General features: G+C 74.5%; 57 protein-coding genes (2 of these 57 cut by a window edge). 11 read left to right on the forward strand and 46 right to left on the reverse strand.

The features are described 5' to 3' along the window. The 20 genes from EDJALFJO_RS24400 to hisD form a co-directional block, all read right to left on the reverse strand. Nucleotides 1-582, reverse strand: the 5' portion of a protein-coding gene (locus EDJALFJO_RS24400) for a CapA family protein (protein ID WP_088288915.1). Its footprint begins 510 nt before the window's first position; the window shows 582 of its 1,092 coding nt (coding positions 1-582); the start codon lies at nt 580-582; its stop codon lies off the left edge, out of view. A gap of 63 nt (nt 583-645) precedes the next feature. Continuing rightward, a complete protein-coding gene (gene pheT / locus EDJALFJO_RS24405) occupies nt 646-3,180 on the reverse strand; it encodes a phenylalanine--tRNA ligase subunit beta (RefSeq protein ID WP_198950602.1) in 2,535 nt (844 codons plus the stop codon). Beyond that, a complete protein-coding gene (pheS, locus tag EDJALFJO_RS24410) occupies nt 3,180-4,274 on the reverse strand; it encodes a phenylalanine--tRNA ligase subunit alpha (RefSeq protein ID WP_088288917.1) in 1,095 nt (364 codons plus the stop codon). The genes pheT and pheS overlap by 1 nt, the downstream gene beginning before the upstream one ends. Nucleotides 4,275-4,854: 580 nt before the next feature. After that, on the reverse strand, nt 4,855-5,724 hold the full coding sequence (locus EDJALFJO_RS24415; protein ID WP_088288974.1) for an RNA methyltransferase: 870 nt from the start codon (nt 5,722-5,724) through the stop codon (nt 4,855-4,857). A gap of 109 nt (nt 5,725-5,833) precedes the next feature. Continuing rightward, the gene (rplT, locus tag EDJALFJO_RS24420; protein ID WP_088288918.1) at nt 5,834-6,217 is read right to left on the reverse strand and encodes a 50S ribosomal protein L20; all 384 of its coding nucleotides are present in this window, start codon (nt 6,215-6,217) and stop codon (nt 5,834-5,836) included. Nucleotides 6,218-6,328: 111 nt separating this feature from the next. Continuing rightward, a complete protein-coding gene (gene rpmI, locus EDJALFJO_RS24425; protein ID WP_088288919.1) occupies nt 6,329-6,523 on the reverse strand; it encodes a 50S ribosomal protein L35 in 195 nt (64 codons plus the stop codon). 142 nt (nt 6,524-6,665) lie between these two features. Further along, nucleotides 6,666-7,325 carry a translation initiation factor IF-3 gene (infC, locus tag EDJALFJO_RS24430; protein ID WP_088288920.1) on the reverse strand — a complete coding sequence of 220 codons (660 nt, stop codon included), beginning with the start codon at nt 7,323-7,325 and terminating at the stop codon, nt 6,666-6,668. 248 nt (nt 7,326-7,573) lie between these two features. Beyond that, on the reverse strand, nt 7,574-8,809 hold the full coding sequence (locus tag EDJALFJO_RS24435; RefSeq protein WP_088288921.1) for an MFS transporter: 1,236 nt from the start codon (nt 8,807-8,809) through the stop codon (nt 7,574-7,576). 202 nt (nt 8,810-9,011) lie between these two features. Further along, complete coding sequence (locus tag EDJALFJO_RS24440; RefSeq protein ID WP_088288922.1) at nt 9,012-10,739, reverse strand: bifunctional UDP-sugar hydrolase/5'-nucleotidase; 1,728 nt, start codon at nt 10,737-10,739, stop codon at nt 9,012-9,014. A 149-nt stretch (nt 10,740-10,888) separates the two neighbouring features. After that, the gene (locus EDJALFJO_RS24445) at nt 10,889-11,647 is read right to left on the reverse strand and encodes an SseB family protein (protein WP_088288923.1); all 759 of its coding nucleotides are present in this window, start codon (nt 11,645-11,647) and stop codon (nt 10,889-10,891) included. After that, nucleotides 11,644-12,381: a bifunctional 1-(5-phosphoribosyl)-5-((5-phosphoribosylamino)methylideneamino)imidazole-4-carboxamide isomerase/phosphoribosylanthranilate isomerase PriA gene (priA, locus tag EDJALFJO_RS24450; protein ID WP_088288924.1), complete on the reverse strand. Its 738-nt coding sequence runs from the start codon at nt 12,379-12,381 to the stop codon at nt 11,644-11,646. Before priA ends, EDJALFJO_RS24445 begins: the two co-directional genes overlap by 4 nt. After that, nucleotides 12,378-12,776, reverse strand: a complete 399-nt coding sequence (locus EDJALFJO_RS24455; protein ID WP_088288925.1) for a hypothetical protein — start codon at nt 12,774-12,776, stop codon at nt 12,378-12,380. Before EDJALFJO_RS24455 ends, priA begins: the two co-directional genes overlap by 4 nt. Before the next feature lie 53 nt (nt 12,777-12,829). Further along, nucleotides 12,830-13,165 carry a hypothetical protein gene (locus EDJALFJO_RS24460; protein WP_088288926.1) on the reverse strand — a complete coding sequence of 112 codons (336 nt, stop codon included), beginning with the start codon at nt 13,163-13,165 and terminating at the stop codon, nt 12,830-12,832. Between the two features lie 25 nt (nt 13,166-13,190). Then, nucleotides 13,191-13,838 (reverse strand): imidazole glycerol phosphate synthase subunit HisH, encoded by a 648-nt coding sequence (hisH, locus tag EDJALFJO_RS24465; protein ID WP_088288927.1) that lies wholly within the window; start codon nt 13,836-13,838, stop codon nt 13,191-13,193. Between the two features lie 28 nt (nt 13,839-13,866). Beyond that, the gene (gene hisB / locus EDJALFJO_RS24470) at nt 13,867-14,493 is read right to left on the reverse strand and encodes an imidazoleglycerol-phosphate dehydratase HisB (RefSeq protein WP_088288928.1); all 627 of its coding nucleotides are present in this window, start codon (nt 14,491-14,493) and stop codon (nt 13,867-13,869) included. Further along, entirely contained in the window at nt 14,490-15,614 is a 1,125-nt protein-coding gene (locus EDJALFJO_RS24475; RefSeq protein WP_088288929.1) for a histidinol-phosphate transaminase, read from the reverse strand. The genes hisB and EDJALFJO_RS24475 overlap by 4 nt, the downstream gene beginning before the upstream one ends. Nucleotides 15,615-15,680: 66 nt before the next feature. Continuing rightward, on the reverse strand, nt 15,681-16,544 hold the full coding sequence (locus tag EDJALFJO_RS24480) for a hypothetical protein (protein WP_088288930.1): 864 nt from the start codon (nt 16,542-16,544) through the stop codon (nt 15,681-15,683). Continuing rightward, nucleotides 16,541-17,323 carry a heavy metal-binding domain-containing protein gene (locus tag EDJALFJO_RS24485; protein WP_088288931.1) on the reverse strand — a complete coding sequence of 261 codons (783 nt, stop codon included), beginning with the start codon at nt 17,321-17,323 and terminating at the stop codon, nt 16,541-16,543. The genes EDJALFJO_RS24480 and EDJALFJO_RS24485 overlap by 4 nt, the downstream gene beginning before the upstream one ends. Beyond that, nucleotides 17,320-18,075: a hypothetical protein gene (locus tag EDJALFJO_RS24490; protein WP_088288932.1), complete on the reverse strand. Its 756-nt coding sequence runs from the start codon at nt 18,073-18,075 to the stop codon at nt 17,320-17,322. Before EDJALFJO_RS24490 ends, EDJALFJO_RS24485 begins: the two co-directional genes overlap by 4 nt. A gap of 23 nt (nt 18,076-18,098) precedes the next feature. Beyond that, nucleotides 18,099-19,472 carry a histidinol dehydrogenase gene (gene hisD / locus EDJALFJO_RS24495; RefSeq protein WP_088288933.1) on the reverse strand — a complete coding sequence of 458 codons (1,374 nt, stop codon included), beginning with the start codon at nt 19,470-19,472 and terminating at the stop codon, nt 18,099-18,101. A gap of 70 nt (nt 19,473-19,542) precedes the next feature. Between hisD and EDJALFJO_RS24500 the strand changes: the two genes are divergently transcribed. The 4 genes from EDJALFJO_RS24500 to EDJALFJO_RS36025 all read left to right on the forward strand — a co-directional run bounded on the left by EDJALFJO_RS24500 (nt 19,543) and on the right by EDJALFJO_RS36025 (nt 22,688). After that, a complete protein-coding gene (locus EDJALFJO_RS24500; RefSeq protein ID WP_143448760.1) occupies nt 19,543-20,421 on the forward strand; it encodes a hypothetical protein in 879 nt (292 codons plus the stop codon). 70 nt (nt 20,422-20,491) lie between these two features. Continuing rightward, entirely contained in the window at nt 20,492-21,481 is a 990-nt protein-coding gene (locus EDJALFJO_RS24505; RefSeq protein WP_088288935.1) for a hypothetical protein, read from the forward strand. Further along, nucleotides 21,478-22,320, forward strand: a complete 843-nt coding sequence (locus EDJALFJO_RS24510) for a hypothetical protein (RefSeq protein ID WP_088288936.1) — start codon at nt 21,478-21,480, stop codon at nt 22,318-22,320. The genes EDJALFJO_RS24505 and EDJALFJO_RS24510 overlap by 4 nt, the downstream gene beginning before the upstream one ends. Then, a complete protein-coding gene (locus tag EDJALFJO_RS36025; protein WP_088288937.1) occupies nt 22,317-22,688 on the forward strand; it encodes a GntR family transcriptional regulator in 372 nt (123 codons plus the stop codon). The genes EDJALFJO_RS24510 and EDJALFJO_RS36025 overlap by 4 nt, the downstream gene beginning before the upstream one ends. Nucleotides 22,689-22,707: 19 nt before the next feature. On the opposite strand, the gene EDJALFJO_RS24520 is transcribed toward EDJALFJO_RS36025, so the two are convergent. Beyond that, nucleotides 22,708-22,986, reverse strand: a complete 279-nt coding sequence (locus tag EDJALFJO_RS24520) for a hypothetical protein (protein WP_143448763.1) — start codon at nt 22,984-22,986, stop codon at nt 22,708-22,710. A gap of 68 nt (nt 22,987-23,054) precedes the next feature. Here EDJALFJO_RS24520 and EDJALFJO_RS24525 point away from each other — a divergent pair, with 68 nt between their 5' ends. The 3 genes from EDJALFJO_RS24525 to EDJALFJO_RS24535 are packed head-to-tail and all read left to right on the forward strand — an operon-like array spanning nt 23,055 to nt 24,693. Then, nucleotides 23,055-23,714: an LON peptidase substrate-binding domain-containing protein gene (locus EDJALFJO_RS24525; protein ID WP_088288939.1), complete on the forward strand. Its 660-nt coding sequence runs from the start codon at nt 23,055-23,057 to the stop codon at nt 23,712-23,714. Then, nucleotides 23,711-24,217: a Cys-tRNA(Pro) deacylase gene (gene ybaK, locus EDJALFJO_RS24530; protein ID WP_088288975.1), complete on the forward strand. Its 507-nt coding sequence runs from the start codon at nt 23,711-23,713 to the stop codon at nt 24,215-24,217. The genes EDJALFJO_RS24525 and ybaK overlap by 4 nt, the downstream gene beginning before the upstream one ends. Next, complete coding sequence (locus tag EDJALFJO_RS24535) at nt 24,217-24,693, forward strand: NUDIX domain-containing protein (protein ID WP_088288940.1); 477 nt, start codon at nt 24,217-24,219, stop codon at nt 24,691-24,693. Before ybaK ends, EDJALFJO_RS24535 begins: the two co-directional genes overlap by 1 nt. 15 nt (nt 24,694-24,708) lie before the next feature. Here EDJALFJO_RS24535 and EDJALFJO_RS24540 read toward each other — a convergent pair whose 3' ends face one another. The 7 genes from EDJALFJO_RS24540 to dnaE form a co-directional block, all read right to left on the reverse strand. Beyond that, the gene (locus EDJALFJO_RS24540) at nt 24,709-25,008 is read right to left on the reverse strand and encodes a hypothetical protein (protein WP_143448764.1); all 300 of its coding nucleotides are present in this window, start codon (nt 25,006-25,008) and stop codon (nt 24,709-24,711) included. A gap of 18 nt (nt 25,009-25,026) precedes the next feature. After that, nucleotides 25,027-25,470 (reverse strand): Lrp/AsnC family transcriptional regulator, encoded by a 444-nt coding sequence (locus EDJALFJO_RS24545; protein ID WP_088288976.1) that lies wholly within the window; start codon nt 25,468-25,470, stop codon nt 25,027-25,029. 17 nt (nt 25,471-25,487) lie between these two features. Then, a complete protein-coding gene (locus EDJALFJO_RS24550) occupies nt 25,488-26,870 on the reverse strand; it encodes a transaminase (RefSeq protein WP_088288942.1) in 1,383 nt (460 codons plus the stop codon). A gap of 74 nt (nt 26,871-26,944) precedes the next feature. Beyond that, nucleotides 26,945-27,376, reverse strand: coding sequence for a hypothetical protein (locus tag EDJALFJO_RS24555; protein WP_143448765.1), 432 nt, complete (start codon nt 27,374-27,376; stop codon nt 26,945-26,947). A gap of 47 nt (nt 27,377-27,423) precedes the next feature. Beyond that, a complete protein-coding gene (locus EDJALFJO_RS24560) occupies nt 27,424-29,094 on the reverse strand; it encodes a hypothetical protein (protein ID WP_143448766.1) in 1,671 nt (556 codons plus the stop codon). Between the two features lie 152 nt (nt 29,095-29,246). Further along, nucleotides 29,247-29,930 (reverse strand): hypothetical protein, encoded by a 684-nt coding sequence (locus tag EDJALFJO_RS24565; protein WP_088288945.1) that lies wholly within the window; start codon nt 29,928-29,930, stop codon nt 29,247-29,249. Between the two features lie 32 nt (nt 29,931-29,962). After that, a complete protein-coding gene (gene dnaE, locus EDJALFJO_RS24570; protein ID WP_369812578.1) occupies nt 29,963-33,439 on the reverse strand; it encodes a DNA polymerase III subunit alpha in 3,477 nt (1,158 codons plus the stop codon). Between the two features lie 520 nt (nt 33,440-33,959). Here dnaE and EDJALFJO_RS24575 point away from each other — a divergent pair. From EDJALFJO_RS24575 to EDJALFJO_RS24590, 4 genes are all read left to right on the forward strand, one after another. Continuing rightward, nucleotides 33,960-35,909 carry a methyl-accepting chemotaxis protein gene (locus tag EDJALFJO_RS24575; protein ID WP_088288947.1) on the forward strand — a complete coding sequence of 650 codons (1,950 nt, stop codon included), beginning with the start codon at nt 33,960-33,962 and terminating at the stop codon, nt 35,907-35,909. Nucleotides 35,910-36,050: 141 nt separating this feature from the next. Continuing rightward, the gene (locus EDJALFJO_RS24580; protein WP_088288948.1) at nt 36,051-37,166 is read left to right on the forward strand and encodes an SPFH domain-containing protein; all 1,116 of its coding nucleotides are present in this window, start codon (nt 36,051-36,053) and stop codon (nt 37,164-37,166) included. Nucleotides 37,167-37,216: 50 nt separating this feature from the next. After that, entirely contained in the window at nt 37,217-38,263 is a 1,047-nt protein-coding gene (locus EDJALFJO_RS24585) for a PD40 domain-containing protein (protein ID WP_088288949.1), read from the forward strand. Nucleotides 38,264-38,300: 37 nt separating this feature from the next. Beyond that, a complete protein-coding gene (locus tag EDJALFJO_RS24590) occupies nt 38,301-39,506 on the forward strand; it encodes a hypothetical protein (RefSeq protein WP_369812577.1) in 1,206 nt (401 codons plus the stop codon). A 37-nt stretch (nt 39,507-39,543) separates the two neighbouring features. On the opposite strand, the gene EDJALFJO_RS24595 is transcribed toward EDJALFJO_RS24590, so the two are convergent. The 18 genes from EDJALFJO_RS24595 to murF form a co-directional block, all read right to left on the reverse strand. Beyond that, a complete protein-coding gene (locus tag EDJALFJO_RS24595; protein WP_088288977.1) occupies nt 39,544-40,470 on the reverse strand; it encodes an RluA family pseudouridine synthase in 927 nt (308 codons plus the stop codon). After that, on the reverse strand, nt 40,463-41,056 hold the full coding sequence (gene lspA, locus EDJALFJO_RS24600) for a signal peptidase II (protein ID WP_088288950.1): 594 nt from the start codon (nt 41,054-41,056) through the stop codon (nt 40,463-40,465). The genes EDJALFJO_RS24595 and lspA overlap by 8 nt, the downstream gene beginning before the upstream one ends. Nucleotides 41,057-41,136: 80 nt before the next feature. Next, a partial coding sequence (locus tag EDJALFJO_RS24605; protein ID WP_233150019.1) for a TraR/DksA C4-type zinc finger protein occupies nt 41,137-41,826 on the reverse strand: 690 nt, incomplete at its 5' end. Between the two features lie 415 nt (nt 41,827-42,241). Beyond that, entirely contained in the window at nt 42,242-42,535 is a 294-nt protein-coding gene (locus tag EDJALFJO_RS24610) for a DUF167 domain-containing protein (protein ID WP_198950605.1), read from the reverse strand. Between the two features lie 129 nt (nt 42,536-42,664). After that, nucleotides 42,665-43,432 carry a DivIVA domain-containing protein gene (locus EDJALFJO_RS24615; protein ID WP_088288953.1) on the reverse strand — a complete coding sequence of 256 codons (768 nt, stop codon included), beginning with the start codon at nt 43,430-43,432 and terminating at the stop codon, nt 42,665-42,667. 180 nt (nt 43,433-43,612) lie between these two features. Next, nucleotides 43,613-43,888: a YggT family protein gene (locus tag EDJALFJO_RS24620; RefSeq protein ID WP_088288954.1), complete on the reverse strand. Its 276-nt coding sequence runs from the start codon at nt 43,886-43,888 to the stop codon at nt 43,613-43,615. Between the two features lie 151 nt (nt 43,889-44,039). Beyond that, the gene (locus EDJALFJO_RS36140; RefSeq protein ID WP_088288955.1) at nt 44,040-44,585 is read right to left on the reverse strand and encodes a cell division protein SepF; all 546 of its coding nucleotides are present in this window, start codon (nt 44,583-44,585) and stop codon (nt 44,040-44,042) included. A 39-nt stretch (nt 44,586-44,624) separates the two neighbouring features. Then, nucleotides 44,625-45,338 (reverse strand): YggS family pyridoxal phosphate-dependent enzyme, encoded by a 714-nt coding sequence (locus EDJALFJO_RS24630; protein ID WP_088288956.1) that lies wholly within the window; start codon nt 45,336-45,338, stop codon nt 44,625-44,627. Continuing rightward, nucleotides 45,335-46,129, reverse strand: a complete 795-nt coding sequence (locus EDJALFJO_RS24635; protein WP_088288957.1) for a polyphenol oxidase family protein — start codon at nt 46,127-46,129, stop codon at nt 45,335-45,337. Before EDJALFJO_RS24635 ends, EDJALFJO_RS24630 begins: the two co-directional genes overlap by 4 nt. 97 nt (nt 46,130-46,226) lie before the next feature. Further along, entirely contained in the window at nt 46,227-47,579 is a 1,353-nt protein-coding gene (gene ftsZ / locus EDJALFJO_RS24640; protein WP_088288958.1) for a cell division protein FtsZ, read from the reverse strand. A gap of 248 nt (nt 47,580-47,827) precedes the next feature. After that, on the reverse strand, nt 47,828-48,226 hold the full coding sequence (locus EDJALFJO_RS24645; protein ID WP_198950606.1) for a Rid family detoxifying hydrolase: 399 nt from the start codon (nt 48,224-48,226) through the stop codon (nt 47,828-47,830). 37 nt (nt 48,227-48,263) lie between these two features. Further along, complete coding sequence (locus EDJALFJO_RS24650; RefSeq protein WP_088288959.1) at nt 48,264-49,079, reverse strand: cell division protein FtsQ/DivIB; 816 nt, start codon at nt 49,077-49,079, stop codon at nt 48,264-48,266. Then, the gene (murC, locus tag EDJALFJO_RS24655; RefSeq protein ID WP_088288960.1) at nt 49,076-50,530 is read right to left on the reverse strand and encodes a UDP-N-acetylmuramate--L-alanine ligase; all 1,455 of its coding nucleotides are present in this window, start codon (nt 50,528-50,530) and stop codon (nt 49,076-49,078) included. Before murC ends, EDJALFJO_RS24650 begins: the two co-directional genes overlap by 4 nt. Then, nucleotides 50,527-51,657 carry an undecaprenyldiphospho-muramoylpentapeptide beta-N-acetylglucosaminyltransferase gene (gene murG / locus EDJALFJO_RS24660; RefSeq protein ID WP_088288979.1) on the reverse strand — a complete coding sequence of 377 codons (1,131 nt, stop codon included), beginning with the start codon at nt 51,655-51,657 and terminating at the stop codon, nt 50,527-50,529. The genes murC and murG overlap by 4 nt, the downstream gene beginning before the upstream one ends. Before the next feature lie 2 nt (nt 51,658-51,659). Further along, nucleotides 51,660-52,922, reverse strand: a complete 1,263-nt coding sequence (gene ftsW / locus EDJALFJO_RS24665; protein ID WP_198950607.1) for a putative lipid II flippase FtsW — start codon at nt 52,920-52,922, stop codon at nt 51,660-51,662. Further along, a complete protein-coding gene (gene murD, locus EDJALFJO_RS24670; protein WP_088288961.1) occupies nt 52,923-54,476 on the reverse strand; it encodes a UDP-N-acetylmuramoyl-L-alanine--D-glutamate ligase in 1,554 nt (517 codons plus the stop codon). After that, nucleotides 54,473-55,564 carry a phospho-N-acetylmuramoyl-pentapeptide-transferase gene (gene mraY / locus EDJALFJO_RS24675; RefSeq protein ID WP_088288962.1) on the reverse strand — a complete coding sequence of 364 codons (1,092 nt, stop codon included), beginning with the start codon at nt 55,562-55,564 and terminating at the stop codon, nt 54,473-54,475. Before mraY ends, murD begins: the two co-directional genes overlap by 4 nt. Then, nucleotides 55,561-56,768, reverse strand: the 3' portion of a protein-coding gene (gene murF / locus EDJALFJO_RS24680) for a UDP-N-acetylmuramoyl-tripeptide--D-alanyl-D-alanine ligase (RefSeq protein ID WP_088288963.1). 316 nt of this gene lie beyond the right edge of the window; only the last 1,208 of its 1,524 coding nucleotides appear in the window; the start codon falls outside the window, past its right edge — the gene reads right to left on this strand; the stop codon is at nt 55,561-55,563. The genes mraY and murF overlap by 4 nt, the downstream gene beginning before the upstream one ends.

Here is a 56,768-nt window from a genome sequence, read left to right on the forward strand (position 1 = left end):
GTCGGTGGCGGCGAAGACCGACACCTTGACGCCCCGGACGGTGCGGCGCAGCGGGGCGAACGCGGCGGCGTCGTCCGCGCCGGCACCGACGACGGCGACCTTCGCGGCGCGGGCCGCGGCGAGGGAGTCGATGAGGCCGGCCCGGCCGTAGTCCATGCCGTGGTTGTTCGCCATGCTCACGGCGTCGACCCCGGCGTCCGCGAGCGCCGTGAACGCCCGGGCCGGCGCGCGGAAGGCGTACTGCTTGGGCTGCCGGTTGCCGCCGGTCGTCACCGCCGCCTCGAGGTTGACGACCGCGAGGTCGGCCGCCGCCAGGACCTGCGCGGCCTGGCCCAGCCCGTCGTCGAGCGCTGCGGCCGACGAGCCCTCGAAGTGGACGTCGCCCGCGAACGCGAGCGTCACCGCGCTCGTCGACGGTGCGGCCGCAGCGTCCGGTCGCCCGGCGTCGGCCCGCACGACGCCGACCACCGCGACGACGACGACCGCGGACGCGGCGAGCAGCGCCAGGACGTACGGCACCGGCACGCCGCGCCTGCGCGCAGGCCGCACCGGGCCGCGGGCCGGTCCCCCGTACGTCGCCATACGCCGGACGATACGTACCCGCTGTCCGGTTCGCGCGTCGCGCGGCGTGACACGCCGGACGGGTCAGGCCCCCCGGAGCACCGCCCCGGTGCGCGCACCGGCCTCGGCGACGGCGGCGTCCCGGGCGGCCGCCGCCTCGGCGGCCGTCAGGGTCCGGTCCGGGGCCCGCAGCCGCAGCGCGAAGGCGAGCGACTTCTTGCCCGCGCCGACCTGGGGGCCGGTGTAGACGTCGAAGAGGCGGACGCTCTCGAGCAGGCTGCCGGCGCCGGCGCGCAGCGCCGCCTCGACGGCTTCGGCGGGGACGGCCTCGTCGACGACGAGCGCGACGTCCTCCTTCGCGAGCGGGAACGTCGGTACCGGGACGGCGCGCCGCAGCTCGCCGGACGCCGCGACGAGCACGTCGAGGTCGACCTCCGCGGCGACGGTCCGGGCGGGCAGCGACAGGGCCGAGACGACCTTGGGGTGCAGCTCGCCCGCGTGGCCGACGAGGGTGCCGTCGACCTCGAGGCGCGCGCACCGGCCGGGGTGCCACGGCGCGTGGCCGGCGTCCTGGGTGACCGTCGCGTCGACGCCGAGGGTGCGGGCGACGAGCAGGGCGGCGTCGAGGGCGTCGGTCCAGTCCGCGGGGCGGGCCGGGCCGTACCAGCCGGGCAGCACCCGGTTGCCGGCCATGACGACCGCCACCCGGCGTGGCTGCGGCGGCACCGCGGCCTGCAGCGCCGCGAGGTCGCCGTCCGCCGGCAGGACGCCGACCGGCAGCTGCGGGGCGACGGCGTCGAGCCGCTCGGGCCGGGTCACGAGACCGGTCTCGAAGAGCGCGACGTCCGTGGCGCCGCGGCCGACGTTGCGGCGCAGCGCGTCGAGCAGCGTCGCGAGCAGCGACGTGCGCATCTCGGGCTGCTCGTCGGAGAGCGGGTTCGCGAGCCGGACGGCCCGGCGGCGGGCGTCGTCCGCGTCGAGCCCGAAGGCGTCGTGCACCTCCGGCGCGACGAACGGGTACGTGAGCACCTCGACGAGCCCGTGCTCGGCGAGCGCCCGGGACACCGAGCGGCGTGCCGTCTGGCTGTGGCTGAGGCCGCGGCCGGCCGGGGCGACCGGGAGCACCGACGGGATGACGTCGTAGCCGACGAGCCGCGCGACCTCCTCGACGAGGTCGACGGGGATGCGCAGGTCGGGCCGCCAGGACGGCGGCGTCACCGAGAGCGCCGCGTCGCCGGCCGGGGCGACCCGGCAGTCGATGCGCTCGAGGTGCGCGACGACGTCCTCGCGGGTCAGCGGCACCCCGATGACGCGCTCGGCAAGCCCCACGGGCAGCTCGATCGCGGGCACCGCGGCGCGCTCGTCGACGTCCGTCACAGCGGCGGCCTCGCCGCCGCCGTGCTCGACGAGGAGCCGGACCGCGAGCTCCGCGGCCCGGTCGGCGAGGTCGGTGTCGACGCCGCGCTCGAAGCGCCGGCTCGCCTCGGTGGAGAGCTTGTGCCGGCGTGCAGTGCGGGCGACGGTGATCGGGTCGAAGTGCGCGGCCTCGACGAGCAGGCTCGTCGTGCTGTCCGTGACCTCGCTGCTCGCGCCGCCCATGACGCCGGCGAGCGCCAGGACGCGGGCGCCGCCGTCGTCGGTGATGAGCAGGTCCTCGGGGTCGAGGGTGCGCTCGACGTCGTCCAGCGTCGTGAGCTTCTCCCCCGCCGTGGCCCGCCGGACGACGACGGGGGCGATGAGCCGGTCGAGGTCGAAGGCGTGCAGCGGCTGGCCGACCGCGAGCATGACGTAGTTCGTCACGTCGACGGCGAGCGAGATCGGGCGCATGCCGGCCTGCTCGAGGCGGCGCTGCATCCACGCCGGCGACGGCCGGGTCGGGTCGACGCCGCGGACGACCCGGGCGACGTAGCGGTCGCAGCCGGGGACACCGTGGATCGGGGCGTCGTCCGCGAGCCGGACCTCGAACCCGTCGTCCGTCGGCTTCGGGACGTCGACCGCGGCCGGGTCGGTGAACGCGGCGCCGGTGCTCAGCGCGTAGTCGCGGGCGACGCCGCGGACGCTCAGCGCGTAGCCGCGGTCGGGTGTGACGTTGACCTCGACGGTCTCCTCGCCCAGGCCCAGCAGCGCGATCGCGTCGGTGCCGACGGGGGCGTCGTCCAGGCCCATCTCGACGAGCCGGATGATCCCGTCGTGGTCGTCGCCGAGCCCGAGCTCGCGGGCCGAGCAGATCATGCCGTCGGAGACGTGGCCGTACGTCTTGCGCGCGGCGATCGGGAACGGGCCGGGCAGCACGGCGCCGGGCAGGACGACGACGACCTTGTCCCCGACGAGGAAGTTGTGCGCGCCGCAGACGATCCCGCGCGGGCTCCGGGTGCCGTCAGCGTTCTCGATATTGAGGTCACCGACGTCGAGGGAGCACCAGCGGATGACCTTGCCGTTCTTCTGCGGCTCGTCGACGAACTCGAGGACCCGGCCGACGACGAGCGGCCCGGTGACGCCGCCGCCGTGGATGCCCTCCTCCTCGAGGCCGACCCGCACGAGGTCGGCCGCGACCTGCTCGCCGGTGGCACCCGCGGGCAGCGCGGCGTACTCCGCGAGCCAGGGAAGCGGAACTCGCATCACAGACCCATTCCGTAGTGGAGGCTGAAGCGGACGTCGCCCTCGACCATGTCGCGCATGTCCTCGATGCCGTGCCGGAACATCAGGGTGCGCTCGAGGCCCATGCCGAACGCGAAGCCCTGGTAGCGCTCGGGGTCGACGCCGCAGGCGGCCAGGACGTTCGGGTGGACCATGCCGCAGCCGCCCCACTCGATCCAGCCCGTGCCGCCGCAGGTGCGGCAGCCGGTGTCGGCGCCCGCGCAGACGAAGCAGCGCAGGTCGAACTCTGCCGACGGCTCGGTGAACGGGAAGAACGAGGGCCGCCAGCGGGTCACGGCGTCCGGCCCGAACATCGCGCGGGCGAAGTGGTCCAGGGTGCCGCGCAGGTGCGCCATCGTCAGGCCCTCGTCGACGGCGAGGCCCTCGACCTGGTGGAAGACCGGCGTGTGCGTCGCGTCGAGCTCGTCGGTGCGGAACACCTTGCCCGGCACGCAGACGTACACCGGGACGCCGCGCTCGAGGAGCGTGCGCGCCTGCACCGGCGACGTGTGCGTGCGCAGGACGAGGCCGCTGCTCGGCGGGTCGACGAAGAAGGTGTCCTGCATCTGCCGGGCCGGGTGGTCCGGGCCGAAGTTCAGGGCGTCGAAGTTGAACCACTCGGCCTCGAGCTCCGGGCCCTCGGCGACCTCCCAGCCCATCGCGACGAAGACATCCGCGACCTGCTCGGCGAGGGTCTGCAGCGGGTGCCGGGCACCGCGCGGCGTGCGCTCGACGGGCAGCGTGACGTCGACGGCCTCCTCGACGAGGACCCGCGCGTCCCGCTCGGCCTCGAGCTCGGTCTGCCGGGCCGCGAGCGCGGCGTTGACCCGCCCGCGGGCCTGCCCGACCCGCTTGCCGGCGTCGGCCCGCGCGGCGGGCGGCAGCGCGCCGATCTCGCGGTTCGCGAGGGCGATCGGGCTGCGGTCGCCGGCGTGGTCGAGCCGGGCCTGCTTGAGCTCGCCGAGGCTGCCGGCCGCGGCGATCGCGGAGAGCGCGTCGGCGACGAAGCGCTCGATCTCGGCGTCGCCGAGCGTCGCGACCTCGACCGGGTCGTACTGCGTGTTGGGTCCAGACATGGGGTGTCGTCGTCCAGTCAGTCAGGTTTCGGGTGCCGCGCATCCGCGTCCGCCGGCCGGACCGACGGCTCGGCGGCGGCTGCCCCGAGTCTCCCAGATGTGCGGGGCTGCTCGCGCACGGGTTATGGGGGCGGGCTGGAGTGGGTGGCGGGCTGCGTGGCCACCGTCCTCTGGAGGGGTACGCACCCTTCCCGGACGTTGTCGCGTCCATCACCCGCCAGAGGACGCCCACTCACCGACGAGGCACCGTCCTCTGGAGGGATACGCACCCTTCCCGGACGTTGTCGTGTCGATATCCCGCCAGAGGAGGCCCGGCGCGAGCCAAGGACCCGACGACGTCGATGAATGCGTGGATGGTCGGGTCCTCCTGCACGTCCGAGCGTGCGAGCGGGCACAACCATCGACGCATCCATCGACGCGCCCGTCGTCGCGAACCTGGGCGGTATCCCCCGGGTCGCGCGGTCACCATCGGACGCGGGAAACGCACGTCTCGGCCCCGTGCTGCGGGTGCGCGTCCTGTGGAGGGATATGCACTCTTCCCGGGCGGTGAAGCGTGCAGGACCCGCCAGAGGACGGTCGGTCAGAGCGGGCGGTGGGCGCGGGCGGCCGCGTAGAGGCAGACCGTCGCGGCGGTGCCGAGGTTGAGGCTCTCCGCCTGGCCGTGGACCGGGACGCGGACGACGGCGTCGGCGAGCGCGCGGTCGGCCTCGGGCAGGCCCCAGGCCTCGTTGCCGAAGACCCAGGCCACCGGGCCGGCGAGGCCGGCGGGAGCGGCGGCCTCTGTGCCGGCGCCGGCGGGAGCGGCGGCGTCGGTACCGGCGTCGGTACCGGTACCGGTGCCGGCGGCACCGGAGCGGCGGGCGTCCTCGGCGGCGTCGAGGAGGGCGTCGAGGTCGACGTCCCCGGCGCCGTCCGCCGCGTAGACGGTCAGGCCGGCGGCGCGCAGGGCGGCGACCGCGTCGGCGAGCGGGACGCCGGTGACAACAGGGAGGTGGAACAGGCTGCCGGCGGTCGACCGGACGCACTTGGGGTTGTGCACGTCGACGCTGGCGTCGGTGAGGACGACGGCGTCGGCGCCGGCGGCGTCCGCGGCGCGGATCACCGTGCCGGCGTTGCCGGGGTCGCGGACGTGCGCGAGGACGGCGACGAGCCGCGGTGCGCGGGCGACGACGTCCGCGAGCGGGACGTCGACGAGCCGGCAGACGGCGAGCAGGCCCTGCGGCGTCACCGTCTCCGTCATCGCCGCCATCACCTCGTCGGTGACGGGGACCGGCTCGACGCCGCGGGCGCGGGCCGCGTCGAGGATCGCGGTGTGCCGGTCGGCGGCGTCGTCCGTCGCGTAGAGCGCGAGGACCCCGGGACCGGCGACCGCCTCCCGGACGGCCTGCGGCCCCTCGACGGCGAACCGGCCCTCACGCACACGTGCGGAGCGCCCGGAGAGCCTGCGCACCGCCTTCACCCGGTCGGACCGGGGGTTGGCGAGCGACGCAGGCCCCGGGCGCTCCGGGACGTGCTTGCTGCTGTTCAGTGCTGTGCCGTACGGCGCGCGACGACGGTGCTCAGGCCGCGGGCTCGGCGGCCGGCGTCGCCGGCAGGGCCGCCTTCGCCGTCGCGACGAGCACGGTGAAGGCCGCGGCGTCGTTGACCGCGAGCTCGGCGAGCATGCGGCGGTCGACCTCGACACCCGCGGCCTTGAGGCCCTGGATGAAGCGGTTGTAGGTCATGCCGTTCTGGCGCGCAGCGGCGTTGACGCGCTGGATCCAGAGCCGGCGGAAGTCGCCCTTGCGGGCGCGGCGGTCGCGGTAGGCGTAGCCGAGGGAGTGGGTGACCTGCTCCTTGGCCTTGCGGTAGAGCCGGGACCGCTGGCCCCGGTAGCCGCTCGCGAGCTCGAGGGTCTCCCGGCGCTTCTTCTGGGCGTTGACCGCCCGCTTGACGCGTGCCACGTCGATTCTCCTTGGTACGTCAGCTGCAGTGCTGCAGCGGGGAAGGCTGCTGAGGGCAGGTGTCGGCGCGTCGGGCGGTGGCCGCTGAGGTCGCGGCCACGCCCGGGCGGCTCACAGGCCGAGGAGGCGCTTGATGCCCTTGGCGTTGGCCGGGGCCAGCGCGACGTCCTGGGCGAGGCGCCGCGTCCGCTTGGACGCCTTGCCCTCGAACAGGTGGCGGCGGTTGGCCTGCTCGCGCATGACCTTGCCCTTCCCGGTGACCCGGAAGCGCTTCTTCGCGCCGCTGTGCGTCTTCATCTTCGGCATGGCTGCCGTACTCCCTCGTCCGGGCACCCCAGGGGCGCCCTCGTCCGGTCGGGCCGCGCTCGGCGCACGGCTCGATGGTGCAGTGGTGCTCGGTACTTCTTCTGGTGCGTGGTGCTGCTTCGGTGGCCGCCGGCCGCCGGGCTCAGGCCTCGGCGGACTCGGTGACCGTGACGTCCGCGACGTGGTCCTCGGCGCCCTGGTGGCCCTCGGCACGGTCCTCGGTCTTGCGCGCCCGCATCTCGGCCTTGGCCTCGGCCTTCTTCTTGTGCGGCCCGATCACCATGACCATGTTGCGGCCGTCCCGGGTCGGCGAGCTCTCGACGAACCCGAGCTCGGCGACGTCCGCCGCCATCCGCTGCAGGAGCCGCTCGCCCATCTCGGGGCGGGACTGCTCACGGCCACGGAACATGATCATGACCTTGACCTTGTCGCCGGCCCGGAGGAACCGCTCGACGTGGCCCTTCTTCGTGCCGTAGTCGTGCGGGTCGATCTTGAGCCGGAGCCGGATCTCCTTGAGGACGGTGTTGGCCTGGTTGCGCCGGGCCTCACGCGCCTTCATGTCCGACTCGTACTTGAACTTGCCGAAGTCCATGAGCTTGCAGACCGGCGGGCGCGCCTGCGGGGCAACCTCGACGAGGTCGAGGTCGGCCTCCTGGGCCAGCTGCAGCGCCTGCTCGATGCGGACGATCCCGACCTGTTCCCCGTTGGGGCCGACCAGCCGCACCTCGGGGACACGGATACGGTCGTTGATCCTCGGCTCGCTGATGTGGTGCTCCTTCTCACGTCGGTGGGACCACCGCACACGAGAAAGGCTCCCGGACGCGGACGCGCAGGGAGCCTCGAGGACCACGGCCACGGCAGCGACGCCGTGACTCGGCCCTGCCGACCACGGCAGGGCGACCCCTCCCGAAGGAGTGGCCTGGACCGGAACCCGGACCGCTTCGGTGCTGCGGTGACAGGTGGGAGAGACTCCACTTGCGTACCAGGCCTAGACCTGGTCGGTCAGTCGCACAGACTACCAGCACCCGGGGGCAGGGTCCGAACCGGCCGTCAGGCCGGGACGAGCGCCGCCGCCCGGGACCGGCGCAGCCGCAGGATTCCCAGCCCGGCGAGGGCGAGGACGACGCCCGCCGCCCCGACCGCGGCGAACCCGGCCCAGGCGCCGTGCGCGTCGATGGCGACGCCGGCGAGCGGGGCGCCGACCGCGCTGCCGACCTGGAGCGCCGACCCGTGCCAGCCCATCGCCTCGCCGCGCACCGCCTCCGGCACGAGCCGGACGATCGCCTCGGACGTCGAGGTGATGACCGGTGCGCACAGCGCCGCCGCAGGCAGCATCGTCAGCGCGAGGAGCCACGGCGACGGCGCGAGACCGACCGGGATGCTCAGCACGCCCAGCCCGAGCAGCAGCAGCAGCGGCGACACCGGCCGGTGCAGGGTGCCGTAGACGAGGCCGCCGACGATCGACCCGATCCCCCACGCGGCGAAGATCAGGCCGGTGAGGGCGAGCGCGCTGTCCGCCCGCAGGTGGGCGACGACCGACACGTCGGTGCCGGCGAGCACGACGGTCGCGGCCGCCGTCGCACCGAGGACGGCGAGCATCGCCGGGCTCGTCAGCCGGCCCCGGGCGGGCACGGGCACGGCGGCCGGGACCAGCCCGACGGCCGCGGCCTGTTCCTCGGCGGCGACCTCGGCGGCCACGCCGTCAGCGCTGCGGGTCGGCGGGTCGAACGCGATGAGCGCGAGCCCGGAGACGACGATGCAGCCGCCGACGGACAGGATCGCGGCGGACGTCGACAGCTGGGTCGCGAGCAGCACGCCGAGCGCGGGGCCGGCCATGAAGGACAGCTCGACGCCGACCGAGTCCAGCGCCATCGCCGACCGGCGGCTCCCGGCCGGCACCATGACGGCGAGCGACTGCCGCATGACCGTGAAGATCGGCAGGCTCAGCACGCCGCCGACGATCGCGAGCGCGAGCAGCAGCCGGTAGCCGACGAACGGGGCGGTGCCCCAGACGAGCGCCGACGCGACGACCGACGGCACGAGCGCCCGGCGCAGCCCCTGGGTGTCGACGGCGCGCCCGCGCCACGGCGAGCCGATCGCCATCCCGACCGTGGACGCCGTCCCGACGAGCCCGGCCGCCGCCCAGCCGCGGCCGAGCGGGCCGACGACGTGCAGCGACAGCACGATGCCGGCCGCCGTCTGCGGGACCCGCGCCAGCACCCCGAACAGGAGCAGGCGCAGGACACCGGGGACGGACAGCACGGCACGGTAGGGAGCGAGGGCCACTGCCCCATGGTTGCAGGATCGTCCGACAACTTGCCTGCCGATATCGGCCCTCGGACGGGCCGGGGCGGCTGCGTTGGCCCGGCCCGGCGGCTGTGCTCTGCTGGTGCGGTGCCCGGCACCGACCTCCCGGGGCGCCGGACGCGACGAGGGCCGCTCCCCGTGCGGGGAGCGGCCCTCGTGCGTGGACCGTGGGCGTCCGGGGTCAGGACGTCTGGGTCTGGACCGGGCAGGCCGATCCGGTCGCCGGGTCGGAGTCGGTGCAGACGATCCGGCCCTGGATCGACGGGGTGAGCGGCGAGGTCGCCGTCACGGCGTCCGCGAGGACCTGGTCGAGGATCTCGCGGCTCACGGACCGGCTCGTGACGACCGGGTAGCCGTCACCGCCGGATGCCATGAAGTCGTTCTCGGCGAGCGTGTAGGACGTGGCCGCGGTGAGGTCCACGGCCGCCCCGGTGCACGCGCCGTCCGCGGCCTGCCGGACGGCCGAGGTGACCCGCGAGCCCGCGGCCGCCTGGATGTCGTACGTGAAGCACAGCCCCGACACCTGGGGGAAGCGGCCGTCGATGGCGGGCATCCGGCTGACGCCGTTCTCGAGGAACGTCTTCAGCTCGGCGCCGTCGATGCTCGTCGTCGTGGCGACGTTGCCGAACGGCAGGACGGCGAGCACCTGGCCGCGGGTGATCTGGTTGAGCACCGGGCCGGCCACAGGGCACAGCCCGCTGCCGCCGCCGGTGGCGGGGCAGGTGAGCCGGTCGCGCAGACCGCCGGAGTTCGTGATGGCGAAGTCGGTGCCGTACCGGGCGCGCATGGCGTCGGTCGTGACGTTGCCGACGAGCGACTCGCAGGTCCGGCCGTTCCCGGTCCCGCACGAGTCCGTGCGGAGGATCTCCCGGTTCGCGCTGCCGATGACGGTCCCGAGGATCGGGGTCACCTGGGCGCTGTAGGAGTCGACGAGCGCGGCGACGGCCGGGTCCGGGGTCGTGCCGGTGCTGACCGGGGTGAAGAAGTCGACCGCCTTCGCCGTGACGCCGCGCCGCTTGTCGACGGTGAGGTTGACCCGGCTGTACGTCAGGCCCTTGCTCCGGTTCTCCGTGACGAGGGCACCGTTGACGGTCCCGCTGTACTGGATGTCGGTGTGGTCGCCGAGGATCAGGTCGAAGCCGGTCACCCCGCGGGCGAACTCGACGAGCGGCCCGAACGCCTGGCCGGTCGCGTCCTGGCCGGTCACGCCGGCGTGGATGAGACCGATGACGACCTGGGCGCCGGCCTTGCGTGCGATCGCGCGCTGCCTGTTCGCCGCGGCGACCGGGTCGGTGATCTCGATGGTGCCGAAGTTCCCCGGGAACACCAGGGTGGGCGCCTCCGGGTTCGTCAGCCCGATGACCGCGACCTTGACGCCGCCCACCTTGAAGATCCGGAACTTCTCGACCTCGTCGAGGTTGGCGTCGAGGTTCTTGAGGTTCGCGGACAGGTAGCGCACCCGCTTGCCGGGGACCGTCGGGGCGTCGGTGCGGGCGAGGTCGATCTGGCTCTGGAGCCGGCCCAGACCCGCGTCGAAGTTGTGGTTGCCGAGCGTGTCGGCGTCGAAGCCCATGAGCCGCATGGCGCGGATCGTCGGCTCGTCGGCGAAGAACGAGGAGATCGGCGGGGTCGCTCCGACGGCGTCCCCGGAGGTGAGGGTGAGGGTGTTGCGGTTCTCCGCCCGGTGGGCGTTGAAGTAGCCGGCGAGGGTCGCGGCCCCGCCGACCTGGGCCGTGCCGACCGTCAGCGGGACGATCTGGCCGTGCCAGTCCGAGACGTTGAGCACCTGGATCGTCACGGGGGCGTCCGCGGCGGTGGCGGCGGGGATCCCCACGGTGCCGAGCAGCGCCGCGGCCGAGGCGAGGCCGAAGGCGATGAGGCGGGCATGACGAGGACGTGTTCGGCGCATGAGCGACCTCCGGGTCGTCGGGCTGCGTGCGGGTGGACGCGCGCGTGCCTGACGTCCGAGCCCCCCTCAAGGCCCGTCCGGTCGTGCGCAGTGATCGCTGTCTACCAGGTCCGCACCCCCGTGTCACCGGGTGCGACGCAGGTCACGGGTTACGCGGGCAGGACGACGAGCTCCATCGAGTCGACGCGGTCGGCGACGTCCTCCTCGCGACCCAGCGCCGTGCCGACGACCCGGACCAGGTCGTCGAGCGCGGCCCGGTCGAGCCCTGCGCGGACGCCGAGGACGACCTTGAGCTCCGCCGCGGCCCCCGGCTCGCAGCGGACGCCGACGATCCCGGTCAGGCCGGCCGTCGCCCGCTCGACCGCGGCGGCGACGACGGGGTCCTCCGGGGACGGCACCCAGTGCCGGCCCTGGCCGAGGGCCCAGACGGCGGGCCGCCGGACGACGAACGGGTGCGGCCCGGCGAGGTCGACGAGCATCCGGTCGCAGCCCTCCGCGACCGCGGACAGTGCCGCCCGGGCGCTCTCGACGGGGACCGGCCGGGCGCCGGCGTCCCAGGCGGCGAGCGCCGCCGTCGAGGTGAAGACGGGCAGCCCGCGGACGCCGTCCGGGCCGGTCAGGGTGACCAGCGCCATGTCGGCGCCCTTGTCGGCGCGCAGGCCGCCGACGACGGGGTGGTCCTCGCCGAGGACGGCGACGACCGCGACGAGGACCCGGGCCGGGGCGAGGGCCGCGACGACGTCGGCCGCCGTCCGCTCCCCCGCGGCGTGGCCCGCGAGCGCCGCGGCGAGCGCGGCGTCCGGGCCGCCCTCGTCGCCGGTGAACGGCTGCGGGTTCAGCGTGCGGCCCTGCCACGGGACGCCGGAGGAGTCGGTCGTGCCGCCCGGCTCGAGGGCCGGGTCGGTCATCGCCGGCCGGCGACGTCGAGCGCCTGCTCCAGCGTGAACGCCCCGGCGTAGAGCGCCTTCCCGACGATCGCGCCCTCGACACCGGCCGGGACGAGCGCCCGGAGCGCCTCGAGGTCGGCGAGGTCGGCGATGCCGCCGCTCGCGACGACCGGACGGTCGGTGCGGGCGGCGACCTCGCGGAGCAGGTCGATGTTCGGGCCGCGGAGCGTGCCGTCCTTGGTGACGTCGGTGACGACGTAGCGGGCGCAGCCGTCCTCGTCGAGGCGGGCGAGGGTCTCCCAGAGGTCGCCGCCCTCCTTGGTCCAGCCGCGGGCCGCCAGCGTCGTGCCGCGGACGTCGAGGCCGACGGCGACCCGGTCGCCGTACTCGGCGATGGCCTTGCGGGTCCAGGCCGGGTCCTCGAGGGCGGCCGTGCCGAGGTTGACCCGGGCGCACCCGGTCGCCATCGCCGCGGCGAGGCTCTCGTCGTCCCGGATCCCGCCGCTCATCTCGACCCGGACGTCGAGCGCGGCGACGACCCGGGCGAGCAGCTCGCGGTTCGAGCCGCGGCCGAAGGCGGCGTCGAGGTCGACGAGGTGGATCCACTCCGCCCCCGCGGACTGCCACGCGAGCGCGGCGTCGAGCGGGTCGCCGTAGGAGGTCTCGCTGCCGGCCTCGCCCTGGACGAGGCGGACGGCCTGGCCGTCGGCGACGTCGACGGCGGGCAGGAGCTCGAGGACGGGGGCGGTGCTCACGCGGGGTTCCCTTCCGAGGGTGGTGCGTCCGAGGGTGGTGCGTCCGAGGGTGGTGCGTCGGTCTGCGGGGCCGCCGTGGCGTCGTCCGGGGCGTCCGCCGTGTCGTCGGCGCCGTCGTCCGCGTCGTCGGCGCCCCGTCGGGTCACGAGGACGTACCCGGCGAACGCCGCGACGGCGAGGACGACGGTGAGGATCTTCAGCCACCACGGGCCCTGGACGAGCACCCAGACGAGCAGGAGACCGGCCGCGCTCCCGAACGACGTCGCGGTGCCCTTGCGGCGGCGGGTCGTCGTGCTGCGGGTGCGGCTCGTGCCGCGGGCCGTCGTCCGGCGGCGCGTCGTCCGGCGGCGGGTGCTGCTGCTCGTCCGGGTGCTCGCTCGGCGTCGGGTGGCCACGCGCCGACGCTAGCGCACGGGTCGCGGCGGCCGGCGTCGCGTCCGGACCGCGGTCAGCGGCTCGCGCGGCGGTCGAACGCGAGGACGGCGAGCACCGGCCAGGCGAGCAGCGAGCCGACGACGGTGGCGCTGCGCCACACCCACGACGGCTCGAGCAGCCAGAGGACGGCGTTCAGCGCGACGAGTGCCGCGGCGAGGACGCCGTTCTGCCGGCGGCGCTGCCGCTGCAGCGCGCTCTTCGGCTCGTCGCGGCGGCTGAACGGCGCCGTGACGAGCGCGCCGAGGGACCGGCGCCGGGCGGCTCGGGCCTGGGCCCGGGCCCGCCGCTCGCGCTCCACCGCGGCGGCGGCCTGCCGCTCGGCGCGCCGCTTCGCGCGTTCCTTGCTCACCGGCCGCCCGCCGGCCCGCCGGCGGTCACAGCGTCGCGACCCAGTTCTCGAGCAGGTGCGCCCCGGCGTCCCCGGACTTCTCCGGGTGGAACTGGGTCGCGTTGAGGACGCCGTTCTCGACCGCCGCGACGAACCGGGCGCCGTGGTCGGCCCACGTCACCGCCGGGGGTCGCTGCCGGTGCTCGCCCTGGCGCTCGACGAACTCCCAGCGCTGCACGGCGAACGAGTGCACGAAGTAGAACCGCTCGTGCTCGACGCCCGCGAAGAGCACGGTGCCCGGCGGCGGCTGGACGGTGTTCCAGCCCATGTGCGGCACGACCTCGGCGGGCAGTCGCTCGACGACGCCGGGCCACTCCCCCAGGCCCTCGACGTGCTCCTGCCCGTGCTCGGTCGACCGCTCGAACATCACCTGGTGACCGACGCAGATGCCGAGCACCGGGCGGCCGCCGGCGAGGCGCCGGTCGACGATGACGTCGCCGCGGACCGCGCGGAGCTGCTCGGCGACGGCGGCGAAGGCGCCGACGCCGGGGACGACGAGCCCGTCGCAGCCCTCGGCGCGGGCCCGGTCGGCGGTGAGCTCGACGTCGGCGCCGACCCGCATGAGCGCCCGGACGGCGGACCGGACGTTGCCCGAGCCGTAGTCGAGGACGACGACCTTCGCCTTGCGGGTCAACGGGTCTCCCCGCGCGCGGCGGTGCCTGTCACAGCGTGCCCTTGGTGCTGGGGATGATCCCCTCGGCCCGGGGGTCGGCCTCGACGGCCGCGCGGAGCGCGCGGGCGACGGCCTTGAACTGGGCCTCGACGATGTGGTGCGGGTCGCGGCCGGACAGCACCCGGACGTGGAGCGCGATCCCGGCGGTCAGCGCGAGCGTCTCGAAGACGTGCCGGGTCAGGGACCCGACGAACGAGCCGCCGATGACGACGTACTGCTGGCCCTCGGGCTCGCCGTCGTGCACGCAGTAGGGCCGGCCCGACACGTCGACGGCGGCCTGGACGAGGCACTCGTCGAGCGGCACGAGGGCGTCCCCGAAGCGGCGGATGCCGGCCTTGTCGCCGAGCGCCTCGCGCAGCGCCTGGCCGAGGACGATGGCGACGTCCTCGACGGTGTGGTGCGCGTCGACGTCCGTGTCGCCGTCCGCCGAGACCGTGAGGTCGAGCAGGGCGTGCTTGGCCAGGCTCGTGAGCATGTGGTCGTAGAACCCGACGCCGGTGCTGACGCTCGCGCGGCCGGTGCCGTCGAGGTCGAGCTCGACGAGGACCTTGCTCTCCTTCGTCGCGCGTTCGACGCGGGCGGTGCGGGGGCCCGGGCTGGTGGCGGGGGTGGTCATCGGCTGGCCTCCATGACCGACTCGAGGGCGTCGAGGAACGTGGTCGTCTCGTCGGGGGTGCCGGCGGTGACCCGCAGGTGGTGCGCGATCCCGACGTCACGGACGAGGACGCCGTACTCCAGCAGCGCCCGCCAGACCCTCTTCTCGTCGTCCAGCCCGCCGAAGAGCACGAAGTTCGCGTCGCTCGCGACGGGCAGCAGGCCGAACGACGGCAGCGTCGCGACGATCCGGTCGCGCTGCTCCTTGATCGCCTCGACGGTCGAGAGCAGGACGTCGGCGTGCCACAGCGCGGCGCGGGCGGCCGCCTGGGTGAGCGCGGACAGGTGGTACGGCAGCCGGACGAGCCGGAACGCGTCGCACACCGCGGGGTCGGCGGCCAGGTAGCCGAGCCGGGCGCCGGCGAGTGCGAAGGCCTTGCTCATCGTCCGGGAGACGACGAGGCGCTCGCGGCCGGGCAGCAGGGTCAGGGCGCTCGGCGTCCCGGGCCGGGAGAACTCGACGTACGCCTCGTCGACGACGACGATCCCGCGGCTGCGCTCGTAGACGGCCTCGACGACGTCCAGGCCGACCGAGGTGCCGGTCGGGTTGTTCGGGGAGCAGAGGAAGACGACGTCCGGGTCGTGCTCCTCGACCTGCGCCGCGGCGTGCTCGGCGGTGAGGTCGAAGACGCCGGACGGCGCCCCGCGCAGCCCGTCGACCCAGGCCGTGCCGGTGCCGGTCGAGATGATCGGGTGCATCGAGTAGGACGGCGTGAAGCCGAGCGCCGTCCGGCCGGGGCCGCCGAAGGCCTGGACGACGTGCTGGAGCACCTCGTTGCTGCCGTTGCCCGCCCACACCTGCGCGGGCGTCACGTCGTGCCCGAGGTAGATCGCGAGGTCCTCGCGCAGGGCGGTGAACTCGCGGTCCGGGTACCGGTTGAGGTGGACGGCCTCCTTGCGGACGGCGTCCACGACCGCCGCGACGACCTCGACGGGCACGTCGTAGCTGTTCTCGTTGGTGTTCAGCCGGGTCGGGACGGCGAGCTGCGGGGCGCCGTAGGGCGTCCTGCCGCGCAGGTCGTCCCGCAGCGGGAGGCGCGCGAGGGTGTCCGCGGCGGAGTCCGCAGAGGTGGTGGGAGGCACCGGCCGAGTCTACCGAGCGGGGCGCCCGCGCCCGGACGGCGTGTCGGCGGCCCTCGACCGGTGCGCTCAGTCCGTGTGGTCCGGCAGGTGCAGGTCGGAGTCGGCGTTCCCGAACCGGTCGGCGAGGAAGGCGCCGTTCGCGAGGAGCCGCTCACCGTCGTCCTCGAGGACGGCGCGGTGCAGCTCGCGGACACCGATCTCGAGGATGTCGAGCTGCTCACGGAGGATGTCGAGCGCCGTCCGGCCGCCGAAGCCGGAGTACTCCTGGGCCCACGCCTGCGGCAGCTCGAGGTAGATCCGCAGGGTCGTCGGCAGGTAGTCGGTCGCGACCCGGTGCACGAGGTGACCGTGCGCGGCACCGGCCGGCAGCCGCTCGTGGGTCTCGCGGAGCTCGGCGCAGATCCGCCGGACGGCGTCGACGACGTCCGCGGGGACCCGGCCCTCGACGTGCGCGGGCAGGTCGGCGAGGTCCTCGTCGAGGGCGTCGGCGTGCACGGTGAGGGCGTCCGAGGGTTCGGCGGAGCCGAGGGTCACGAGGACCCGCTGGGCGGCGGCCTCGGCGATCGCGGTCTCCTCCTCGCGGGCGGCGAGGAACGCGTCGAGCCGGGCGAGCCAGGCGCTGAGCCGCAGCCGCCGGCGGGCCACGACGACCCCGCCGACCCGTGTCGCGCTCGTGCACGCGAAGCCGCGCGGGCCGGCGTCGAGGACGAGGAGGCGGCCCGCGCCGGTGTCGACGACCACCGCGGTCACCGGGCCGGGCCGGCCGGCGAGCCGGTCGCCGACGCCCGGGTCGCGCTCGACCCGGACGACGGCCGGCGGCAGCCGGGTCTCGAGCTCCTCGACGAGCCGCAGCACGGTCGCGGCGAGGTCGGCCTCGTCGTCCGGCGCGGCGGTCGCCGCCTGCGGCGCACCGCTGTCGTCGACGGTCACGGGCGGCCTCCGAGCAGCGGCAGGACGATCTCGGGATCCCCCGGCGGGGTGTGGTCGGTGAGCCGGCGGACCGCCGTCCCCCAGGCGACGACCCGGACGTCCTGCGCGCCGGGCGGCGGCGGGACGCCGTCGAACCGCAGCGCCACGACGCCGTCCGCGTCGAGGGCGGCGGCCTCGGCGCGCACCCGGGCGAGGGCGCGGTCGCGGGCGTCGTAGAGCGCCTGCGTCGCCGTCGCGTGCTCGCCGTCCGCCGTGAGGTCGCCCGGGTCCGCGACCGGGCCGGTCGAGGCACCGAAGGCGATGCCGAGCGGCCGGTAGCCCGTCTTCGCGAGGAGCCAGACGTCCCGGCCGGACAGCGTGGTCGTGAACGGCGCGGTGCTGTCGGTCCGCCAGCTGCCGTCGAAGTCGTCGGCCGTGCGGACGGCCGTGCCGTGCGCGGTCACCGCGACCCGGGTGCCGCGCTCGACCGTGGCCACCGTGAGCTCGATGCCGAGGACGCCGTCCGCCCCGAGGTCCTCGGCCTGGGCGAGCAGCCGCGCCATGCCCAGCGCCCACGCCGACTCCAGGGCCGTCGTCCGCACGACGTCCTCGCCGGGCGGGCCGGCGTCGTCCGCCGCCTGCTGCGCGGCGGTGAGAGCGGCCGGCTCGACGCGGTCGGCCGCGTGCAGGCTGTGCCCGAGGACGACGCCCACCGGTCGCAGCCCGAGCAGCCCGGCGAGCAGCAGGTCGTCGACGCCGAGCGCCGCGACGAACGCGGCGCTCTTCGGGGCGCGGCTCACCAGGCCCCCGCCCCGGCGGCGACCGGGACGACGAACCGCCCGAGCCCGCGTGCGACGTCCTTCGCGGCCGGCGACCGGTCGACCGCACCGGCGAGCACGGTCGCCGTCGCGAGCAGGACGACGGCCGCGTCGTGCCGGCCGTCGGCGCCGCTGCACGGCTCGAGCCCGGAGCGGACCTCGACCTCGCCGACGAGGACCGTGCTCGGGCCGCGCCGCCGCCCGGCCGCCCACCAGACCTCCGCGGCGAGGTCGTGGACGGCACCGACGAGACGGCCGAGCGACGGCTCCTCGCCGGGCTCCGGGAACGCGGGCTCCGGCCAGGCGTCCGTGGGGTCGTGGAGCGCCGCGCGGCAGGCGCTGAGGACGACGCGGCGCGGCGCCAGCCCGGCCTCCACCGCGAGGTCGGCGGCGTCGAGGGACAGGTGCGTCGTGAACACCTCGTCGGTGAGGCCGGTCACCGGGACGCGCCGGCGCCGGACCGTGACCCCGGTGCCGACGACGTGGTCGCCGTCCGGCTCGAAGGTCACGCCGACGACGCCGTCGGCGCCGAACGCTTTCCCGGTGCGCCGCAGGTCGCGGAGCGCGCGGCGGCGGGCGACCGCGATGGCCGCCCAGGCCGGCGGCGTCTCGTCGAGGTCGCGGTCGACCTCGGTGAGCACCATCCGGGGCCGCCGGCCGAGCCGCGCGGGCCGGCCGTCGTCCGCGGGGCAGCGGGCGGGCACCCCGGCAGGGACGGCGACCCGGGCGGTCACGGACCGCTCGGCGTCGAGGCCGGTCAGCCGATGCCGTCCGGGAAGCGGGCCTCGACGGCCTGGCCGTGCGCGGGCAGGTCCTCGGCGTTCGCCAGGGTCACGACGTGGTGCGCGACGTCGCGCAGCGCGCCCTCGTCGTACGAGACGACGTGGATCCCGCGCAGGAACGACTGCACCGACAGGCCGCTGGAGTGGCACGAGCAGCCGCCGGTCGGCAGCACGTGGTTCGACCCGGCGCAGTAGTCGCCGAGGCTCACCGGGGCGTAGGCGCCGACGAAGATCGCGCCGGCGTTCTTCACCCGCGCCGCGACCGAGCCGGCGTCCCGGGTGTGCACCTCGAGGTGCTCGGCGGCGTACGCGTCGACGACCTCGAGGCCGGCGTCGACGTCGTCGACGAGGACGATGCCGGACTGCGGGCCGGACAGCGCCGTCGTGACCCGCTCGCTGTGCTTGGTACGGGCGACCTGCTCCTCGAGCTCGGCCTCGACGGCGGCCGCGAGCGCCTCGGAGTCGGTGACGAGGACGGCTGCGGCCATCGGGTCGTGCTCGGCCTGGCTGATGAGGTCGGCGGCGACGTGCCGGGCGTCGGCCGTGTCGTCGGCGAGGATCGCGATCTCCGTCGGGCCGGCCTCCGCGTCGATCCCGATGAGGCCCTTGAGCAGCCGCTTGGCCGCCGTGACGTAGATGTTGCCCGGCCCGGTGACGAGGTCGACGGGCTCGCAGAGCAGCGCGGGCACGCCGTCGGCCGGGTCGGCGTCCGGGTCGGCGTCCGGGTCGGCGAGGCCGTAGGCGAACATCGCCACCGCCTGTGCACCGCCGACCGCCCAGACCTCCTCGACGCCGAGCAGCGCGCACGCCGCGAGGATCGTCGGGTGCGGCAGCCCCTCGAAGGCGGTCGGGTTGTCCCGCTGCGGCGGGCTCGCGACGGCGAGCGACTCGACGCCGGCCTCCTGGGCGGGCACGACGTTCATGACGACGCTGCTCGGGTAGACGGCACGCCCGCCGGGCACGTAGAGCCCGACCCGGCCGACGGGGACCCAGCGCTCGGTGACGACGCCGCCCGGCACGACCTGGGTCGCGTGGTCCTCGCGGCGCTGCTCGCGGTGCACGCGGCGGGCCCGCAGGATCGACTCCTCGAGCGCCGCCCGGACGGCGGGGTCGAGCGTGTCGAGCGCCCGCGCGAGGGCCTCGGCGGGGACGCGCAGTTGCGCCGGCCGGACGCCGTCGAACTTCTCGCACAGGTCGAGCACCCCGGCGACGCCCCGGTCCCGGACTTCGGCGACGATCGGCCGGACGGTGTCGAGGGCGTGCTCGACGTCGACGTCCGCCCGCGGGACGACGCCCCGCAGGGCCCGGGCACGCAGGGTCTGACCGCGCAGGTCGAGTCGGCGTATCACGTGCTCGATTCTAGGTGCGCGCCTGCGCGCAGGCGCCCCGCGTCCCGGGCGGCGGCCCTAGCCTTGATCCATGTCACAGCCAGCGGCCGCAGGTGCCGCGCCGGGGCGGTCCTGGCGGCCGCGCCGACGGACCCCGGCGGCGCTGCCCGTGCCGACCGCGACCGAGCTCGCGGCGGTCAGGGCCCGAGTGGACGCCCTGGAGTCCCGTGCGACACACCGCACGAAGGCCAGGACCGTCCTCGTCCGAGTTGTCGGCGCCGTCGTGGTCGCCGTCGTGGTCGCCCTCCTCACCGGCGACCTCCTCTCCGGCGGCAGGCCGGGGACGTCGTCCACCTGGGCGCTCACCCTCGGGCTCGGCACCCGGACGGGCTTCTCCGTTGCAGGTCTCGTGCGGCAGCGGCGCCTCGACGCCGCGGTCCGGGCCCGGCTCGCGGTCGACGGGCCGGCGAGGACCGTCGGGCGCCGACCTGCGCTTCCCCTGGGGCCGGTCGGCGGCACCGTGGCGGTCTGCGGTCTCCTCGGCTCGGTCGGGCTGGTGCTCGGCGTCGTGGCCGCGCTGCCGTCCGTGCTGCGCGAGGCCGGCGTCGCGGCCGTGCTCCCGGTGCTCTCCCTGCTCGGCGTGCTCGTCCTGGCGGCGGCCGCCGGGATCCACGTGCTGCGGTCGGCCCCCGTCGGCGCCGGCCCAGTCCTCGAGGCCGTGGACGGGTCGGTCCGCAAGCACAGGCTCCTGGAGGTGCTCGAACCGATCCCGATGTTCGCGTTCATCGCCACGGTGCAGCTCGGCCTGCACCCGACCCGGTACGAGGGCGCACTCGGCCTCTGCGCGCTCGCAGCCGTCCTCGCGACCCTCGGCGCGTCCGCGGGCAGGATGCACGAGCCACTGTTCAAGGACTACCGCCTCGTCACCGCGCGTGAACCGGAGGCCTGGCTCGCGGGCGAACCCGCCTGACCCGTCACGCTCCGCAGCCGCAGGGCTGGGCTGCCGCCCCCCTTCGGCCCTACGGTGATCGCATGCTGCCGTGTCGGAGGACGACGACCCCGTCCCCCACCACTCCCGCTGCGCCCGGTGCGCGGGCGGTCCGTCGTCGCGCCGGAGCGCGCCGGTGAGCGGCGGCCCGGCACCGCTGCCTCTCCAGGCCCCGCTCGACGTCGAGGTCACGCGGGCCCGGGTCGAGGGCCGCGCCGTCCTCGCCCGCCGCGCCGACGACGGGGGCCCGTCGTCGTCCGGGCTGCTCATCGGCCCCGTCGGCCTCGCCGCGGCCGTCGGCGTGACCGCCTGGCTCGGGGCGCACCCGTCCGGTGCGGCCCCGGCCGGTGTCGCCGCCACCGTCGGATGTCTCGTGTGCGCCCGGGCCTGGGTCCGGGCCGAACGCCGGACGGCGCGGGTCGACGTCCTGGTCCGCAACCGGTTCGTGCCCGCCGCGGACGTCCCGGCCACGGCGACGGACGCGCCGGCCACGGCCGCGCAGCCGATGACCGTGACGCCGCCCGCGCGGCGGTTCGAGGCGCTGCGCCGGCTCCCCGGCCGGTCGGCGGTGCAGACCCTGGTCGACCGGCTCGGCCGCGGCACGACGCTGCTCGCCGCCGTCGTCGCCGGCGCCTTCGTCCTCGTCACGGTCTCGGCCGTCGCCGTCCTCGTCGAACGCCCGGGGGTGCTCATGGCACTCGGCCCCGTCGGGCCGCTCGCGCTGCTCGCGACGCACGTCCGGCTGCTCGCCGTGCGGGCGACGACGCCCGTCGTCGGCACCGGCCTGCTCGCCCGCTGGGCGGACGCCGCCCTGCTGCGCCGCGACCTGCGGCTGCGGCTCACCGGCACGGCGGCCGCCCCGGTGCTCTACCTCCTCGCTTGGCACGGCCTGCCCGGCTGGTGGTTCACCCTCGCGGTCGTCGCCGCCGGTCTGCTGCTCGCCGTCCAGGTCGCCCTGCTCGTCGGGCTCAACGGGGACGGCGACCTGCTCCCCCGGGCGGCGCCGGCGGCGCCGCAGCCGCTGGCGCCGGCCGCGTCGTGACCGCGCCGGTGCTGCCGCCACCGACGGCGCTCGACCTCGCTGTGATCCGGGCGCGGGTGGACGGCCGCGGCTGGCTCGGGTACCCGGGCGCCGTGCGCTGGGACCGGCTCGCCGGTCTGGTCACCGTGGTCGTCGCCATCATGCTCGTCTCGTTCGGCGTCGACATCTTCTCGGACACGGGCGACGACACGGCTCCTGCCGTGCTCGGCGCGGCGGTCCTGGCACTGGTGAACGTCTGCGTCGGTGGCATGGCGCTGCTGACGTCTCGCCGCATCGACGACGCCGTCCGCGCCAGGCTCACACCGGTCACCGGCGGCGACGCCGGACGACGACGCCCTGGGCCGGCGGTGTGGTGCATCGCCGCTGTCCCGGCGGCGGCTACCGGCGTGTCGGCCGCGGTCGCCGTCGACCTGCTCGTGCGCAGACCGGGGTGGGTCTCCGCTGTCGCTCTGCTGGTGCCGCTCCTGCTCGGAGGCCTGGTCGTCGTCGCGGTCCGGGAGGTGATCGGAACACCGGCGATCGGGGACGGGGCCGTGCTGCGCGCCGTCGACGCGGCCCTCGCGCGGCAGGACCTGGGGACGCCCCTCATGACCGTCCTGCCGATCGCCACCGCCCGGTGGCTGGTGCACGGTGAGCGCTGGACCGGTGCACCGTCCTGGTTCTGGGCGGACATCGTCCTGACGGTGCTGTTCGTGCTGGGACTCGGCGTCAACGGGTGGGTCACCTCGTCGGCGAGACCGCTGGTGCAGGATTGGCGGCTTCACCACGCGACCCCGCCGCAGGCCTGGCTCGCCGGCGCCCCGCCGTCCCCCGACGTGCTGCGAGAATCGCCGCTGTGATCGTCGAGGTCGACCCGTCGAGCAGCGTCCCGCCCTACGAGCAGGTCCGGGCCGGGATCGCCGGCCGGATCGACGACGGCTCGCTGCCGGTCGGCACCCGGCTGCCGCCGGTCCGCACCCTCGCGACCGACCTCGGGCTCGCCGCGAACACCGTCGCCCGGGCCTACCGCGAGCTCGAGGAGGCCGGCCTCGTCGAGACCGCGGGGCGGCGCGGCACCCTCGTCGCCGCGTCGGGCGACGCGGTGCGGCGCCGGGCCGCGGCGGCCGCCGCTGCGTACGCCGAGGCGGTCTCTGCGCTGGGGATCGGTGACGGCGAGGCCGTCGCGCTCGTGCAGGCCGCCGTCGACGCACGGCGCGCGGCCCGCTGAACGGCGGCTCCTCCGCCCGTCAGGTCCAGTCGACGTCGGAGGTGCCGTCGTCCTGGAGCACGCCGTCCGAGACGTCGCCGACGGCGCCGAACGATGCGAGCTGGTCGGAGAGGACGTCGTCGCTGCCGAACACCTCGACGGCCTCGACGTCCTCCGGCGGCTCACCCTCCCGCCCGGGGACCTCGGACGCTGCGTCGCCGCCCGCCCGGTCCGTGCCGACCCACGCGTCCCACAACCGCTCGAGCACGCCGTCCGGCTCCTCGGTCCCTGCCGACCCCTGCGGGCCTGTCGTCCCCATGACGGTCATGGTCGTGGACGACGGCCCACAGGTCGAGGCGCGCGGCCGATCCCACTAGCCTCCTGGCTATGGCGACGCGGCTGCCGCTCTTCCCCCTGGGCACGGTGCTCGTGCCGGGCCTCGTGCTGCCGCTGCACATCTTCGAGCAGCGGTACCGGGTGCTTGTCGAGGCCCTCATGGCGCTGCCCGAGGGGGCGACCCGGCAGTTCGGGATCGTCGCGATCCGCACCGGGCACGAGGTCGGCGAGGGCAACGCGACCGCGCTGCACGCCGTCGGGTGCATCGCCGAGCTGCGCGAGGTGACCCCCTACTCCGACGGACGCTTCGACATCGTCACCGTCGGCGAGGGCAGGTTCCGGGTCGTCGGCCTCGACGAGGCCGCCGGGACGCCCTACCTCACCGGTCTCGTCGAGCTCATCGACGAGCCGGACGGCGAGGGCGACCTCGAGGCGCTCACCGACCGGGTCGTCGAGCAGTTCGCGGAGTACCGGGCCGTCCTCGACGTCGACGTCACCGAGCTCCCCGACGACCCGCGCGTCGTCAGCTACCTCGTCGCCGCGGCGGTCATCCTCGACCTGCCCGAGCGGCAGCGGCTCCTCGAGGAGCCGACGACGGCGGACCGGCTCGCCGCCGAGATCGGGCTGCTCAAGCGCGAGCGCGCCCTCATCACCGCGTTCCGCTGCCTGCCGGCGACCGACCTGACGAAGGGAAGCGTGAGCTCCAACTGAGCAAGAAGGCGAAGGACGCCGTGGGGACCCCCGCGACCGTCCTGCTCACGGCCCAGAAGGTGCCGCACACGATCCGGGCGTACGAGCACGACCCGCGCGCCCACGAGCGCGGGCTCTCCTACGGCGAGGAGGCCGCGCTCGCCCTCGGCGTCGAGGCGGAGCGGGTCTTCAAGACCCTGGTCGCCGACGTCGACGGCGCGCTCACCGTGGCCGTCGTCCCCGTCGACGCGCACCTCGACCTCAAGGCGCTCGCCGCCGCGGCCGGCGGCAAGAAGGCCGCGATGGCCGACCCGGCGGCCGCCGAGCGCGCGACAGGCTACGTCGTCGGCGGGATCAGCCCGCTCGCCCAGCGCAAGCGGCTCGCGACCGTCGTCGACGAGTCCGCGCTGGCGTTCGACAGCGTCCTCGTGTCCGCGGGGCGGCGCGGGGTGGACGTCGAGCTCGCCCCGGCCGACCTCGTCCGGCTGACGGGCGCGCGCACCGCGTCGATCGCGCGGCACTGATGCCGACCCCGGAGTTCGTCCTGCGGCTGCGGGAGAAGATCGGCCACGACCTGCTGTTCATGCCCGCCGTCTGCGGCGTCGTCGTCGATGCCGACGGCCGAGTGCTGCTCGGCCGGCGCAGCGATACGGGCGGGTGGACGCTCGTCGGCGGAATCATGGAGCCGGGCGAGGACGTCGCGGACGCCGTCGTCCGTGAGGTCCGCGAGGAGACCGGCATCGTCGTCCGGCCGGACCGGATCGTCAGCGTCTTCACCATCCCGCCGATGCTGTACCCGAACGGGGACGAGGTCTCCTACGTCATCACGACGTTCCGCTGCACGCCGCTGTCCGGCGAGGCGCATGTCGCGGACGACGAGTCGCTCGAGGTCGGCTGGTTCGGCCCGGACGAGCTGCCACCACTGCCCGACCGCGACCTCACCCTGCTCGTGGATGCGCTGCGGGACGACGGCGTCGTCTCGTTCCCGAGCAGCCGGTAGCCGCGGACAGGCGCCTCAGTCCCGGGGTGTCCGTGTCCCCGCGACGAGCGGGGCCACCATCACCTCGGTCGTCGGCCCGACGAACGAGTAGCTCCGCTCCGGGCTGAGGGCGACCTGCTGCTCGGGGTACACGGCTCGGGCGGCCTCGACGTCGGCGGCGTCCCAGGCATCCTTCTCCGGGGTGAAGCCGCGGAGCTCGAACGCGAGGTTGCCCTCCCACACCTCCACCCGGTCGACGCCCCCCCGGCACGACCTGAACGCGATTCCCCACTGATCGTGACCGATGTCGCGGCACTGCGCCGCGGGATCGGTCACGATCACGGTCCTCAGGCCTCAGTCCGGGACACCCCACGTGAACCGGTGCGTGTGGATGCCGTAGTACTGCCAGACGCGGGTCGAGAGCACGCCGTCGACGGCCCGGACGCGGTCGTTGACGACGTCGAGGAGCTCCTCCGGCGTGCGGCACACGACCTCGGCGAGCAGGTCGTGCTCCCCCGAGGTGAGCACGAGGTAGACGACGTTCGGGATCGCGCCGAGCGCGTCGGCGACGGCCCGGACGTCGCCCTGGGTCTGGACGCCGACCATCGCCATGACGGGGAAGCCCGTCGCGATCGGGTCGGTGACGCCGACGACCTGGAGGACGCCCTCGTCGACGAGCCGCTGCACCCGCAGCCGGACCGCCGGCGCCGACAGGCCGACCTCGGGCGCCATCGCGGCGTACGAGGCCCGGCCGTCGTGCTGGAGGATCCGCAGCAGGGTCCGGTCGACGTCGTCCAGCTCGGCCCGGCCGCCGCTCACGCGACCGGGCCCGTCCCCACGAGCTCGTCGACGCACGCGGCGAAGACCTCGGTGTGCCGGTCCACGTCGTCGGTGGTCGTCGTCGGGCACATGAGCGCCATGTTGTGGAACGGCGTGATGAGGACGCCGCGGTTGGCCATGAACAGGTGCACGTACTCGTCGAGCTCGTCGTCGGCGCTCTCCGCGGACGCCGTGCCGGTCGTCGGCGCCGGGCTCGCGAAGCGGTACTCGCTGCGGGCCCCGAGCTGCTGCACCGACCAGGCGACACCGGTGCGGTCGATCGTCGCCTGCACGCCCTCGGTGAACCGGGTGGCCAGGGCGATCATGCCGTCGAAGGCCTCCGGCGTGAGGACCTGCTCGAGGGTCGCGCGCATCGCCGACACCGACAGGGCGTTGCCGGCGAGCGTGCCGCCGACACCGCCGACGTCGACGAGGTCGGCGTCGGCGTCGGCGCCGACGAGGCGGGCGACCTCCGCGCTGATGCCGTACGCGCCGGACGGGATGCCGCCGCCGATGCTCTTGCCGATGACGAAGATGTCGGGCTCGAGGTCCCAGGCGGTCGTCGCCCCGCCCCAGCCGGCGGAGAACGTGTGCGTCTCGTCGATCATGAGCAGCGTCCCCGCGGCGGTGCAGAGCTCGCGGACCCGCTCGAGGAAGCCCGGCTCGGGCAGCACGATGCCGATGTTCGTCAGTGCCGGCTCCATGAGGACGGCGGCGACGTCGCCGTGCGCGAGCTCGCGCTCCAGCGCCGCAGCGTCGTTGAACTCGACGACGCGCGTCGTGAGGTCCATCGGGACCGGCGGGCCGGCGTTGCCGGGGCGGGCGACGGCGACGCCGTCCGGGCCCGGGACGGCGAAGATCTCGTCGACGCTGCCGTGGTAGCAGTACGAGAAGACGAGGATCTTCGGACGGCGGGTCGCGATCCGGGCGAGCCGGATCGCCCACCGGTTCGCATCCGTCGCGGTGAGCGTGAACGACCACAGCGGGAGCTTGAACCGACGGGACAGCTCGGCGCCGACCCACTCGGCGTCGGCGGTGGGCAGCATCGTCGTCACGCCGCCACCGACCTCGAGCCGCTCGCGGACGGCGGCCACGGTCGCCGCCGGGCTGTGCCCGGCCATCGCCCCGGTGTCACCGAGCGCGAAGTCGATGTACGTGCGGCCGTCGACGTCGGTGATCGTGTTGCCGTGCGCGGTGTCGAGGTACAGCGGGAACCCGCCGCTCCACTTCGCCATCCAGGTCATCGGCACCCGGCCGAAGAGGTGGTCGGCCGCACCGAACAGCTCCGCCGAACGCGGGTGCGCGGCCGTGTACGCCGAGCGCTCACGGTCGAGGAGGGTCGCGAGCCGGGTGCGGTCGATCGTCACGTCTGTAGGCATGACGGCACCTTAGCCGAGCGAATCGAATGCCACCAGAGCGATTCGCTTACGAATCGTTAGCGCAAGGCGGGTGGCTACTCGCGACCCAGCAGATGGACGACGAGCAGGCGCAGCGTGGTCACCGCGCCGAGGACGACGGGCCAGGCCAGGACCATCCCGTCGGCGCGCAGCGCGGGGGCACCGAGGACGAGGCCCACGGCCAGCCCGACGAACCCGCCGAGGACGCTGCCCGCGAGCGCCACCCCGGCCCGGACGACCTGGCGGTGCCCGGGCAGCACCGCGAGGAGCAGGGCCGACACGAGACCGAAGCCGATGCCGAGGAGCGCGAACGTGCCGTCGGACGCAGCGGCCTGCTCGTCGGGGTCGGTGGCCCCGACGACGGTCGCGCCGACGAGGGCCCACAGCGCCCCGAGCACGACCCCGCCGGCCACGCAGGCGACACCGACCCACACCTCGCCGCGGACCGAGGTTGTCGGGGCCGACCCGGCCACGTGGTGCGTCGTCACGCCGGAAGTGTAGGTGGCCGCGGCACCCCGGCCGGCCGCCGGACCGGTCAGCGCGTCGTCAGCCGCACGCGCAGGGTCTGCTCGCCGCCCCCGGCGACGACGACGGTGAGCCCGAGCGCGTCGAGCGGGGCGAGGTCGGCCCGGGCGTCGGCGGGCATCGTGTCGCCGTAGGCCGTGAGCAGCCCCTGGACGTCGGCGAACGCGACGACGGACGCCGCCCCCGCGTCCGGGGCGGCGCCACGGAACTTCGGCACGGCCGACAGCCCGGCACCGGGCGTCTCCAGCGCCGCGAGGGCCTCGGGGCCGGTGCCGGCGACGTACCCGCCGTCGACGACCTTCGCCGTGAACGGCACCCCGGCGTCCGTGGCCAGCCCGGAAAGGGTGTCGACGAGGTCTCCGAGGCCCGCCCCGGACGTCGTGACCTTGAGCCCCACGGACGGCGTCCCGTCGGCGCCGGGACCGCCGACGGAGACGGCCGCCGTGTCGCCGAGGAGCGTCGCGAGGTCGCCCGGGAGGTCGAGCCCGACCGTCGTGGAGGCGATGTCGACGAGGTCACCGGCGTCCTCGCAGGTCGCGGCCGAGACCTGCGCGAGCATCTGGTCCCACTGCTTCGTCACGGCCGGACCGAGCCCCGCCGCACCGATCCCGGCCAGCGTGCCCGCCGGCAGCGCCTCGATGCCGGTGCCCGCACCGGAGGCCGCGGCCGTCGCGTCGGCACCGACGACGCTGCCGAACAGCTCGAGGGACGGGCCGTCGAAGCGCAGCGTCACGGCGCCGTGGCCGGGCACCCGGGGTGCCGCGGGCGCGGTCGCCCCCGCGCAGCCGGGGAGCCCGCCGAGGGCCTGCGACGACGCGGAGGCGGACGCGAGCGCCGAGACCCCGGGGCCGTCGAACCAGGCGGCGGCGACGCCGTCCTCACCGATCCGGTCGAGGTCCTCGGAGAAGGTCCTCTCGTCGGCGAGCGGCGCCGCCTGCGCGGCGGTGACGACGGCCCGCGCGGCCGCGTCGGTCCGCGCGAGGACGAGCCAGCCGTCCGCGGCGGCGACCCCGGCGTTCTTCAGCGACGCCATGTCGGCGACGGCGGCCTTCTCGTCGGTGACGGCGAGCACACCGACCACCTCCGGCTCGGTCGCCCCGGCCGCGGCGGGCAGCACCGCGAGCGCGGCCCGGTCGCCGATCCACTCGCTCGCCTGCGACCACGGCGGCGCCCCCTCGACGTCCCGGGTGAGCTTCTCCCACATCCACTCGCGCGGGTCGCCGTCCTCGCGCAGGTCCTTGCCGCCGGGGAACCTCCGGGCGAACCGGATCGCGTCGATCTTCTGGCCGGCGGACGGGTCGAGGTCGAGCTTGACCATCGCGACGGCCGCCGCGGGCAGGTGGTCCTCGGGCTGGTCGCCGCCACCGAGCAGACCGGTGGCCACGTACCCGCCGACCCCGACGCCGCCGACGACGAGCGCCGCGGCGAGGCCGGCCGCAACGACCGCGCCCCGGCGCCGGCGCGGTGCGGGCAGGAGCGTCGGGCCGTGGGTGAGCGTCTCGGCACCGGCCGCGTACCCGGGCGGGGCGTACCCGCCGCCGTACGGGGAGCCTGCGGCAGAGGCGGGGACGCCGCCGTAGGGCGACGGCGGGAACGGCGCGCCGCCGGCCGGTGCCCCCCACGCGGGACCGCCTGCCGGTGGTGCATTCTCGCCCTGCTCGTCCCAGCCCGTGCCCGACACGCCGACTCCCTCCGCGACGGGCCCGCGCCGCCGACCGCAGTCGATCACTGTAGGACGGCGCCACTGACGTCAGGCCCGGTTCGGTGCGACACCCACCACCCGGCGTACACCGGATCGTCCGGACGGCGCAGCGCAGCCCACCCGGACCGGGGTCAGGACGCCAAGGAGGCCCGCATTCGGCGGGCGGCGTCGAGCAGCCAGTCGTCAGCGGAGGACGCGGGCGGGTCAGGAGCGGCCAGAGCAACACCCCGGCCCAGCTCCAGCAGGGGCTGGGTTCGCAGACCGGAGAAGCCGGTCGCTCGACAGAGGTACGTGAGGAGACCGGGTCTCGGAGACCTGGCCGGCACCTCCGGAGCGTCCGCCTTCAGAAGGTTCTCGATGCGTTTCGAGGTGACGATCATCCAGTCCGGCATGACGTGCGACTCGACGACGCGAGCGAGCGCCACAGCCTCCGCCGTGTCGAACTCCTGCTCCGGGCGCGACAGGTTCAGCAGGAACACGTTCGGGACGTACTCGCTGACAGAACCAAGAACCCACATGGCCGCTATCGGCGGGAGCGGCCGTCCCGTGCTCGAGAGCATGAGGAGGTTGCCGCCGTCCGGGCCGCGGTCCTTGAGCTGCCGGTGGAGTTCCTTCACGAGCTTTCCCGAGGAGATGGCCTCTTCGAGTGGTCTGAAGTGTCCCCGCAGGCTGACTTCCCATCCTTCGAAGCCGGGGGTCACTCGGGAGATCTCCGACATCGTGTCGGCGACGAGACCGCCGATCTCGGGGGGTTCGACAGCGCGTGGTCCCCAGTAGGCAGCCAGATAGAGCTGTTCGGGACCTAGACCGAACACGGGACCTGTTCTCCGCTGCTCAGTACCGGTGCTCAGACCAGGCAGCTCGGCCCGAGGAGGGCCTTGAGATCGCCGAAGAGCGCCGGGGACGGCGTGACGCGCAGCCGGTCGTCGAGGCGCATGAGCTTGAACCTGCCTGGCTGGGTCAGCTTGAGGTGCACCTCCGTCGGCCCGGGGTGGGTCGAGAGCACGTCCTTGAGCCGCTCGACGACCGGTGGCGTGCAGCGGGTCACCGGCAGCGAGACGACGACCGGGCCGCGGTCGCCCTCGTCGAGGTCGGGGATGCTGAGCTCCTGCGCGAAGATCGACGGCGTGTCGTCGCGGCGGCTCACCCGGCCGCGGACGACGACGACGAGGTCCTCGGCGAGGACGTGCGAGACCGTCTGGTACGCCTGCGGGAAGAAGAGCACCTCGATCGCGCCGCCGAGGTCCTCGACGGTCGCGATCGCCCACTGGTTGCCGGTCTTCGTCAGCTTGCGCTGCAGGCCGCTGATCATCCCCGCGATGGTGACCTGGGCGCCGTCCGGGCGGCCGTCGTCCCCCGTCAGGGTCGCGATCGAGCAGTCGGCGGCCCGGGACAGGATGTGCTCGACGCCGAAGAGCGGGTGGTCGGAGACGTAGAGCCCGAGCATCTCCCGCTCGAGGGAGAGCTTCTCCTTCTTCTCGAACTCCGGCAGGTCCGGGACGTCCGCACCGAGCTGGGTCGGCTCGTCGGCGCCGCCCCCGCCGAGGTCGGCGAAGAGGTCGAACTGGCCGATCGCCTCCTGGCGCTTGACCCCGACCTGGTTGTCGACCCGCTCCTCGTACACCGACAGCAGCGCGCGCCGGGTGTGGCCGAGGTCGTCGAAGGCGCCGGCCTTGATGAGCGACTCGATCGTCCGCTTGTTGCAGACGACGGCCGGGACCTTCTTGAGGAAGTCGTCGAAGGACGTGAAGCTGCCCTTCTCCTCCCGGGTCGCGACGATCGCGTCGACGACGTTCGCGCCGACGTTGCGGATCGCGGTGAGACCGAACCGGATGTCGGTGCCGACCGGGGTGAAGTCCGCCGCGGAGGAGTTGACGTCCGGCGGGAGGACCTTGATGCCCATCCGGCGGCACTCGTTGAGGTACAGCGCCGACTTGTCCTTGTCGTCGCGCACGCTCGTGAGGACGGCGGCCATGTACTCGGCCGGGTAGTTCGCCTTGAGGTAGGCCGTCCAGTAGGAGACGAGGCCGTACGCGGCGCTGTGCGCCTTGTTGAAGGCGTAGTCGGAGAACGGGACGAGGATGTCCCAGAGGGTCTTGATCGCCGCGTCGGAGTACCCGTTGGCGGTCATGCCCGCGCTGAACCCGACGAACTCGGCGTCGAGGACCTCGCGCTTCTTCTTGCCCATGGCCCGCCGGAGCAGGTCGGCCTTGCCGAGCGTGTAGCCACCCACCTTCTGGGCGATGGCCATGACCTGCTCCTGGTACACGATCAGGCCGTACGTCGTCCCGAGGATCTCCGAGAGCGACTCGGCGAGCTCGGGGTGGATCGGCGTGATCGGCTGCTGGCCGTTCTTGCGCAGCGCGTAGTTCGTGTGCGAGCCGGCGCCCATCGGGCCCGGCCGGTAGAGGGCGCCGACGGCGGAGATGTCCTCGAAGTTGTCCGGCTGCATGAGGCGCAGCAGCGAGCGCATCGGGCCGCCGTCGAACTGGAACACCCCGAGGGTGTCGCCGCGGCCGAGGAGCGCGTAGGTCGCCGGGTCGTCGAGGGTGAGCTTCTCGACCTCGATGGCTTCCTTGCCGTTGAGCGTGAGGTTGCGCAGCGCGTCGTCGAGGATCGTCAGGTTGCGCAGGCCGAGGAAGTCCATCTTGACGAGGCCGAGGTCCTCGCACGACGGGTAGTCGAACTGCGTGATGATCTGGCCGTCCTGCTCCCGCTTCATGATCGGGATGACGTCGACGAGCGGCTCGCTCGACATGATGACGCCGGCGGCGTGCACACCCCACTGCCGCTTGAGGTTCTCCAGGCCGCGGGCCGTCGCCACGACCTTCTGCACCTCGGGGTCGGAGGCGTGCAGCTCGCGGAACTCGCCCGCCTCGTTGTACCGCTTGTGCTCGGGGTCGAAGATCCCGGCGAGCGGGATGTCCTTGCCCATGACGGCCGGCGGCATCGCCTTGGTGAGCCGCTCCCCCATCGAGAACGGGTAGCCGAGCACCCGGGAGGCGTCCTTGAGGGCCTGCTTGGCCTTGATCGTGCCGTACGTGACGATCTGGGCGACCCGGTCGTCGCCGTACTTGTCGGTGACGTACCGGATGACCTCGCCCCGGCGGCGCTCGTCGAAGTCGACGTCGAAGTCGGGCATCGACATCCGCTCGGGGTTGAGGAACCGCTCGAAGATCAGCCCGTGCTCGAGCGGGTCGAGGTCGGTGATCCCCATGACGTAGGCGGCCATCGAGCCCGCGCCGGAGCCACGGCCCGGGCCGACCCGGATGCCGTTGGCCTTCGCCCAGTTGATGAAGTCGGCGACGACGAGGAAGTACCCCGCGTAGCCCTTGCTCGTGATGACCTCGATCTCGTAGTTCGCCTGCTTGCGGACGGCGTCCGTGATGCCGTTCGGGAAGCGGCGGTGCAGGCCCGCCTCGACCTCCTTGACGAACCAGGACTCCTCGTTCTCGCCGTCGGGGCACGGGAAGTTCGGCATGTACTTGCCGACCGACTCGGTGAACCCGGACTCGCAGCGCTCGGCGATGAGCAGGGTGTTGTCGCAGGCCTCGGGCAGCTCGCGCCAGAGGTGGCGCATCTCCTGCGGCGACTTGAGGTAGAAGTCGTCGGCGTCGAACTTGAACCGCTTCGGGTCGGCGAGGGTCGCGCCGGACTGCACGCACAGGAGCACCGCGTGGGCCTGGGCGTCCTCGGCGCGGGTGTAGTGCAGGTCGTTCGTCGCGACGAGCGGCAGGTTCAGGTCGCGGGCCAGCCGGATGAGGTCCTTCTGGACGCGGCGCTCGATGCCGAGGCCGTGGTCCATGAGCTCGCAGAAGAAGTTCTCCGCGCCGAAGATGTCCCGGAAGTCGGCGGCGGCGGCGCAGGCCGCCTCGTACTGACCGAGGCGCAGCTTGGTCTGGACCTCGCCGGAGGGGCAGCCCGTCGTCGCGATGAGGCCCTCGCCGTACGTCGAGAGCAGGTCGCGGTCCATCCGGGGCTTGTAGAACATGCCCTCGATGCTCGCCAGCGACCCCATCCGGAAGAGGTTGTGCATCCCCTCCGTGGTCCGGGCCAGGAGCGTCATGTGGGTGTAGGCACCGGTGCCGGAGACGTCGTCCTCGCCGCCGTCGCCCCAGCGCACGCGGGTGCGGTCGAACCGGCTCGTGCCCGGCGTGAGGTACGCCTCGACGCCGATGATCGGCTTGACCCCGTACTTCTTGGCCTTCTTCCAGAACTCGTAGGCCCCGAAGAGGTAGCCGTGGTCGGTGGTGGCCACGGCCGGCATGCCCATCCGTGCCGCCTCGGAGAAGAGGTCGTCGATCTTCGCGGCGCCGTCGAGCATGGAGTACTCGGTGTGCACGTGGAGGTGCACGAACGAGTCGCTGCTCGACGAGCTGGCAGGCACGGGGCGGCTCCTCGGGTCGTGCGGGTGGTGCGCTCGGACGGCGCACGGCGGCGCCGCACCTCCGGGCAGGAGGCGTCGGCGTCGGGCGGCGCGCGTGCGGGCCGGGGGAAGGTCCGCACCGCTCGTGGGGGTGGGGCCCACGATGCGGGCCGGACGGCCTCGCGTGCCGGTCAGTCTAGGTCGCGGCACCGACAGACCGCTGGCGGCTCGCGTCAGGGCTGACCGGCACGGCGTGTCGGAGCCGCCGCGGCGTCCGCGACAGCGCCCGGCGGCGGGACGGCCGCCGACCGGGCGCACCCGTCCGGGGGCGAGGGACCGGCACAGAGCCATGTGACCGTTCCCTGATCAAGTTGCGCGAAAACGCGCTCGATGCATCTGGGGACGACGGGTCCGGGCACGCCCGGACCCGGCGCGCCGGTCGGCAGGACCCGCGTGCCACCGAGACCAGGAGTGGTGCATGTTCGAGCACCTGTTCAGCCGCCGTGACGCCGCCCCCCAGCAGGCCGAGCCGGCGGGAATCCCCGCGGACATGGTCCTCGAGCGGCTCGTGACGAACGTCATGCTGGCCGACCCGGACCTCAACATCACGTACGTGAACCCGTCGCTCATGCGGATGCTGCGGGGCATCGAGGCGGACCTGCGCAAGGATCTGCCGGCGTTCGACACGAACAACCTCATCGGCGCCAACATCGACATCTTCCACAAGCGCCCCGACCACCAGCGCCGCCTCCTCGGCGGGCTGCGCGGCCGGCACGACGCCCAGATCGAGGTCGGCGGGCGGGTGCTGTCGTTCTCGGCGAACGGCCTCGACGCCCCCGACGGCACGAGGATCGGCTTCAGCGTCGAGTGGAAGGACGTGACGACCGCGGTCCGGCTCGAGCGCACGCAGAAGGACGTCGCGGACACCCTCGCGGCCGCCGGCCGCGGCGAGCTCGACGCCCGCGCGTCCGTCGCCGGCCTGACGGCCGAGGAGGCCGAGCTCCCGACCGTCGTCAACGGGATCGTCGCGACGCTGGAGAACCTCGACTCCGAGCTCAAGCGGATGGCGGTCGCGCACGACGAGGGCGACATCGACGTCGTCATGGACCTCGCGCTCTTCGACGGCAACTTCCGCGCCGTCGCGGCCGGTGTGAACGACATGGTGAACGGCCACATCGCGGTGAAGAAGAAGGCGATGGCGGTGGTCAAGGCCTTCGGCGAGGGCGACTTCGACGCGCCCATGGAGCAGCTGCCGGGCAAGAAGGCGTTCATCAACGAGACGCTCGAGCAGGTCCGGACGAACCTGCGGGCCCTCGTCACCGACGCGACGATGCTCTCCGCCGCCGCGGTCGAGGGCCGGTTGGAGACCAGGGCCGACGCGGCCCGGCACCGCGGCGGCTTCCGGACGATCATCGACGGCATCAACGACACCCTCGACTCGGTCATCGGGCCGCTCAACGAGGTGAGCCGCGTGCTCGCCGCTCTCGAGGCCGGCGACCTCACGCAGACCATCGACAAGGCGTACCAGGGCGACCTCGAGCAGCTGCGGCTCGCGACGAACAACAGCGTCGCCAAGCTGGGCGACACCGTCTCCCAGGTCGCCTCGGCGGCCGGCGAGCTCGTCAACGCCGCGTCCCAGATCAGCTCCTCGGCGCAGACCCTGTCCCAGGCGACGACGGAGCAGGCGTCGAGCGTCGAGGAGACGAGCGCGAGCATCGAGCAGATGTCCGCGAGCATCGGCCAGAACTCCGAGAATGCCAAGGCCACCGAGGGGATCGCGAGCAAGGCTGCCGGCGACGCGGAAGCCGGCGGCGAGGCGGTCGAGAAGACGGTCGAGGCGATGAAGCAGATCGCGGCGAAGATCGCGATCATCGACGACATCGCCTTCCAGACGAACATGCTCGCGCTCAACGCGACGATCGAGGCCGCCCGGGCCGGCGAGCACGGCAAGGGGTTCGCGGTCGTCGCGACCGAGGTCGGCAAGCTCGCCGAGCGCTCCCAGGTCGCCGCGCAGGAGATCGGCCAGCTCGCGACCGACTCGGTGCACACCGCCGAGCGGGCGGGCGGTCTGCTCCAGGAGATCGTCCCGAGCATCAAGCGGACGTCCGACCTCGTCCAGGAGATCGCCGCGGCGTCCGCCGAGCAGACCTCCGGGGTGTCCCAGGTCACCAGCGCGATGGCCCAGATGAACAAGGTGACGCAGCAGAACGCGTCCTCCAGCGAGGAGCTCGCGGCGACGAGCGAGGAGATGACCGGCCAGAGCGCGCTGCTCCAGGACCTCATGGACTTCTTCACGGTCCCGGGGGCCCAGAAGCGGGTGAGCACCGGCCGGCCGGCGGCGACCCGCCGTCCGCCGGCCCAGCGCGTCCAGCACGCGCCGGCCGCCGCCGGCCCCGTCTTCGACGAGGGCAAGTTCGACCGGTTCTGACCGGAACCGTCGCCGCCCCCGCGACGTCGATCGACGTGCCGCCCCGGACCCGCTCGGTCCGGGGCGGTCCCGACTAGAGTCGGCGCGAGGACCCGGAGCACCGGGTCCCGTACGGGGCAACCTCACACACGGAGGCATGCGATGGGCCTGATGGACAAGCTCCGCGGCGAGTTCATCGACATCATCGAGTGGACCGACGACAGCCGGGACACGATCGTCTGGCGCTTCCCGCGCTACGACAACGAGATCAAGATGGGCGCCCAGCTCGTCGTCCGCGAGTCGCAGACCGCGGTGTTCGTCAACGAGGGCCAGATCGCCGACTCGTTCACCCCCGGCACCTACACGCTCGAGACCCAGAACCTGCCGATCCTGTCCAAGCTCAAGGGCTGGAAGTACGGCTTCGAGTCGCCGTGGAAGGCCGAGGTCTACTTCGTCAACACCCGGCTCTTCACGGACATGAAGTGGGGCACCCAGAACCCCGTCATCGTCCGGGACGCCGAGTTCGGCATGGTCCGGCTGCGCGCGTTCGGCGCTTACGCGATGCGGGTCACCGACGCCGCGAAGATGCTCCGCGAGCTCGTCGGCACCGACCCGCAGTTCCGGACCGAGGAGGTCCAGGAGTACCTGCGGCAGATGATCGTCGGCCGGCTCGGGTCGGCCCTGGCGACCGCCGGCGTCCCGATGCTCGACCTCGCGTCGCAGCAGCAGCAGATCGGGCAGCGGATCGCGGGCGTGCTCTCCGAGGACCTCTCGAACGTCGGCATCACGATCCCCACGTTCATCATCGAGAACATCTCGGTGCCGCCCGAGGTCGAGGCCGCGCTCGACAAGCGGACCCAGATCGGTGTCGTCGGGGACCTCGACGCGTACACCAAGTTCCAGACCGCGAACGCCATCGAGGACGCCGCCCAGAACCCGGGCGGCGGCGGCGAGGGCATCGGCATCGGTCTCGGGATGGCGGTGGGCAACCGGATGGCGCAGCAGCTGAACCCGCAGCAGCCGGCTGCCCCTGCCCCTGCCGGGGCGCCCGCTCCCCCGCCGCTGCCCGCGGCGGCGCAGTGGTTCGTCGGCGTCGACGGCCAGCAGCAGGGCCCGTTCGACGCGGCCACGCTCGCCGGCCGGGTGGCGTCCGGCGGGCTGACGGCGGACACCCTCGTGTGGAAGACCGGGATGGCGCAGTGGGCGGCCGCGAAGGACGTCCCCGAGGTCGCCGCGCTCCTCGCGAGCGCGCCGCCGCCGCTGCCGCCGCAGGGCTGATCCGCGCGGGCCGTCGCCGACCTCCAGCGAACGTCAGGGGGAGCTCACCCATGGACGGGTCCACCACAGGCGTGACCGCCGCAGGCAGGCCCGCCGGCGCGCCACGCGCCGGCGGCCTGCCGCGCCGGCACGTCCTCGGCGCGCTGCTCGCGTTCCCGCTCGCCGGGTGCGTGGGGGTGCCGATCGGCGCCGGAGGGGCGGGCACGACGACGGACCCGGGCGGGGCGGCGTCCGCCCCGGGCGGCGACGCCGGGGCCGGCGGCCGGCGGCTCGCCGGGCACCTCGTCGTCAAGGACTCCGAGCTCACGGTCCTCGACCCGGCCACCGGCAGGGCACGGTCGTTCCCGGCCGCGGAGACGTCGAGCGCTCCCGGCGTCGGCGTCTCCCGCAGCGGGGTGATCGGGGACGTCTGGGACTACTTCGGCCCCGCCAGCGACTCGTGGCACGTCACGGTCCGCAGCCTCGCCGGTGAGCAGCTCGCGGACTACACGGTGGGCGGCCCGCTCTCCTTCCCCACGAGCGCCGCGACGCTCGACCCGACGGCGTCCCGGCTCGCGTACAGCGTCGACGAGCCGCAGTCGCAGGACGGCGACGCCGAGCGGATCGACCGCGTCTACGTCTACGACCTGCGGACCGGTGCGGTCCTGTCGACCGTCGACGGCCGCGCCGAGCCGGTGCTCACCGGCACGGGCGAGCTCCTGGTCCGCGCCGAGGACGCGATCCACGTGTACGACGCGCAGTACGCGGACCAGGGGCCGGCCGGCCTGAAGGCCTCGCCGCGGGCCGGCGCCTTCGACGTCTCGCCGGACGGTCGGTACGTCGTCGCCGAGTCCGACTTCCGGCTGCACGGGCTCGACCGGACGACGGGCCGCACCTGGCAGGTCTCCGACGAGCTCCACCGCGCGCACACCTCGCCGGCCTTCTCGCCGGACGGCCGGTGGCTCGCCTTCCTGCGCGCCGGGGAGGTGGCCTCGCAGTACCTGGCCGTCATCCCGTTCGTCCCCGGCCGGACCAGGGAGGTCGTCGACACCGACGAGCTGCGGTCGCCGTCCGGTGACTTCTACGGCGGCACCGGTCGCATCGGCTGGGCCGCGTGAGCACGACCGCCGACCGTCGGGGTAGCACTCCTGGAGGATGTCCGTGACGCAAGGAACGGGTGGCAGCACCAGCCCGACCACCCTGACGTACCCGTGCGGCCAGTGCGGCGCTCGGCTCGAGTACGCCCCGGGGACGTCCGTGCTCAAGTGCCCGTACTGCGGGCACGAGCAGGCCGTCGGGCCGTCGGACCGGGTCATCGAGGAGCACGACTACGTCGCGTGGCAGTCCTCGCCGGTCAAGGCCACCGCCCATCTCGCGCAGCACGTGCTGCGCTGCGGCAAGTGCGGTGCGACGACGGAGACCGACGACCTCGCGACGTCCTGCCCGTTCTGCGGCGCACCGATCGTCGCGGAGATCGACGCCGCCGAGCAGATCGCCCCGGAGGGCGTCGTCCCGTTCGGGATCGACCGGTCCGGCGCCCAGGAGGCGATCCGGCAGTGGGTGCGGTCCCGCTGGTTCGCACCGAACCGGCTCAGGAAGGTGAGCACCGCCGAGCGGCTCAAGGGCACCTACCTGCCGCACTGGACGTACGACGCCGCGACGTCGACCCGCTACACCGGCATGCGCGGCGAGCACTACTGGGAGACCGAGACCTACACCGAGATGGTCGACGGCCGGCCGCAGACCCGGACCCGGCAGGTCATGAAGACCCGGTGGTACCCGGCGTCCGGGCAGGTCGCGCGCAACTTCGACGACGTCGTCGTGGTCGCCACCCGCCAGCTGCCGGCCGAGCGGCTCGCGGACCTGCAGCCGTGGCTCCTGGAGAACGCCACCGCCTACCAGCCCGAGTACCTGTCCGGGTACCAGGCGCTGCGCTACGACGTCCAGCCCGACCAGGGTCTCGAGGAGGCCAAGCAGATCATGCGCGGGGTCATCCGCGAGGACTGCTGCGCGGACATCGGCGGTGACGAGCAGCAGGTGCACTCGATGGACACCCGCTACGGCGCCCTCATGTTCAAGCTCATGCTCCTGCCCGTCTGGCTCGCCGCCTACCTGTACGGCGGCAAGACGTTCCAGGTGTACGTCAACGCCCACACCGGCACCGTCGTCGGCGAGCGCCCGTACTCGCCGGTGAAGATCGCCTTCGCGGTGCTCGCGGCGCTCGTCGTCATCGGGGTCGTCGTCGCGGTCTACCTCGCGAACCGGTCGTCCGGCGGCTCGACCTCGCCGGGCGTCGTCTCCGGTCTGCTCGTGCACGCCTGGCCGGCGGCCGCCGCGCACCTGGGGCCGCTGTCCCCGTGAGGCTGCGGCGGGCCCGGCCGGCTGACCGGTCGGCCGGTCAGGAGTCGGCGATCGTCTCGAGCGCCTGCGCGAGGTCGTCCGGGTAGGGGCTCTCGAACTCGACGGGCTCGTCGGTGCCCGGGTGCACGAACCCGAGCCGGACGGCGTGCAGCCACTGCCGGGTCAGGCCGAGCCGGGCCGCGAGGGTCGGGTCGGCGCCGTACGTGAGGTCGCCCACGCAGGGGTGCCGCAGGGCGGAGAAGTGCACCCGGATCTGGTGGGTGCGACCGGTCTCGAGGTGGATCTCGGCCAGGGACGCGGCGCGGAACGCCTCGAGCACCTCGTAGTGCGTGATGCTCGGCTTGCCGCCGGCGACCACGGCCCACTTCCAGTCCGCGCTCGGGTGCCGGCCGATCGGGGCGTCGATCGTGCCGCGCAGCGGGTCGGGATGGCCCTGGACGAGCGCGTGGTACGTCTTGTCGACGGTGCGGTCCCGGAACGCCTGCTTGAGCCGGCTGTACGCGTACTCGCTCTTCGCGACGACCATGAGGCCGCTCGTGCCGACGTCGAGGCGGTGGACGACGCCCTGCCGCTCCGCCGCGCCGGAGGTCGCGATCCGGTAGCCGGCGCCGGCGAGGCCGCCGACGACCGTCGGGCCGGTCCAGCCCGGGCTCGGGTGCGCGGCGACACCGACCGGCTTGTCGACGACGACGAGGTCGTCGTCGTCGTGGACGATGTGCAGCCCCGGCACGGGCTCGGCGACGATCTCGACCGCGGACGGCGGGTCGGGCAGCGAGACCTCGAGCCACGACCCGGCACGGAGCCGGTCGGACTTGCCCGCCTCGCGGCCGTCGACGACGACCGCACCGGCCTCGGCGAGGTCGGCGGCCGCCGACCTGCTCAGCCCGAGCAGGCGCGCGAGGCCGGCGTCGAGCCGCTCGCCGGCGAGCCCGTCGGGCACCGGGAGCGAGCGCTGCTCAGGCATCCGCGGGGTCCGTCCCCGGCCGCGGCTCACGGGTGCCGTCGAGAGCGATCCCGCGGAAGCCCAGGAGGGCGATGAGGCAGGCCGCCGTGACGATGCACGAGTCGGCGACGTTGAAGACCGGGAAGTCCATGAACGGGAACTTCGTGTACTCGATGAAGTCGACGACGTGCCCGCGGGCGAAGCCCGGGGCCCGCGTGAGCCGGTCGACGAGGTTGCCGACCGCACCGCCGAGGAGCAGGCCGAGCGCCAGGGCCCAGCCCCGGCTGCCGAGCCGGCGCGACACCCGCAGGATGAGGATCGCGACGAAGGTCGCGATGACCGTGAAGATCCACGTCGTCCCGGTCGCCATGTTGAAGGCGGCCCCCGGGTTGAAGACGAGGCGCAGCTGGAGCCACCCGTCGATGACGGATGTCGGCGCGGCCCCGGGCGCGAGGGTGCGCAGCGCCCACTCCTTCGACGACTGGTCGGCGGCGACGACGACCAGCGCCGTGACGACGAGCGTCGCGACGAGGTCCCGGCGCAGGGGCCGCGGGGCGTCGTCGCGCGGCGGGGCGTCCGGCGTCGGGTCGTGAGGCGTGGCGTCCATCGGGCCAAGCCTCCCACGCCCGGGCGGGCGGGCGCGCCGCGGCCGCCCCGGCCCGGGCGCGACGGCGGCTCACCTCGGCGTCAGCGACGCTCCTGCTTCTGCTTGCACGGGACGCAGAGCGTCGCCCGCGGGAACGCCTGGAGACGCGCCTTGCCGATCGCGTTGCCGCAGGACTCGCACCGGCCGTAGGTCCCGTCCTCGATCGCGTCGAGGGCCCGCTGGGTCTGGAACCGGGACTCCCGCGCGTTCGCGAGGAGCGTCATCTCCTGCTCCCGCTCGAACGCCTTGCTCCCGGTGTCCGCCTGGTCGTCGCCGGCACCGTCGCCGCTGTCGCGCAGGACGTCGGCGATGCTCGTCTCGAGCGCCGCCATGTCGCGGGCCAGCCGCTCGAGCTCACCGCTGAGCTCCTCGCGGACCTCGGCGAGCTCGGCCGGCGTCCACGGGTCCTCCTCGGCGCGGACGACGAGGGCGTCCTGGACCGCGGGCTCCGGTGCGGGCCCGGGCTCGGGGGCCGGGGCGGTCGCCGGGGCCTTCTTCGCTGGGGCCTTCTTCGCTGGGGCCTTCTTCGCCGAGGTCTTCCTGGGCGCGGGGGCGACCGGGTCGGCGGCGGCCGCGACGACCTTCGCCGCTGCGGCGGCGGCCTTCTTCGCCGGTGCCGCCGCAGTCTTCTTGGCGGGCGCCGTGGCGGCCCTCTTCGCGGGAGCCGAAGCAGCCTTCTTCGCCGGTGCCGCGGCAGCCTTCTTCGCCGGTGCCTTCGCCGCGGCCTTCTTNAAGGCTGCCGCGGCAGCCTTCTTCGCCGGTGCCGCGGCAGCCTTCTTCGCCGGTGCCGCGGCAGCCTTCTTCGCCGGTGCCGCGGCAGCCTTCTTCGCCGGAGCCTTCGCCGCGGCCTTCTTCGCCGGGGCCGGCTCGGCCGCCGGTGCTCCCGAGCGGGACCCGGTCACCGTCGCTCCCACTGCCCTGGCGGCACCGACCGCGCGACGCGCGACCGCTGCCAGGGACCTGCGCTGTGCCATGTGGGGGCCTCCCCCGCCCGACATGTCGGGCCTCGACGGTCCGCGAAGAATACGGAACGTGTGCTGGCGTGCTCAATCGCCCACGCCGCGTAGCGACAAACATGATCGACCTGCAGTGATCACTTTCCGTATCTCGTTCGACACACTTCCCGGCCGGGTTGACCGCCGGCGCCTACCCGCTGCCTCCCCGGCCGCCCGGCGACCGGTCCCCCGCGAGCAGACCGTCGAGCCTGGCCCGCAGTGCGACCGGGTCCCCGACGACCCGCAGGGTCTTCGTCCGGCTCGTCGCCCCGGTGACCAGGTCGACGTCCCTGCGCCGGACCGCGAACGCCTCGGCGACGGCGGCCACGACGGCCTCGGTCGCCCGGCCGTCGACCGCGGGGGCGTTCACGGCCACGACGAGCACGTCCCCGTCGCCGTACCGGCCGCCGACGGCGGCCCGCGAAGCCCCCGGCTTGGCCCGCACGGTGACGTCGAGGAAGCCAGCCGTGCCCTCGGACGCCCCGGCGCGCGCAAAACCGGCAGGGCCCTCACTCCCGCGCGAGGGCCCTGCCGGTCGTGCCGTGCTTCGTGCTGCCAAGCTCGTGCGCCGAGCTCAGCTGCGGTCGCCGAACGGGTACTGCTGGCCGCCGGCCTCGGCGGGCTCGGCCGCGTAGGCGCCACGGCTCGGCAGCGGCCCGGAGTACTGCTGGCCGTTGCCGTTGCCCGCGAGGCTCGCAGCAGGCTGCGGGCCCCGGTTCGGGACGACGGCCGCCTTCGCCTCGAGCTCGCGGAGCTGGCCCTCGAGGTAGGACTTGAGGCGGCTGCGGTACTCACGCTCGAAGGCGCGCAGCTCGTCGATCTTGCGCTCGAGGAGCGAGCGCTCCTGCTCGAGGGAACCGAGCGTCTGACGCTGCTTCTCCTCGGCCTCACGGACGAGCCGGGCGGCGTGCTCGCGGGCCTCGCCCACGATGCGGTCGCGCTGCTGCTCGCCGTTGCGGACGTACTCGTCGTGGAGCTTCTGCGCCAGCGCGAGCATGCCTGCGGCGGCCTCCGGGCCCTGGCCGACGGCCTGGAGCTCCGCGGCCGGGTTGCGCACCGGCTCGGGCACCGCGACGGGCATCGGCGCGGGCGCCGGGACGGCCGCAGCGACCGGCTCGGGCTCGGGGGCGGCCTCGCGGGCCACCGTCGCGCGGGAGAGCTCGCCGACGCGGCGCTCGCAGACGGAGAGCTTCGAGCGGAGCTCGTCGTTCTCCTCCGTCAGGCGGCGCAGCTCGTTGACGACCTCGTCCAGGAAGTCGTCGACCTCGTCCTGGTCGTAGCCCTCGCGGAACTTGGTCGCTTGGAAGCGCTTGTTGACAACGTCCTCGGGCGTCAGGGCCATCAGGGTCACCTCGCGGGAGAGAGTGGTGCGTCGGGTCCGGTCGGGTCCGTGCCGAGACGTCACCGTAGCGGATCGGAAGCCGCAGATCGAACGAGGATGACCCCCGTGATGCCGGTCGCGGTCCCCCGCCAGGATGCCATGGTCAACCCTCGGTCACCAGGGCGATTCGCTGTGTGACGATCAGAGCAGCTGGTAGAGGATGATCGTCACGAGGAAGAGCAGCGTGAACGCCAGGTCGAGCTGCACGGAGCCCAGTCGCAGCGGGGGGATCACTCGCCGCAACGCCCGCAGCGGCGGGTCTGTGACGGAGTAGACGGCCTCGGCGAGGACGAGCACGATCCCCTTCGGCTTCCAGTCCCTGGAGAAGACCTGGATCCAGTCGAAGACGAGCCGGATGATCAGGGCCAGCAGGAAGAGGAAGACGACGAGGCTGAGCAGCGAGCGAACGGCGTTCACGAGGGTGGCTCCGGGGATCTGCGCGGCGGTGTGACGGTCGGCCGGCGGCCGCCCGTACCGGGCTCAACGACTGACGACGCGACAACGTGCGCCATTGTCCAGCACCGGCGGGGCTCCCCGCACCGCCGGGGGCCGGGCCGGCGCGGGGCGGTCAGGCGTGGGTGAACAGGTCCCGGTCGGTGCCGTTGCGGATCTTGTCCGCCGGCGTGACCTCGACGCTCGCCGGTGAGAGCAGGAACACCTTGGAGGTGACCCGCTCGATCGTCCCGTGGAGCCCGAAGACGAGACCTGCGGCGAAGTCGACGAGCCGCTTGGCGTCGGCGTCGTCCATCTCCCCGAGGTTCATGATGACGGGCGTGCCGCCCCGGAACGCCTCACCGATGGTCTTGGCCTCGTTGTACGTGCGCGGGTGGATCGTCGAGATCCGGTGCAGCTCGCTCGACCGTGCCGGTGCCTGCACCACGCGTGCCACCTGTCCGCGGCCGATCGGCGTCACCGCGGCCCTCCGCTCCTCGTACACGTCGTCCAGCCGGTCGACGGAGCGCTCGGACGCCGCCCCGGCGCGGTCGTGCCGCGTGCTCCGGTCGTCGTCCTCGTACGTCTCGTCGAACTCCTCGTCGGCGTCGTACGCCTCGTAGCGCTCGTCGTCCTCGGCCAGGCCGAGGTAGATCATGGTCTTCCGCAGCGCGCCGCCCATGGCTCCTCCGCCTTCCGTCCGTCACCCTCCGTCGCGACGCTACCCGAGTGCGGGACGAGCACCGAGTACCGCGCTCCCGACACGCAGGTGTGTCGCACCGCAGGCGATCGCGGCCTCGAGGTCCCCGCTCATCCCGGCCGACACCAGACCGGCCCGCGGGTCGACGGCGAGCAGCCGCTCGCGCAGGGCCGGGAGCACGGCGAAGGCGCCTCGCGGGTCCTCGCCGAGCGGCGCCACGGCCATCACCCCGCGCAGGGCGAGCCCGTCGGCCGCGACGACGGCACCCGCGACCTCCTCGAGGTCGGCGAGCAGGCAGCCGCCGCGGGCCGTGTCGCCGTCCAGGCTCACCTGGACGAGGCACTCGACCTCCCGCCCGACCTGGTGCGCCGCCTTCCCGAGAGCGGTGACGAGGTGCACCCGGTCGACCGAGTGGACGACGTCGGCGTACCGCGCGACCGACCGCGCCTTGTTCGTCTGGAGCTGACCGATGAAGTGCCACCGCAGCCCGGTGACACCGGCCGCGAGGACCTCGGCGTGCTTCGCCGCCGCCTCCTGGTCCCGGTTCTCGCCGACGTCGGTGACCCCGAGGTCCGCCAGCGTCGTCACGTCGGACGCCGGGTGCGTCTTCGTCACGACGACGAGGCAGATCTCCGAGGGTGACCGGCCCGCCGCGGCGCAGCCGGCGGCCACACGCTCGCGCACCCGCGCGAGCCCTGCCTGGAGCTCGGCCCGACGCTCACCGCCCGTGGTCACGGTGCGATCCCGACGACGCCGCCGCAACGTCCGGTGACCTTGGCCCGCCGGTAGGAGTAGAAGGACTCGTCGTCGATCGTGCACCCGCCGACGGTGCGGACGCTCCCGACGCCGGCCCGGCGCAGGACGGCGGCGCACCCGGCCCGCAGGTCGATGGCCGGCGTCCCGGCGCGGGTCGTCGCGGCCGTCTCCGGCACGCGCGCGGCGGCGTCGTCCCGCATCTGCTCGGGCACCTCGTAGCAGCAGGGGCCGGCCGACGGCCCGAGCGCGACGCGGATCGAGGCCGGAACGGCCCCCCGGGCGACCATCGCCTCCACCGTCGACTCGAGGACGCCGGCGAGCAGCCCGGGCCGGCCGGCGTGCGCCGCGGCGACGACACCCGCAGCGGGGTCGGCGAGCAGCACGGGGACGCAGTCGGCCACGACGACGGCCACCGCGTGGCCGCGGCCGACAGCGACGGCGGCGTCGCACTCCGCGCCGTCGGCACCCGACGCGAGCGCCCGGCCTGGCTCCGGGGGCGCGTCGAGGACGGCGACCTCCCGGCCGTGGACCTGCCGTGGGTACCACACGGGCATCCCTGCCCAGCGCTCGACGAGACGCCGGTTCTCGAGGACGTGGTCGGGGTCGTCGCCGACGTGCAGCCCGAGGTCGAGCCCCGCCCACGGGCCGCGCGACACCCCGCCGGGACGGCGGGTGAACCCGGCCCGGACGCCGGGCCCCAGGTCGACGGCGACGACGTCCGCGACCGGTCCTGCGGATGCTCCGGTCGCCGTACCCACACCCGAGTCCATGGGCGCGAACCTATCCGGCCCGGACGCACGACGGCCCACCGGCACGCTGCCGGTGGGCCGTCGTCGCCCCGGTCGCGCCGGGCGGTGGATCAGGTGCTCACTTGAGGAAGTCCGGCACGTCGAGGTCGTCGTCGAGCGGGACCGGCCGCTGCACCCGCGGCGGGCGGGCCTCGGTCGGGAGCTCGACGTAGCGCCGCTCCGGCTCGGCCTGCGGCTGCGCCGGCTGCTGGACCGGTGCGGGCTGCTGGACCGGCGGGGCCGCGGGGACGGTCTGGTGCACCGGCTGCTGCACGGGCTGCTGGACCGGTGCCTGGGCGACCGGGACCGGCTGCTGCACCGGCGGGGCCGTCGGGGCGGGCTGGGCCGTCGTGTACCCCGTGGGGAACCCGTTGGACGCCGACCCCGAGTACCCGTTGGAGCCGCCGGAGCCCGACGACGTCGGAGGCGTCACCGAGCGCCCGGACACCTGCCCGAGGGCGCGGTCGTCCTTGCGCTTGGTCGGCGTGCCGCCGTCGAAGCCGGCCGCGATGACCGTGACCCGCACCTCGTCGCCGAGCGCGTCGTCGATGACGGCGCCGAAGATGATGTTCGCCTCCGGGTGCGCCGCCTCCTGGACGAGCCGGGCCGCCTCGTTGATCTCGAAGAGACCGAGATCCGAACCCCCCTGGATCGACAGCAGGACGCCATGGGCGCCGTCCACGCTCGCCTCGAGCAGCGGCGAGGAGATCGCCGTCTCGGCGGCCTGGATCGCGCGGTCCTCGCCGCGCGCCGAGCCGATGCCCATGAGGGCACTGCCCGCGCCCTGCATGACGGACTTCACGTCGGCGAAGTCGAGGTTGATCAGACCCGGCGTCGTGATGAGGTCGGTGATGCCCTGGACACCGGACAGGAGCACCTGGTCCGCCGACCGGAAGGCGTCCAGGACGCTCACGTGCCGGTCGCTGATCGACAGCAGCCGGTCGTTGGGGATCGTGATGAGGGTGTCGACCTCCTCGCGCAGCGAGGCGATCCCCGAGTCGGCCTGGGTCGAGCGGCGGCGGCCCTCGAACGTGAACGGGCGGGTGACGACACCGATGGTCAGGGCGCCGAGGCCGCGCGCGATCCGCGCGACGACGGGGGCGCCCCCGGTGCCGGTGCCGCCGCCCTCGCCGGCGGTGACGAAGACCATGTCGGCCCCGCGGAGGACCTCCTCGATCTCCTCGGCGTGGTCGTCGGCGGCGCGGCGGCCCACCTCGGGGTCGGCGCCGGCGCCGAGCCCCCGGGTCAGCTCACGGCCGACGTCGAGCTTGACGTCGGCGTCGCTCATGAGAAGGGCCTGCGCGTCGGTGTTGATCGCGATGAACTCGACGCCCTTGAGGCCGACCTCGATCATGCGGTTGACGGCGTTGACGCCGCCGCCGCCGATGCCGACGACCTTGATGACTGCGAGGTAGTTCTGCGGTGCTGCCACGACGGGTGCCTCTCGCTCGCGGATCGACGTGCCGGTCAGTGAGCCGTGCCGGGGCGGTCTGGTCGGTCCCGGTGGATCGTTCTTACGACTCTCACCCTCAGGTAGAGGGTTATAGTTATGTCAACTACTCGATGCTGTGCGACCGTACGGACGCCCCCAGGGCGATTCAACGACCGGCCGGGCGTGTCGCGGCACCGATGGAGTTTTCCGTGTCCCCGCAGGGGAAATCGGGCGAACAGGACGGGTCGCTACCCCGCCCGGCGCACCGCGACCGCCTCGATCTCGACCCGGGCGCCGAGCGGCAGGCCCGCGACGGCGACCGTCGTCCGGGCCGGGAAGGGCTCCTCGAAGGCCTTTCCGTAGGCCTCGTTCATCGCGGCGAAGTCGGCCATGTCCGTGAGGTAGACGTTGCACTTCGCGACGTCCCCGCGCGTCAGGCCGGCCGCCGCGAGCACCGCCGCGAGGTTCGCGAGGACCCGGGCGGTCTGGGTGCCGACGTCGCCGTCGACGAGCCGGCCCGTCGCCGGGTCGATCGGCGTCTGGCCCGACAGCAGGAGCAGGTCGCCCGCGACGACCGCGTGCGCGTAGGGGCCGACGGCCGCGGGGGCGTCGGCGGCGTGGACGGTCTCGCGCACGGTCTCGTGCACCGGGGTCTCCTCCCGCCGGGACGGCCGGCGCCGGGGGTCAGCGCTGGACGGACGGCGCGCGCGGGGCGCTGACGTCGAACGTCACCGGGCGCTTCGAGAGCTGGATGTTGCCCTTCTTGCGCATCGCCGCCCGCTCGCGCACGGCCTGCCGGCGCAGGGCGTCGAGCGCCGCGACCTTGAGGTCGACCTGGCCCGCGTCGCCCCAGACGACGGTGTCGCCGTCGTCGAGCCGGAACCACACGCCGTCCCCGCTCGCGGCGCCGACCTCGCGCAGCTGGGCCCGCAGCGCGGGCGGCAGGACGCCGAGGCTGTCGAGCGCGGACCGGACGGCGGCCGGCCCGGCGGTGACGAGGTCGACCTGGACGACGGGCACGGCCGACGGCGCGGAGCCGACGGTCTCGACCTCGACACCGTCCCGGTCGACGAGCCGGAAGCCGCCGCCGGCGGGCAGCGCGGCGACCGGCTGCCGCTCGCGGACGACGATCCGCAGCGTCCCTGGCCAGACCTGCTCGACGGAGACGTCCGCGACGAGGCGCAGCGTGCGGACCCGGGTCTCGACGGCGCCCGTGCGCACGAGGAGCAGCGGGCGGCCGACCTCCTCGGTCGCCAGCGCCCGCACCTGCGCGGGGTCGATCCGGTCGACGCCGGTCACCTGGACCCGCCGGACGGTCCCCCAGGGCGACGCGGTGAGGATCCACCCCGCGGCGAGCAGGCAGAGCACGGCGACGGCGAGCCCGCCGAGCAGGCGCCGCCGCCGGGCCCGGGCCATTGCGCCGAACCGGTCGGCCGCGGCGACGACGGAGCCGTCGCCGAGGAGCTGCGGGAACGACCGCTCGGCCGTGGACCGGCTCACGCCGGGCCCTCGGGGCCGGCGCTGCCGCCGGACCGGTCCGCGAGCCGGCCGAGGATCTCGGGCCCGAGCATCGTCACGTCGCCGGCACCGATCGTCAGGACGATGTCACCGGGCGCCGTCCGGGCGACGACGACGTCGGCGACGTCCGACCGCGACGGCACGAAGGTGACGTGCTCGCGCGGCAGCGGGACGGCGTCCGCGACGAGCGCGCCGGTGACGCCGGGCTCCGGGTCCTCCCGGGCCGCGTAGACGTCCATGACGACGACCTCGTCGGCCAGGCCCAGGGCGCGGCCGAAGTCGCCGGCGAAGATCCGGGTGCGGCTGAACAGGTGCGGCTGGAAGACCGCCACGACGCGACCGTCGCCCGCGACCGAGCGCGCGGCCTGCAGCGCCGCGGCGACCTTCGTCGGGTGGTGCGCGTAGTCGTCGACGACCCGCACTCCCCCGGCCTCGCCGCGGGCCTCGAAGCGGCGGCGGGTGCCGCCGAAGGCGGCGAGCCCGGCGGCGGCCCGGTCGCGGTCGTAGCCGAGCGCGGTGACCGCCGCGAACGCGGCCGCGGCGTTGAGCGCGTTGTGCTCGCCCGGCACCCGCAGCGTCATGGGGATCGCGCCCGCCGCGTCGACGACGGTGAAGGACAGGCCGGCCGGGGTCGCGTGCAGCCCCTCGACCCGGACGGCGGCGTCGGCCGAGCGGCCGTAGCCGACGAGGGTCACGCCGCGCTCCGCGGCGGACGGTGCGGCCGCCTCGAGCATCCGGCGCGCGCCGGGGTCGTCGACGCACGCGACGACGACGCCGCCCGGCTGCACCGTCGTGCAGAACGTCGCGAACGCCTGCTCGACGGCCTCGGGCGTGCCGTAGAAGTCGAGGTGGTCCGGCTCGACGTTCGTCACGACCGCGACGAGGGGCTCGTAGATGAGGAACGTGCCGTCGGACTCGTCGGCCTCGGCGACGAAGACGTCCCCGGACCCGTTGTGCGCGTTGGCCCCGGTGTCGGCGAGCTCGCCGCCGATGGCGAACGACGGGTCGGCGCCGCAGTGCTGCAGGGCGACCGACACCATCGACGTCGTCGTCGTCTTGCCGGCCGTCCCGGCGACGGCGACGGTGCGTCGTCCGGCCATGACGGCCTTGAGCGCCTGCGACCGGTGGAGCACGAGCAGGCCGCGCTCGCGGGCCGCGGCGAGCTCGGGGTTGTTCTCCCGGACGGCGGAGGAGACGACGAGGGTCTGGGCGTCGCCCAGGTGCGCGGCGTCGTGGCCGACCTCGACCCGGGCCCCGAGCGCACGCAGCGCCGCGAGGCCGCGGGAGTCCTTCGCGTCGCTGCCGGAGACGGGCAGCCCGCGGGCGAGCAGGATCCGCGCGATACCGGACATCCCGGCACCGCCGATCCCGATGAGGTGCACCGCGCCGAGGCTCTCGGCGGGCGGCACGACGAGGTCGAGGTCGGGCTTCATCGGGCGTCCTCCCCCGTGCTCGCGGCGGAGCCGCCCGTGACGCCCGCGGCGCGGCGGGCCGCGGTCTCGACGAGGTCGGCGAGGCGCTCGTCGCCGTCCCGGATCCCGAACGCGGCGGCGGCGCGACCCATGTCGTCGAGCCGGCGCGGGTCGAGCAGCAGCGGCAGCAGTGTCGAGCGGACCCACTCCGGCGTGCACGCCTCGTCGTCGACGACGAGGCCGCCGCCGGCGTCGGCGACGGGCTGGGCGTTGAGCCGCTGCTCGCCGTTGCCGATCGGCAGCGGGACGTACGCCGCGGGCAGCCCGATCGCGGTCACCTCGCTCACGGTGCTCGCCCCCGCCCGGCAGACGACGAGGTCGGCCACCGCGTAGGCGAGGTCCATCCGGTCGAGGTACTCGGTGACGACGTACGCGCCGCCGCCGACGATCTGCGCGACGTCCACCGTCTTGCCTCGGCCGCTGAGGTGCACGACCTGGACGCCGGCCGAGCGCAGGTCCGCGGAGGCCGCGCCGAACGTCGTGTTGAGCCGCTGCGCCCCGAGCGAGCCGCCGGTGACGAAGAGCGTCGGGCGGCCCGGCACGAGCCCGAAATGCGCCGTCCCCTCGGCGCGCAGCGCCGCCCGGTCGAGGGTCGTGATCTGGCGGCGCAGCGGCATCCCCATGACCGTGGCGCCACGCAGCGGGGTGCCGGGGAACGTCGTCGCGACGTACGGGGTCAGCCGCGCGCCGAGCCGGTTCGCCAGGCCGGGGCGCGAGTTCGCCTCGTGGACGACGATCGGCACGCCGAGCCGGCGGGCCGCGAGGTAGGCCGGCGTCGAGACGTAGCCGCCGAACCCGACGACGACGTCCGCGCCCGAGTCGACGATCGCGGCCCGGGCGGCCGCCACCGCGGCGCGCAGCCGGCCGGGGAGCCGGCCGAGGTCGGGCCCGGGGCGGCGCGGGAACGGCACCCGCGGGACGACCGCGAGCGGCAGGCCGGCGTCCGGCACGAGCCGGGCCTCGAGCCCCTCGGCGGTGCCGAGCGCGGTGACCCGGGTGTCCGGGTCGCGGCGCAGCAGGCACTCGGCGAGGGCGAGGAGCGGGGCCACGTGCCCTGCCGTGCCCCCGCCCGCGAGCAGGACGGACAGGGTCACGGCTGGTTCCTCCCGGTGCGGCGCACGCGCAGCGGCACGACCGCGAGCGATCTCTTGACGACGCTGCCGCGCGCCGCGAGCGCCTCCGGCGCACCGGGCACCCGGCGGGCGAAGCCGAGGACGATCCCGAGCGCGAAGAGCGTCGTCACGAGCGCGGAGCCGCCGCTCGAGACGAGCGGCAGCGGCAGGCCGATGACGGGCAGCAGCCCGACGACGACGGACATGTTGATGACGGCCTGGAGCAGGATCCACGTGAAGACGCCGGCCGCGGCGATCTTCACCATGAGGTCGTCGCTCGTGACGACGAGCCGGTAGAGGCCCAGCGCGAGCAGCCCGAAGAGGGCGAGGATCGCGAACGTCCCCGGCAGCCCGAGCTCCTCGCCGATGATCGAGAAGATGTAGTCGTTGTGCGCGGCGGGCAGGTAGTTCCACTTCTCCCGGCTGCCCCCCAGGCCCACGCCCCACCAGCCGCCGGTCGCGAGCGCGTACCGGCCGTGGGCCGGCTGCCAGCAGCCGAGCATGTCCGGGTTCGCGCAGCCGGACAGCCACACGGCGAGCCGGTTGCTGCGGTTCTGGCTGCCCGTCACGAGGAGCAGGACGGCCGAGACCGCGAGGCCGCCGCCGATCGTGAACCAGCGCATCGGCGCCCCGGCGACGAACAGCAGCGTCGCGACGACCGCGATGAGGATCATCGCGGTGCCGAGGTCACGGCCGAGCAGCACGAGCCCGAGCACCGCCAGCGCCCCGGGGACGACGGGCACCAGCAGGTGCGACGTCCGGTTGAGCAGCGGCCGCTTGCGGGCCAGCACGGTGGCGCCCCACACGATGAGTGCGATCTTGCAGACCTCGGCGGGCTGCAGGACGATGCCGCCGCCCAGGTAGATCCATGCGCGGTTGCCGCCCTGCTCGCGCCCCATGCCGGTGAAGACGAGCACCTGCAGGGCGAGCCCGACCGCGAGCATCGGCCAGGCGAACCGGGTCCAGAACCGCTTGGGCATCCGGGACGCCACCCACGCCAGCGGCAGCCCGAGGGCCGCGAACCGGGCCTGGTTGAGGAACTCGGTGTACGAGGAGCCGGTGCCGCCCTTGAGCGAGGTGACGCTCGAGCTCGACAGCACCATGACGAGACCGATGACGGTCAGCGCGAGCGTCGAGCCGAGGACGAGGTAGTACGGCGCGAGCGGCGACTCGATCCGCGACAGCCACACGCTGCGGCGGGTCCAGGTGCTGGGGGCGGCCGCTTCCCCGACGGCCGCCACTCAGCGCTCCCCGGTCGGCGGCGGGCTCGCGCCCAGCCTGCGCCGGACGGCGGCGGCGAACTCGTCGCCGCGGTGGCCGTACGAGACGAACATGTCCATGGACGCGCACGCCGGGGCGAGCAGCACGACGTCACCGGCCTGCGCCAGGCCGGCCGCACGCTCCACGACGGCGTCCATGACGGTCACCGCCCCAGTCTCGGGGACGTCCACGTCGACGACGGGGACGTGCGGCGCGTGTCGCGCCAGCGCCTCCCGGACGAGGTCGCGGTCGCGCCCGATGAGGACGGCGGCCCGCAGCCGGCCCGCGTGCGCGGTGACGAGGTCGTCGAAGCTCGCGCCCTTGGCGAGCCCGCCGGCGACCCAGACGACGTGCTCGAAGGCATGCAGCGAGGCGTCCGCGGCGTGCGGGTTCGTCGCCTTGGAGTCGTCGACCCAGACGACGCCGCCGGCCTCGGCGACCCGGGTGATCCGGTGCGGCTCCGGGGTGTAGCCGCGCAGCCCGTCCCGGACGGCGGCCGGCGGGACGCCGTGCGCCCGGGCCAGCGCGGCGGCCGCGAGGGCGTTGGCGACGGTGTGCGGCGCGAGGGTGCCGCCGCCGGCGATGCGCACGTCGTCGAGCGACCCGAGCTCGGCGGCCGAGGTCTGCCGCTCGGCGACGAACGCGCGGTCGCACAGGACGTCCTCGACGACGCCGAGCATCGACACCGCGGGGACGCCGAGCGTGAACCCGACGGCGCGGCAGCCCTCGACGACGTCGGCGTCCCGGACGAGCTGCTCGGTCGTCGCGTCGGCCGCGTTGTAGACGCAGGCGATCTCGGTGTTCTCGTAGACCAGGCCCTTGGCCCGGCGGTACTCGGCGAACGAGCCGTGCCAGTCGATGTGGTCGACCGCGACGTTGAGGCAGGCGCTCGCCTGCGGCCGCAGCGAGTGGCTCCAGTGCAGCTGGAAGGTCGACAGCTCGACCGCGACGACGTCGTACGGCTGCGGGTGCAGGACGGCCTCGAGGATCGGCGTGCCGACGTTGCCCGCTGCCGTCGTCCGCAGCCCGGCGGCGGCGAGCATCGACGCGAGCATCGTCACCGTCGTCGTCTTGCCGTTCGTGCCGGTGAGGGTGAGCCAGGGCGCGGCGCCGGTCTGCGGGCGCATCCGCCACGCGAGCTCCACCTCGCCCCACACCGGGACCCCGGCAGCGCCGGCCTGTGCGAGGAGCGGCTGGTCGGGCCGCCAGCCGGGCGAGGTCACGACGAGGTCCCAGCCGCCGCCGTCCGGCAGCCGGGACGTCGAGCCCTCGCCGAGGGCGAGCCGGGCGCCGAGCGTCTCGAGGATCACCGCGCGCTCGCGGGTCGCCTCCCCCGCCCGCTCGTCGACGACGGTGACCTCGGCACCCCGCTCGAGGAGCGCGTCCGCGGCGGCGAAGCCGGAGACGCCGATGCCGGCGACGACGACGCGCAGCCCGGCCCAGTCGGCCCGGCCGTGCGTGAGCGGCACCGTCCGGGCGGTGTCGGTGACGTGCGGGGGCGGGTACTGACCGGTCAGGGGGACGTCCGCGGTCATAGGCCGACGACCCACTCCGCGTAGAACACCCCGAGCCCCAGGCCCACGAACAGGCCCGCGATGATCCAGAAGCGGATGACGATCGTCACCTCGCCCCAGCCCGCGAGCTCGAAGTGGTGCTGGAGGGGGGCCATCCGGAAGACCCGCTTGCCGGTCATCTTGAAGAAGCCGACCTGGATGATGACCGACAGCGAGATGAGGACGAACAGGCCGCCGAGGAGCACGAGGAGCAGCTCGGTGCGGGACAGGATCGCGAGCCCGGCGAGCGCGCCGCCGAGGGCGAGCGAGCCGGTGTCGCCCATGAAGATCTTCGCCGGCGAGGCGTTCCACCACAGGAAGCCGAAGCAGGCGCCCATGACGCAGGCCGCGACGACCGCGAGGTCGAGCGGGTCGCGGACGTCGTAGCACTTCCCGCCCGAGACGACGTCGTCGACGATCTGGCACGACTGGTTGGACTGCCAGATCCCGATGAGGACGTACGACGCGAAGGTCATGACGCTCGCACCGGTCGCGAGGCCGTCGAGCCCGTCGGTGAGGTTCACGCCGTTGCTCGTCGCCGCGATCATCACGTAGGCCCAGATGACGAACAGGACGACGCCGAGCCCGGCCCCCGCGAAGGCGAGGTTGATCCCGGTGTCCCGGATGAACGAGATCCGGTACGAGGCGGGCGTGAGGTTGTTGTCGCTGCGGAACTGGGTCGCGAGGATCGCGAACGCGACCGCGACGACCGACTGGCCCGCGAGCTTGGCCCCCGCCCGCAGGCCGAGGCTGCGCTGCTTGGTGATCTTGATGAAGTCGTCGAGGAAGCCGACGATGCCCAGGCCCGTCATGAGGAAGAGCACGAGCAGTGCGGAGGCCGTCGGCGGGCGCAGCGTCGCGAGGTGGGCGGCAGCGTACGCGACGAGCGCCGAGCCGAGGATGACGACGCCGCCCATCGTCGGCGTGCCGCGCTTGGTGTGGTGCGAGGTCGGGCCGTCGTCGCGGATGAACTGGCCGTAGCCCCGCTTGACGAGGAAGCGGATGTACAGCGGGGTCCCGAAGAGGCCGCAGAAGAGCGAGATCCCCGCCGCGATGAGCACTGCCCTCACGGCGCGTTCCCCTCCTTCCGACCGGCACGATCTTCGACATCTTCCCCTGCCGCGACCGCGACAGGCGGGACCGGCACGCCGGGAGCCGACGACCCGCCGTCCGCCACGCCGCCACCGACGGTCACGGGCGTCTCGAGCAGCCGGGTCGCGAGCCGGTCCAGACCCACCGAGCGTGACGCCTTGACGAGGACGACGTCCCCCGGCTGCAGCGCGTCACGGAGCAGGTCGAGCGCCGCGTCCGCGTCCGGCACGCCGACGGCCGCCCCGTCGGGCGCGCCCGCGGCGGCCGCGCCCTGCGCGTACGGAGCGGCGGGGTCGCCGACGGCCACGAGCCGGGAGACCCCGAGCCGGACGGCGAGCCGCCCCGCGGTCTCGTGCTCGGCGGCCGAGTCGTCCCCGAGCTCCTTCATCTCGCCGAGGACGGCCCACGTGCGCCGTGCCCCGACCGCATCGCCCCGGCCCATCGCCACGAGGGCCTCGAGGGCCGCGCGCACCGAGTCCGGGTTGGCGTTGTAGGCGTCGTTGACGACGGTCACGCCGTCCGCCCGCTCGTGGACCTCCATCCGCCAGCGGCTCGCCGCCGTCGCGCCGGACAGGGCCTGCGCGGCGTCGGCGACGGGCAGCCCGAGCTCGATCGCGACGGCCGCGGCCGCGAGGGCGTTGGCGACGTGGTGCTCGCCGTGCAGGGCCAGCGCGACGTCCGCCGAACCACCGGCGGCGGAGAGCCGGAACCGCGGGCGGGCGGCGGCGTCGAGCCGCACGTCCTGCGCCCGCACGTCGGCGCCCGGCGCGCGGCCGAACGTCACGACGCGGGCCGTCGTCCGGGACGCCATCGCCGCGACGAGGGGGTCGTCGGCGTTGAGCACCGCGACGCCGTCCGGCGCGAGCGCCTCGACGATCTCGCCCTTCGTTCGGGCGATGACCTCCCGGCTGCCGAAGATCCCGAGGTGCGACGTGCCGACGTTCAGCGCGAGCGCGACCCGCGGCGGGGTGATGCCGCAGAGGTAGGCGATGTTGCCGGGCATCCGGGCGCCCATCTCCGCGACGAGGTACCGGGTGCCGGTGTCGCAGCGCAGCGCCGTGAGCGGGTGCCCGATCTCGTTGTTGAAGGAGCCGACCGGGGCGACCGTCGGGCCGAGCCGGGCGAGCAGGACGCCGAGCAGGTCCTTCGTGCTCGTCTTGCCCGAGGAGCCGGTGAGGGCGA

It is taken from the genome of Kineosporia sp. A_224 (genome assembly GCF_002198655.1).
Classification (GTDB): Bacteria; Actinomycetota; Actinomycetes; order Actinomycetales; family Kineosporiaceae; genus R-H-3.

Coding starts and splice junctions, on each gene's coding strand:
- pheT (WP_198950602.1), bottom strand. CDS start 3,180: ATGCGAGTTCCGCTTCCCTGGCTCGCGGAGTACGCCGCGCTGCCCGCG.
- pheS (WP_088288917.1), bottom strand. CDS start 4,274: ATGTCTGGACCCAACACGCAGTACGACCCGGTCGAGGTCGCGACGCTC.
- rpmI (WP_088288919.1), bottom strand. CDS start 6,523: ATGCCGAAGATGAAGACGCACAGCGGCGCGAAGAAGCGCTTCCGGGTC.
- EDJALFJO_RS24440 (WP_088288922.1), bottom strand. CDS start 10,739: ATGCGCCGAACACGTCCTCGTCATGCCCGCCTCATCGCCTTCGGCCTC.
- EDJALFJO_RS24445 (WP_088288923.1), bottom strand. CDS start 11,647: ATGACCGACCCGGCCCTCGAGCCGGGCGGCACGACCGACTCCTCCGGC.
- hisB (WP_088288928.1), bottom strand. CDS start 14,493: ATGACCACCCCCGCCACCAGCCCGGGCCCCCGCACCGCCCGCGTCGAA.
- EDJALFJO_RS24500 (WP_143448760.1), top strand. CDS start 19,543: ATGTCACAGCCAGCGGCCGCAGGTGCCGCGCCGGGGCGGTCCTGGCGG.
- EDJALFJO_RS24520 (WP_143448763.1), bottom strand. CDS start 22,986: ATGGGGACGACAGGCCCGCAGGGGTCGGCAGGGACCGAGGAGCCGGAC.
- EDJALFJO_RS24525 (WP_088288939.1), top strand. CDS start 23,055: ATGGCGACGCGGCTGCCGCTCTTCCCCCTGGGCACGGTGCTCGTGCCG.
- EDJALFJO_RS24535 (WP_088288940.1), top strand. CDS start 24,217: ATGCCGACCCCGGAGTTCGTCCTGCGGCTGCGGGAGAAGATCGGCCAC.
- EDJALFJO_RS24550 (WP_088288942.1), bottom strand. CDS start 26,870: ATGCCTACAGACGTGACGATCGACCGCACCCGGCTCGCGACCCTCCTC.
- dnaE (WP_369812578.1), bottom strand. CDS start 33,439: ATGCTCGACGGCGCCGCGAAGATCGACGACCTCTTCTCCGAGGCGGCA.
- EDJALFJO_RS24575 (WP_088288947.1), top strand. CDS start 33,960: ATGTTCGAGCACCTGTTCAGCCGCCGTGACGCCGCCCCCCAGCAGGCC.
- EDJALFJO_RS24580 (WP_088288948.1), top strand. CDS start 36,051: ATGGGCCTGATGGACAAGCTCCGCGGCGAGTTCATCGACATCATCGAG.
- EDJALFJO_RS24585 (WP_088288949.1), top strand. CDS start 37,217: ATGGACGGGTCCACCACAGGCGTGACCGCCGCAGGCAGGCCCGCCGGC.
- EDJALFJO_RS24590 (WP_369812577.1), top strand. CDS start 38,301: ATGTCCGTGACGCAAGGAACGGGTGGCAGCACCAGCCCGACCACCCTG.
- EDJALFJO_RS24595 (WP_088288977.1), bottom strand. CDS start 40,470: ATGCCTGAGCAGCGCTCGCTCCCGGTGCCCGACGGGCTCGCCGGCGAG.
- lspA (WP_088288950.1), bottom strand. CDS start 41,056: ATGGACGCCACGCCTCACGACCCGACGCCGGACGCCCCGCCGCGCGAC.
- EDJALFJO_RS24615 (WP_088288953.1), bottom strand. CDS start 43,432: ATGGCCCTGACGCCCGAGGACGTTGTCAACAAGCGCTTCCAAGCGACC.
- EDJALFJO_RS36140 (WP_088288955.1), bottom strand. CDS start 44,585: ATGGGCGGCGCGCTGCGGAAGACCATGATCTACCTCGGCCTGGCCGAG.
- EDJALFJO_RS24635 (WP_088288957.1), bottom strand. CDS start 46,129: ATGGACTCGGGTGTGGGTACGGCGACCGGAGCATCCGCAGGACCGGTC.
- murC (WP_088288960.1), bottom strand. CDS start 50,530: ATGAAGCCCGACCTCGACCTCGTCGTGCCGCCCGCCGAGAGCCTCGGC.
- murD (WP_088288961.1), bottom strand. CDS start 54,476: ATGACCGCGGACGTCCCCCTGACCGGTCAGTACCCGCCCCCGCACGTC.